Origin of the sequence: Bradyrhizobium manausense (assembly GCF_001440035.1) — a bacterium.
GTDB lineage: Bacteria > Pseudomonadota > Alphaproteobacteria > Rhizobiales > Xanthobacteraceae > Bradyrhizobium > Bradyrhizobium manausense.
The window spans coordinates 1-56,434 of sequence record NZ_LJYG01000111.1 but is presented as its reverse complement, the minus strand read 5'-3'; the positions used below and the strand labels follow the sequence as shown (position 1 = coordinate 56,434).

Here is a 56,434-nt window from a genome sequence, read left to right as displayed (position 1 = left end):
GAGAGGCAGCGTCGGTTTCAATGACGAATACTTCGCCCTTGGAAAACATGTTCCCCGGCATAATCCCGATCCAGCAATGTCTTGGTCAAATGGCCATCGACGGCCAAGGGGCTTCTCGCGACCCGCCGTCATCAGCACGGCATTCGCGCCGGTGCTTGGCTTTTCCCTTATGTATGGTGCACTCGGTTCCCGGATTTGACGGATCGGGACAGAAACTTTACATTTCGGGACATCCACGGGAATGGCTGACAGGACATGGTCGCATGACCGACCTCATTCGCAGCGCAGGTTTGAGCTGTTACTCGGAGGTGGCCCGGTCGGTCGGGCTCGACCCCAGGCAGATGATGCAGAAGGTCAGGTTGCCGCTCGCCATCCTGGACGAGCCCGATACGCCCATTGCGGTCCCGGCCCTGCGTCGTCTGCTCGAGATATCGGCAGCGGAATCCGGTGCTGAAGATTTCGGCTTACGGCTGGCCGAGCGCGGCGGCCTGACCAATTTCGGCGCGGTCGGCCTGATCGTGCGCGAACAGGCGACGGTCGGCGAGGCGATCGAGGCTCTCTCTCGCTTCATCCCTATCCATCACGACGGCATGAAGCTCGAAATCGTCAGGGACAAGCAGACCGTGACGATCATCCTGCATCTGCGCGGGCGGCAGCCGACCGCGCCGCGCCAATCGATCGACATGGCGCTCGGCAGCGTCCACCGCATCATCCAATCGCTGTTCGGCAGCGATTGGGGGCCGCAGGAAGTGCATCTGCACTACCCCCCGCCGCATGACCGCAAGCGCTACCGCGGCTTCTTCGGCTGCCGCGTTCTCTTCAACGCGGACGAGGACGCGATCGTGATGTCGGCGCACGACATGGAGCGCCGGATCCCGAGCGCGCATCCCCTCATCGCCAGCTACTTGCGCAAGCGAATCGAGGCGATGGAAAGCCGGCCCGCAGGCTGGGAGGAGAAAGTCGACGAGGTCGTACGCGGCCTGCTCGCGAGCGGCGACTGCACGGTCGAACGCGTCGCCGAGCATCTGGCCTGCACCCGCCGCACCATCCACCGCCACCTCGCCGCATCAGGCACCAGCTTCTCGGCGATCCTCGATGCGCAACGCGCCGACCTCGTGATCAAGCTGATCGAGGACTCCGGCCGGCCGCTGGCGGATATCGCCGCGCAACTGGGCTTCTCCGCGCAGAGCGCCATGGCACGCTGGTTTCGCGGCCGCTTCGGCTGCACCATCACCGACTGGCGCAAGGGCGTGCGGCCGCCAATGAAGCCGACCGATGGACATCAGCCGGATCGTCAGATCGGAAGGGCATGACAGTCTCCGTTCCGACCGAACGATAGCGGGACGGGGCCGAGTTTCCTTTTGGAAGCGCAAGCTGTCGCGAGTTCTTTCGCTGTCATTCCGGGCGCGCGAAGCGCGAGCCCGGAATCCATCGGGCGGCAAGCGATGCGGTGAAATGGATTCCGGGCTCGCGCCAAGAGGCGCGCCCCGGAATGACAAAAGGAATCTCACACCGCCCGGCTGTGCAGCTGCTTGCCCGGATCCAGGTAGGCATCGAATGCGGCGGCGACGCTGCGGACCAGAAAGCGCGAATCGTTCGCGACCGCAAGACGGTCGCCATCCATTCTCACCACGCCGTCCGAGATCAGCGACTTCAACCGCGACGCAGATCGCAGCATCGCCTTTGGCTCAGCGCCATGGCGCGCGCAGATCTCGCCGAGATCGGCGCCGAACTCGCACATGATGCGCTCGATGATGTCAGCACGCAGCCGGTCGTCGTCGTTGAGTCCATAGCCCTTCGCGGTGGCGAGCCTACCGCTGGCGATGCTCTGCTGATAGGCGCCGATCTGCACCTCGTTCTGGACGTAACCCTGTGGCAGATGTCCGATGGCGCTGGCGCCGAAGCCGAGCAGCACCTCGCCCTGGTCGGTGGTATAGCCTTGGAAATTGCGCCGCAGCGTCCCCTGCTCGTAGGCCACGGCCATGGCATCGCCAGGTTTCGCGAAATGGTCGAGGCCGATCTGCACATAGCCGGCCTCGTTCAGCGCGTTGGCGATGGCGCAGGCCTGGTCGTGGCGTGTGAGGCCATCAGGCAAATGGGTCTCGTCGATCATGCGCTGGTGCCTCTTGAAGCCCGGCACATGTGCATAGCCGAACACCGAAAAGCGGTCGGGGGCGAGCGCGAGCGCGCGACGCACCGTATCCAGGCAGGATGCGATGGTCTGGTGCGGCAGGCCGTAGATCAGATCGAAATTGATTCCCCCGATACCGACCTGCCGGAGCATGTTGACGACGGAGGCGGTCTGCTCATAACTCTGCACACGGTTGATCGCGCGCTGCACGACGGGATCGAAACTCTGCACGCCGAGGCTGACGCGGTTGACGCCGGAGAGCCGCATGGCCTCGACCATCTCTGACGTCAGCGTCCGCGGGTCGATCTCGACCGCGATCTCGGCCGAGGGCAGCACGAAGAAGGCGTGGCGCATCGCCGCCATCAATTCCGCGAAGGCCTCCGGTGCCATGATCGTCGGCGTACCACCGCCGAAATGAATGTGCTCGACCTTGATGCGGCGGCCGATGCTATCGGCGACCAGGGCGACCTCGCCGAGGAGTGTCCGTTGATAGGTCGCGACGAGCTCGTCGCGGCGGACGATCTGGGTATGGCAACCGCAGTACCAGCACATCTCGCGGCAGAACGGTACGTGCAGATACAGCGATGCACTGGCGCCCGAGGGGAGCTCGGACAGCCATCGCGCGTAGGTGTCGGCACCGATCTCCGCCGAGAAGTGCGGCGCGGTCGGGTAGCTCGTGTAGCGCGGCAATCGCTCTTCGCCATAGCTCGCCGCGAGATCGGTCCTCATGTCTTACCCATCGGGAAATTGATGCTGCATACAGTCGCAGCACCTCCGGATGGCAAAGGATGACCCATTTTCCAGCAGACGACCTTGCGCTTGCTCAAATGTGGGCCCTGCGATCTTGACCGATGGTGCTGAGAGCGCAGTCATGCCGCACGCCGCCACCGGCAATAGAGAAGCGGCCTGCTACCTCGACCTCCTGGTCGCCGAACAAAAATGGCCGGGACGAAGCCCGGCCATCCCAATCGTTCGTGATCGCGCGACCTTACGTGTTCGTCAGCGCGACGCGGAATTCGGCTTCGGTCTTGGCCTTGACCTCGTCGAGCGTGACGCCGTCGGCGAGCTCGATCAGGGCCATGCCGCCGTCACCGTGCTTGTCGATTGTGAAGACGGCCAAGTCAGTCACCACCATGTCGACGACGCGCTCGCCGGTCAGCGGCAGATTGCATTTCTTCAAGAGCTTCGGGCCATCCTTGGCGGAATGCTCCATCACCACGACGACGCGCTTGACGCCGGCGACGAGGTCCATCGCGCCGCCCATGCCCTTGACCATCTTGCCGGGGATCATCCAGTTGGCGAGATCGCCGTTCTGGGCCACCTGCATGGCGCCGAGGATCGACAGATCCATGTGGCCGCCGCGAATCATGCCGAAGGAATCCGCGCTCGAGAAATACGAGGTGGACGGCAGCTCGCTCACGGTCTGCTTGCCGGCGTTGATCAGATCGGCGTCCACCTCGTCCTCATAGGGGAACGGGCCCATGCCGAGCATGCCGTTCTCACTCTGCAGGCTGACGTCGACGCCATCAGGAATGTAGTTCGAGACCAGCGTCGGGATACCGATGCCGAGATTGACGTAGTAGCCGTCGCGCAACTCCTTGGCGGCACGAGCGGCCATCTGTTCACGGGTCCAGGCCATATGACTCTCCTAAGGGGTTGCGAGTTAAGCCGCGGGCCGCGGACGGGTGTTGCGGAATTCGATGCGCTTCTTGGCCGTGCCGACCTCGACGATGCGCTTCACGAAAATGCCGGGCGTGTGAATGTGATCGGGGTTGAGTTCACCGGCGGGAACCAGGTGCTCGACCTCGGCCACGGTGATCTTCGCGGCGGTCGCCATCATCGGGTTAAAATTGCGCGCGGTCTTGCGATAGATCAGGTTGCCGGCGGTGTCGCCCTTCCAGGCGTGCACGATGGCGAGGTCGGCGAACAGGCCGCGCTCCATCAGATACTTCTCGCCGTCGAACTCCTTTACTTCCTTGCCTTCGGCGATCAGCGTGCCGACGCCGGTCTTGGTGTAGAACGCGGGGATGCCGGCGCCGCCGGCGCGGATGCGCTCGGCCAGTGTGCCCTGCGGGTTGAATTCGAGTTCCAGCTCGCCGGCGAGGAATTGCTGGGCGAACAGCTTGTTCTCGCCGACATAGGACGAGATCATCTTCTTGATCTGGCGGGTCTCCAGCAGGCGGGAGAGTCCGATGCCGTCGACGCCGGCATTGTTCGAGACGACCGTCAGACCCTTCACGCCGGAGTCGCGGATCGCATCCGACAGCGATTCGGCGATGCCGCAGAGGCCGAAGCCGCCGGACATGATCATCATGTTGTCCTTGAGAACGCCCTCAAGCGCCGACTTGGCGTCGGGATAGACCTTGTTCATGCAAAACCCTCGACTTAAACCTGAGAGGCGTCGCGCCCGCCCTTGTTGGTGGCGATTATTAGGCGAAATCGTCCGAAGCCGTCAATGATACGGGGTTCTCCGTTCCGAGAGACGGTGCTAGAAGCTGCCCACGCCGTGGGCAGAACCGTCCGCGGCCTTGAAAGCGACAAGAAAACCCATCAAGTTGCGGCACTTAACATAACAGGACTTGGACAGGATCTTGAGCGCGGGGCGCGCAGGTTTCCCGGCCCGCCTTAGCTAGCTCAAACGACCAACCCGATCAGGACATGCCATTGACCATGGCCCAAGGAATGAAGCGCCTCGGGACGCCGATTGCGGCGCTGCTCGGCGTCGTGCTGGTCGCCCTGATCGCGACCTCCTGGCTCATCAACCGCGACGCGCTGCGCAAGGCGGTCGAAGCGCAAATCCGCGACGTCGCCGGGCTCGAGCTCAGCGTGGCGGGCAACATCGACATTTCCGTGCTGCCGGCGAGCTACATCTCCTTCCATGACGTCGGCCTCAAGGGCGGCGGCACCGCCGATCCCGCGCTCCATGTCGACGTGCTCACCGCCAACCTTCGGCTGCTGCCGCTGCTGCTGCAACGGTTCGAGATCGCCGACTTGACGCTGCTGCGGCCGCATATCCATGTCAGCCTGAAGCCGGACGGCGAGAGCAACTGGACACCGTTCATCCAGACCATTGCGCGGACGATGAAGCCCGGCGCCGACAACCGGGTCTCATTTTCCGAGATCAGGATCCAGGATGGCCTGCTCGACTATCTGGACGTCGTCACCAATGCCACCGAGAAGTTTGAGGACATCGACCTGTCGCTGGCCTGGCCCTCGATCTCGCGCTCCTTCGCCGCAACCGGGCAGTTCGACTGGCGCGGCGAACGCGTCGACGGCTCGATCAGCTTTGCCGATTTCGTCGCGGCGCTCTCGGGCGAGCGCTCCGGCCTGAGGGCGCGGATCGCAAGTAGCCCGCTCAAGCTCGCCTTTGACGGCAGTGTCGCCAATCGCACCAGCCCGATGATGGAGGGCACGCTCACCATCGACAGCCCGTCCTTGCGCAACGCGCTGCGCTGGACCGGCCAGCCGCAGCCCGGCAGCGGGGGCTTCGGCCGCTTCGCGCTGAAGGCCCGCGCCAATGTCGTCGGCGCCTCGATCGCGCTGACCAACGTCAATGTCGAGCTCGACGGCAACGCCGCCGAGGGCGTCATGACCTACGCCAATAACGGCCGGCAGACATTGCAGGCGACGCTCGCTGCCGACGCGCTCGACTTCACGCCTTATATCTCCACCTTCCGCCTGCTCGCGAGCGGCGCGCGCGATTGGAACAGGCAGCTGTTCGATCTCAACGGATTGTCGAGCACCGACCTCGACATGCGCCTCTCGGCGGCGAAGCTGACGGTCGGCCCGACCAAGCTCGGCCGCACCGCGATCGGCGCCAATTTGCGCAACGGCACGCTGGCGCTCTCGGTCGGCGAGGCCCAGGTCTATGGCGGCATCGCCAAGGGCTCGTTCGGCGTCTCGCGCGCTGACGCGGTTGCCGACATCAAGGCGCAATTCCAGTTCACCGACGTCGACCTTCAGGCCTGCGCTACCGAACTGTTCGGCCTCAACAAGCTGTCCGGCCGCGGCAACATCAACGTGTCTCTCGTCGCCTCCGGCTCGAGCCCGTTTGGCCTCGTGCAGTCGCTCGACGGCACCGCCAGCGTGACCGGGCACGACGGCGCCATCTCCGGCTTCAATGCCGAGCAGCTCCTGAAGCGGCTCGAGCGCCGGCCGCTGTCCGGCGGCGGCAATTTTCGCAACGGCTCGACGCCTTACGACAACCTCACCATTGCCGTGAAATTCGCCGACGGGATCGCCACGGCCGAGGACATCCGCATCGAGGGACCTGCGGCGAAGATCACGCTGACCGGCACCGCGTCGGTGCCGACGCGCGAATACGATATGAAGGGTGTGGCGAGCCTCAACACCACATCAGGCTTTCAACTGCCCTTCATGGTGCAGGGTCCGTGGGACGATCCGCTGATCTTCCCCGACCCCGAAGCCCTGATCCGGCAGTCGCCGGCGGCATCTCCGTTCCTCGATCTCTTGAAGCAACGCATCACCGGCGGCAAGCGGCAGGCGCCGGAGGGATCGCCGACGGCGGAGAACGCGAAGGAAAACGCGAAGTCCAACTAAAGCGCGATGCGATCAGGACGAATCGTCATCGCGCTTTACGCCGCCGGGCTGTGTTGAGCAGGATGACAACCGGTTCATCCGAGGCGGCATCAAGCGGCGGATTTCGCCGTCGAAATCCAACCCGCGTTCTCCTGTATCGCTTTTGCTCCCCCCATCGCGGAGCCGACCTCGAGGTCGAGAGTGCCGCGCTGCCCGAGTTCACGGGCCAACACCTCACGATCACAGGCGTTTTCCCACAGCGAAACGGTGATGGCCGCGACGCAGTTGCTGATCATGCTTGTCAGTGCCCGCGCCTCCGACATGAAGCGGTCGATGCCGACGAGCAGCGCTACGCCGGTCACGGGCAAATCCGGCATGACGGTGAGAGTTGCGACAAGCGCGACGAAGCCGCTGCCGGTGACGCCGGCCGCGCCTTTGGACGTCAGCAGCATCAGTCCGAGCATCGCCGCAATCTGTCCCCAGGACAGATGGATGTCGCAGGCCTGCGCGATGAAGATCGACGCCAGGGTGAGATAAATGGCGCTGCCGTCCAGATTGAAGGAGTAGCCCATCGGCAGCACAAGCCCCGACACCCCTTTCCGGCACCCGAGTTGCTCCAGCTTGCGCAACGCGCCAGGCAGCGCTGGCTCCGACGATGACGTGCCGAGCACGATCAGCAGTTCTTCCTTGAAGTAGCGGATGGTCTTCCACAGGCTGAAGCCGTTGAGCCGCGCCAGCGTCCCGAGCACGACGACCACGAAGACGGAGCAGGCGACATAGAATGTCAGGATCAGCAGCCCAAGTGAGCCGATCGAGCGGATGCCATAGCGCCCGACCGTGAACGCCATGGCGCCAAAAGCGCCGAGCGGAGCGAGCTTCATGATGAAGCCGAACGAGACAAACAGAACCTGTGAGAACGATTCAATCGCCTTCGTCACGACGGCACCGCCGTCGCCGGCACGGCTCAGGCCAAAGGCGATCAGGATGGAGACCAGCAGGACCGGCAGCACTTCGCCGTCGGCGAAGGCGCCAAAGAACGAATGCGGAATGATGTGCAGCATGAAATCGGCGAACCCGGTCGCGGTTGCCTGCTTGGTGAATTTCGCAGCCACCGACGGATCCAGCGTATTGACGGACACATGCATGCCCGTGCCAGGCTGGATCAGCAACACCGCGATCAGCCCTGCGAGCAAGGCGAGCACGGTCAGCAGGTAGAACAGCGCCATGGATTTCACCAGGGTGCGGCCGACCTCGCGGGAATCGCTGATGCTGTTGATGCCGCTCACGATGGTGCAGAATACGATGGGCGCGATCATCATCTTGACGAGCTTGACAAAGCCGTCTCCGAGGGGCTTCAGCGCGGCACCAAATTCAGGCCAGAGATGGCCCGTGAGCACACCCAGCGTCAGGCCGATCAGCACCTGGACATAGAGAATCCGGTAGAATGGCTTTCGCGGCTCGGCGTTCGCGGGCTCAGCCAGCGCTTGCATCTGCATTCTCGTTTCTCCCTTGGTGTGATTCTTGAAGTTTCTAAGAGCAGTCCGGCGTCAGGCCGCCAGCACCGACTGGGGCAGGTGCGCTCGGCGGGCGAAGACGTGCCCTTCGAAAATTCGCCGGGCCGTCCGCTGCACCCGCGCCACCGGTCCGGGCTCCAGCCGAACCACGAGTTGGCCGGAAGGATGGGCCAGCGTGATCGGCACCGGCGGCGCGAGCGATCCCACCATGTCTGCGGCGAGCGTTCCGGGCGTGACACAGGCCGTCGCGATCGCGACGGCGCCGGTCACCGCCAGCGCGCTGTGGCAGTCGTGCGGCATGAAGTACCTGACGTTCAACGTCCCCTCGCTTACGGGCGCGATCAGCACAGGTTTCGGAATCACCATTGCAGCCGGATTTGGAAAACCCATCAGGCGCCCGGCCTCGATGCGCAAGTTCTCGAGACGTGCGCGGAAGCGGCTGTCGGTGAAATCCGAGGGCGCCTCCCGGGCGCTGCAGCCCAGATCCGCCGCGCGGACCAGCATGACCGGCATGGCCGCATCGATGCAGGTCACGTCGATGCCGTCGATGCGATCGACCGTTCGTCCCGTCGGGAGGAGGCGACCGGTGCGTGCGCCGGCCGCGTTGGGGAAGGACAATTCGATGGGCGCAGCCGTTCCCGGTACACCGTCGATCCGCGCCTCGCCCTCGTAGGTCACCTGTCCTCGGGGCGTGGCAACCGTCGCATCGATCAACTTGCCGGTGTTGACATTGTGGATACGCACGTGGGTGCGCTCTGCGGCGGCGGTCACCAGGCCCGCTTCAATCGCGAACGGTCCCACCGCAGCCAGCATGTTTCCGCAATTGGGTGAGGTATCGACGATCCCCTCGCGAACCCGCACCTGGGCGAACAAATAATCGACGTCGGCGCCGGGCACCGACCCCGGCCCGATGATCGCGACCTTGTTGATGACGGCATTGCCGCCGCCGATCCCATCGATTCCAAGATCGTGCCCGCCCCCCATGACCGACAACAGGACCGCATCCCGCGCCCTCGGATCGGTGGGGAGATCCCTCGCCAGAAAGAACGGCCCGCGCGAGGTGCCGCCGCGCATGACCACGCAGGGGATGGCAATCTGATCATTCATGAAAGCTGTTCCGTTCGACGACGTCTTTGCCGCGAACCGACCATCCTCCTTTGCAACTCTTCTGTAAAATGCAAATATACGAACAATTAATGCGTTAATCGGTATAATAGGAGACCAGCCATGAATGCGGAGCTGCTCGACCTCAAGGCGTTCATCACCGTCGCCGAGACGGGAAGCTTCGTGCGGACTGCCAAGGCGCTGAACCTGTCTCAGCCGGCGCTCAGCCGACGCATTCAGAAGCTGGAAGAAAGCCTCGGTGCGCCCTTGCTCGAACGCTCGACACGTCATGTCAATCTCACCATGACCGGCCGCGACCTCCTTCCGAAGGTTCGCCGCCTCATCGACGAGTTCGAGACCTCCGTACTCGCCATCCATGATATCGGCGCACGCAGTTCGGGCCTGGTCTCGGTCGCCGCGGTGCCGACGGCGGTGTTCTACTTCCTGCCACGTGCGATCGGCCGGTTTGCCGAAGCGTATCCACGCATTCGCATCCGGATTCTGGACATCGGTGCCAATGAGGGATTGGAGGCGGTCGCGCGCGGGGAAGTCGACTTCGGCATCAATTTCATCGGTGCTTCGCATGCCGAAATCGAATTTGAGAAACTCGTCGAGGATCCTTTCGTCCTGGCCTGCCGTCATGACCATCCGCTGGCATCACGCAAACAGGTAAGCTGGTCGGAGATTGTTTCGCACCGGGTCATCACCGTCGGTCGCAACAGCGGCAATCGCGCATTGATCGACAATGCGCTGGCGCGACAGGGTCTGCAGCTGAATTGGTCCTACGAGGTCGCTCACCTCTCCGGTTCGCTCGGCCTCGTCGAAGAGGGACTGGGTATCGCCGTGTTGCCGAGGCTCGCGACACCCGCCGCCGGTCATCCGATCATTCGCACCATCAGGCTGATCGAGCCGGAGGTGTCGCGGACGATCGGTATTGTGCGCAGGCGCGGCGCGACGCTGTCACCTCATGCCAGCCAATTTCTCAAGATGCTCCTCGAGGCGTGGCGCTCACCGTCCCGGACGAGTGGACACGACAAGCCCCGCTCCACCGATGCAAGCTCGAATGCCGCTTCGATCGGCCCGAAAGGAAAGCGCTGAGAACTCCACGCGCAGCGACGCATGATCGGCCCCTCGGACCAGGTTCCGCGATCCATTCCCTGTTCTTGACCTCCCTCGGCGTGGTGCGCCGGCCGACCGTCGCGTTGCGCCGAGTGCTGACAGCGAATACAAGCCGTCAGGTCTTTCCTGGCAGCTTCTGTGTCGCGCGCGGATGGTCAGTCGAGGCCGGAACGCATCAGGCGAATTGATCGGGGCAAATTGATGCAGCGATTGGATCGATGCGCGCGTTAAGCATCTCCGAGCGCCCGGCACCCCTCGACCTAGGTCTGACAACATGCCGCTAGATCGGATAGCGGCCATGGGCTAGTGTTTTATCCGACCGGTTAAAACACCGGCCGTTTGAGGGAGAAAAACGTGAGATCCAAGGTTATTGGCGCAGTGTCACTAGCGGTCGCCGCAGTTGGGCTGTTTGCAGCCGCCGCACCCGCCTTTGCACAGCAAAAGGCGATTACGGTTTGGTGGGTCAAGGGCTTTTACAAGTCCGAGGACGAAGCGCTCGCCGAGACGATCAAGAAATTCGAAGCAAAGACCGGCATCAAGGTCGAATTGTCGCAGTACGCGATCCAGGACATGATTCCGAAGACCGTCGCGGCGCTCGATGCCGGCACCGTGCCCGACGTCGCCTATTCCGACAGCTACGACGTGCAGGTACAGGGCAAGTGGGCCTATGAGGGCAAGCTCGAGGACCTCACCGACGTCATGGAGCCGATCAAGGATCGGTTCGTGCAGAATACGCTGGATGCGTCGATCCTCTACAACGACGTCGCCAAGAAGAAGGCCTATTACGGCTTCCCGCTGAAGCAGCAGAGCATGCACGTCCAGATCTGGAACGACATGCTGGAGAAGGCCGGCTTCAAGCAGAGCGACATTCCGAATGACTGGGAAGGCTATTGGAGCTTCTGGTGCGACAAGGTGCAGCCGGCGATCCGCAAGGCTACCGGCCAGCGCATCTATGCCGTCGGCCAGCCGATGGGCGTTGAATCCACCGACGCTTTCCAGTCGTTCTACACCTTCATGGACGCCTATCACGTCAAGCTGGTCGACGATGACGGCAAGCTCACCGTCGATGATCCCAAGGTTCGCGAGAACCTGATCAAGGCGATGAAGGACTACACCGACACCTACATCAAGGGCTGCACGCCGCCGTCCTCGACGACCTGGAAGGATCCGGACAACAACGTCGCCTTCCACAACAAGACCATCGTGATGACCCATAACTTCACGATCTCGATCGCGGCGAAATGGTACGAGGATTCGCAGAATCAGGCTCTTACTCAGGAGCAGCGCGACGCCGGCAAGAAGGCCTATGAGCAGGACATCATCACGGCGTCCTTCCCGAAGGCGCCTGACGGTTCGACCATCCGCTACCGCTCCGACGTCAAGACCGGGCTGGTCTTCACCGCGGCCAAGAACAAGGCCGAGGCCAAGCAGTTCATCAGCTTCCTGCTCGAGGAGGACAATGTCCGTCCGTATATCGAGGGTGCGCTTGGCCGCTGGTTCCCGGTCACAAAGGCGAGCCAGGAAAGCCCGTTCTGGCAGGCCGACAAGCACCGCAAGGCCGTGTACGCGCAGTTCAAGGGCGGCACTGCGCCGTTCGATTTCACCAAGAACTGGAAGTTCACGATCCTCAACAACGAAAACGTCTGGGCCAAGGCGATGAACCGGGTGGTCAGCGAGAAGGTCCCGGTCGACAAGGCGGTCGACGAGCTGATCGCCCGCATCAAGCAGGTCGCGGGCTAAAGCCTTGCACTTCCCTCTCCCCGCTTTGCGGGGAGAGGTGTAAGAACAACACCGGTCGCGTTTCGCGGCCGGCTTCTCTTTGAAGAGTCCGAAAAGAATGGCGATCACGCTCTCTGGCGATCAGGCGATCCCCGCCCCACCCCTGGCGTCGCGGCTGACCACGGCGCAGGTTTGGGGCATCGTGCTGCTCGCGCCCTATCTGCTCGTCTTCCTCGCCTTCGTCGTCTATCCCGTCTGCTACGGGCTGTGGCTGGCGCGGGCGCCGTCGAATTATGTCGCGCTCTACAACGATCCGATCTTCGCGCGCGCCGCGGTCAACACGCTGATCTTCCTGGTCATCGGCATCAACATCAAGATGCTGATCGCCCTGTTCCTGTCCGGCTTCTTCGCGCAGCAGCGCACCTGGATCAAATGGCTCTCGGTGATCTTCATCCTGCCCTGGGCGGTGCCGTCGATCCCGACCATCCTGTCGGTGCGCTTCATGCTCAACCCCGAATGGGGTATCATCAATCACTACATCTTCGCGTTCACCGGCGATGACGGCCCGAACTGGCTGAACGACCCGACTGTGGCGCTGACCATGGCGATCGGCGTGCACATCTGGAAGTCGCTGCCGTTCTGGACGCTGATCCTCATCACCGGGCGCCTTGCGATCGCGCAGGACCTGTTCGAGGCCGCCGAAGTCGACGGCGCGAACTGGTGGCAGAAATTCCGCTTCATCACCTGGCCGTCGATGCAGACGCTCTACGTCACCTGCACGCTGCTCTCGATGATCTGGACGCTGGGCGATTTCAACAGCGTCTATCTGCTCACCGGCGGTGGTCCGGCCGACCTCACGCACGTGCTGTCGACGCTCGGTATCCGCTATCTCCGGCTCGACCAGCTCTCGCTCGCGATGGCCTCCATCGTCTGCGCGATGCCGTTCGTCCTGCCGCTCGTCTACTTCATGATGAAACGGTTGTCGCGATGAAGCTTCCCTCCCTCCGTGACGTCGCGACGGAAGCGCGGCTGCTGCTGATCGGCATTCCCGTCTTCCTCTGGACGATGATTCCGATCTATCACATGTTCCTGTTCGCGATCTCGCCGAAGGAAGACGCGTTCTCGGGCAAGCTGTGGCCGGATCATCCGACGCTGCACAATTTCGAAATCGTGTTCAGGCAGCAGCACTATTTCCTGCGCGACTTCTACGTCCAGTTCTGGAATTCGACTCTGATCGCGGCCGCCGTCGGTGTGCTGACGCTGTTCATCGCCACGGCTGCGGCGTTCTCGATCTCGCGGCTGAAAGTGCCTGGCGGGCGCATAGTGCTGAACCTTGCGCTGTTCACCTACTTCATTCCCGCGGCGTTCCTCGCCGTGCCGATGTATCGCACCATGGGCAATTACGGCCTGCTCAACAATCACTGGGCGCTGATCCTGGCGATGGTGACGATCGCCTCGCCTTACGCGATCTGGGTGCTGAAACAGGCTTCCGACAAGCTCCCGGTCGAGCTGGACGAAGCCGCGGTGATGGACGGCGCGACAACGCTGCAGATCTTCCGCCTGGTCTATCTGCCGCTGATGATGCCCTCGCTGGTCGCGATCGGCACCTATGCGGTGCTGCTGGCCTGGAACGAATATCTCTACGCGTTCCTGCTGCTCTCGAACGACCGCGAGATCACGCTCCCCGTCGCGCTCGGCAACTTCCTCGCCGCAGACGATTCGCCCTGGGAGCTGCTGATGACCACCGGCTTCATCTACGCGCTGCCGCCGGCCGCGGTCTATTACGCCTTCCGCCGCTACATGGTGGGCGGGCTGACGGCGGGTGCGGTGAAGTCCTAGACATCCTGGGCGCGCTTCCTGCGATAGGCGAGCAGCAGCGCGATCATCGAGCCGAAGAAATAGCCGGCGGTCGCGCCCGAGATGGCGCGGCCGACGACGATTGCGAGCGCTCGGTCGCCTGCGTCGATGGCGGAGATCACGCTCACCGTGTATTGCAGGGTGAACACGACGAGGTTGCGAATCAGCGCGAACGCGCTGCCTGGACGGATGATCTCTCCCGTCTTGTGATCGACATCGAACGGACGCGGTGTCAGCACGCCGAGCGGCAGCAGCATGATCGCTGCGACGACCCAGGCGACCAGCGGCCATTGGCTGTCCTGGTGTCCGAAACCGATCCTCGAAATGCCCCAGGCGATGAAGACGACGGGAACGATCAATGCACGCCAGATCGGCGCCTTGCGCGGCTGCATCGACTTGATGCCCTGCCAGACCAGATAGGCCAGCAGGATCCACACCCAAAGCGGAGTATGGATCAGGATTTGATAGACGAACATCATGACCCATTCCCCATCTAGAGAGGCGCAGCGCTCTCGCCCTGCGCGCTCGACAGTTTTGAAGCGAGCGAGGCGAGGACGATGACGAGCGCGATCAGGGCGATCACCAGCGTGCAGATCGCATTGATCTCCGGTTTCACACCGAGTCGCACCTCGGAATAGATCCGGATCGGCAGCGTCGCCGAGCCGGGGCCGGTGGTGAAGCTCGCGATCACGAGATCGTCGAGCGAGAGCGTGAAAGCGAGCATCCATCCGGCGACGATCGCAGGCGCGATCAGCGGCAGCGTCACCGACAGGAAGGCGCGCGCAGGCGCGCAACCGAGATCCATCGCCGCTTCCTCCAGCGAGCGGTCGAGCGAGCCGAGGCGCGACTGCACGACGACGGCGACGAAGCACATCGTCAGCGTGGTGTGCGCGATCGTCACGGTCCAGAAGCCGCGCTCGGCGTCCAGCGCCACGAACAGCAGCAGCAGCGACAATCCCGTAATCACCTCCGGCATCACCAGCGGCGCATAGAGCATCCCGGAGAACAGCGTGCGGCCGCGAAAGCGCTCGCCGCGCGACAGCGCCACCGCGGCCAGCGTGCCGAGCAGCGTGGCGATCGTCGCCGAGGCGACCGCGACGCGCAGGCTCATCCAGGACGCCTCGATCATGGCACGGTCGGCGAAGAACTCGCGATACCAGCGCAGCGACCAGCCGCCCCACACCGTCACCAGCCGCGAGGCGTTGAAAGAATAGATGACGAGGATGAGGATCGGCAGATAAAGGAAGGCGAACCCCAGCGCGAGCGAGGCGATATTGAAGCGGGACAGGCGGGAGAATTTGCGCATCTACCGCTCCTCAAGCTGCCGACGCTGCAGCCGCTCATAGAGCAGAAGCGGCAGCAGCAGCACGACGAGCAGCACGATCGCCGCGGCTGAGGCCACCGGCCAATCCTTGTTGGTGAAGAATTCGAGCCACAGCGTCTGGCCGATCATCAGCGAGCTGGAGCCGGCGAGAAGATCCGGGATCACGAACTCGCCGACAACAGGGATGAAGCAGAGCAGCACGCCGGCGCCGACGCCCGGCAGCGACAGCGGGAAGGTCACGAGCCAGAACACCTGCCAGGGCGGCGCACCGAGATCCCCCGCAGCTTCCTCCAGCGCCGGCTCCATCTTGGCGAGCGTGGCATAGAGCGGCAGGATCATGAACGGCAGGTAGGAATAGACGATGCCGATATACATCGCGGTGTCGGTGGAGAGCCACACCACCGGCCGACTGACCAGGTGCAGCGCACGCAGGATCTGATTGAGCAGGCCGTCGTGCTGAAGGATGTTGATCCAGGCATAGATGCGGATCAGGAACGAAGTCCAGAACGGCACGATCACCAGCACCATCGCCACCGGCTGCCAGCGTTTTGGCAGTCGCGCCATGCCGTAGCCGATGGGATAGCCGATCAGCAGCAGCAATGCGGTCGCCGCCGCGGCAACGGTCAGGCTGCGCAAATAGGCGAACACATAGATGTCGTCGGAGGCGAGCAGCTTGAAATTGTCGATCGAGAGCGCAGCAAAGGCTGCATGAATGGCGGTCCACCCCGCCGTCAGGTCGAACACCGGCTCATAAGGCGGCTGCGCGATCGCGGTCTGCGACAGGCTGATCTTCAGCACGAAGCCGAACGGCACCAGGAAGAACAGCACCATCCAGACATAGGGCGCGATCGCGGCGAGGCGCGCCGGCCGCGCGAAAATCCGGCGCGCGCTCATGACGGCAGCACCACGCAGTCGTCGGGCGTGAACCAGGCGACGATTTGCTGGTTCAGGCTATAGGCATCGACATCGAGGCGCGCACTGTTGGCGACCGAGGCCTGCAGCATTCCACCGGTATCAAGCTTCACCTTGTAGGTGGTGGTGCCGCCGAGATAGCAGATGTCGGCGATCACGCCGTCGAGCCGGTTGATCGCCGTTGCGTGGCCGGTCTCGCTCACCGGGCCGCGGCGCGACAGCTTGACCTTCTCGGGACGGATCGCGACCGAGAACTTTCCTTCGCCGACCGGTTCACGCGGCTCGGCCACAACCAGCGCACCGGCATCGCGCGTGCCGACCACGAGGCGATGACCGTCGCGCAATTTGGATTCGGCGTCGAACAGATTGATGTCGCCGACGAACTCCGCGATCCAGCGCGAACGCGGCGCCTCGTAGAGATCGCGCGGCGCGCCGACCTGCGCAAGCTTGCCTGACTTCATCACGCCGATCCGGCTGGCCATCGTCATCGCCTCTTCCTGATCGTGGGTGACAATGATGAAGGTCATGCCGAGCCGACGCTGCAGCTCCATCAGCTCGCCTTGCGTGTTTTCGCGCAGCTTCTTGTCGAGGGCCGCGAGCGGCTCGTCGAGTAGCAGAAGCTGCGGCCGGCGCGCCAGCGCCCGGGCCAGCGCGACGCGCTGGCGCTGGCCGCCGGAGAGCTGGTCCGGCTTGCGCTTCTCCAGCCCCTCGAGCTTGACCAGCGCGACCATCTCCGCGACGCGCGTTGCGATGTCGGACCGCGCCATATTGGCGCGCTTGAGGCCGAAGGCGATGTTGTCGCGCACCGACAGATGCGGAAACAGCGCGTAGTTCTGGAACATCATGTTGATCGGACGCTCATGCGGCAGCGCCTGCGCGATGTCCTTGCCGCCGAGCAGGATGCGCCCTTCGTCCGGGGCCTCGAAGCCCGCGAGCATGCGCAGCAGCGTGGTCTTGCCGCAGCCGCTGGGGCCGAGCAGCGCAAAGAACTCGCCGGCCTTGATCTCGAGCGACACGCCGTCGACCGCACGGAATGTCCCGAACGTCTTGACGACGCCCTCGACGCGCAGCAGCGGCTCGCCCGCGGCCGGATACGCATCTCCTGCCGTTTTCGCCCCGGCATCCCTTCTCGGCAATTCGTCAGTCATAGTCCCTGCCAACCCCAATGCCGCCGCACGCTAGCGGCGGATCGGCCTTTGCTCAACCGGTTCGAGGACAACTTGCACTCGCTCCGTAGCCCGGATGGAGCGCAAGCGAAATCCGGGGCGGTCCATCGGCGGAGACACTTTCCCGGATTGCGCTTCGCTCCATCCGGGCTACGCCGCTACCGCTGACTAGCACCCGCCATGAACGCAGCCAGCGCGTCGCGGTCCGCGGCAGGCATCGTCAGGCCGAGCTTGGAGCGGCGCCACAGGATGTCCTCGGGAAAGCGCGCCCATTCCTTGCTCATGAGATAGCGCACCTCGGCGCCGGTCAGGTCGGGGCCGAAGCTTGGGCCGAGCTCTTCGCGTGTCTTCGCCTCGCCCAGCACATCAGGCAATCGCGAGCCGTAGGCGGCAACCATGCGCCGGGCTTGCGGCTCCTTCAGAAGGCGCCAGCGGTGGCACGCGAGATCGACCTCGGTCTCGAAACGATCCCAGGCGAAATCGCCGCCCGGCAAGGCCGCGCCGGAAGTCCAGGGCCGCGACATCGGATAGAACGGCGTCATCAGCGTCACCGCCCGTTCGGCGCGGAAGCGCGAGGTCGTGATCGCGCCGCCGAACATCGTGAGCAGCGGTGCCTTGCGCCGGCGCGCGTGGAACAACGTCGTGCCGTCGCGTCGCCGCGCCGACGCAGGCACCAAATTGACGCCGGTGACCGTGCGCACCACGTCGGTCGGCGCGACGCGCTCGCGGAAATAGCGGTTCACGGCCTCGCAGAGATAGCTGACATCGGCGCCCGGCATCGCGACGATGGCGGGATCGCCGGTGAAATCATGGGTGACGGTGCCGACCAGCGTGAAGTCGCGCTCGAACGGGCTGGCAAAGATCAGCCGGCCATCGTTGTTCTGGAACACATAGACATTGTCGGACTCGAACAGCCTTGGCACGATGATCTGGCTCATCTGCACGGCCGCCATGGCCGGCTGCGGCAGCCGCAGCACGGTCTCCGCGACCATCGACGTCCAGGCGCCGCTGGTATTGGCCAGCGCGCGGGCCGTGATCGTGCGGCGATGACCGCGATCGACGACAGCGAGCCGCCAAGTATCGGTCCTGTCGGCCCGCACACAACGCGCCCCGGTCCGGATCGCGGCGCCACGTTCGGCGGCATCCAGTGCCGTGAGCACCACCAGGCGCGAATCGTCGACGACGCAATCGGCATATGCGAAGGCAATGCCGAACGGCCGCTTCAGCGCGTTACCGACCGGATGATGCGTGATGTCGAGCGTCGTCGATGCCGGAAGGCCGTCGCGGTTCGCCAGGGCGTCGTAGACATACAGGCCCGCCCGCAACAGCCAGGGCGGACGCTCGTCGGAATGGGCCGGGATCACAAAACTCATCGGCCGCACCAGATGCGGCGCGATCCGCAGCCAGATCCGGCGCTCGGCCAGTGCCCGGCGGACGCGCCACAAGCCGCGCCGCTCCAGCACCGACAGATCGCCATGGATCAACCGAGGGGTCGCCGACGAGGCCGCACCGCCGAGATCACCCTGCTCGATCAGGATCACCCGCAGCCCGCGGCCGGCGGCATCACGGGCAAGGCTGACACCGTTCAGGCCACCACCGATGATCGCGAGGTCGTAATCCGCCATGAAACCGTTGAAGGGAGCGAGCCAAGTACCCGCCACCACTAGCCGGTCTTGAGCGCAAGCTCCATGGCCTCGCCGCGGCCGACGAGGTCGGCATATTTTCCGATGGGCAGCGGCTTGCCGAGCAGATAACCCTGCACACCGTCGCAGCCCTCCTTGGCAAGGAAAGCGAGCTGATCGAGCGTCTCGACGCCCTCGGCGATGATTGACATTTCGAGGCCGTGACCGAGATCGATCACGGCGCGAACGATCGCCGCCGATTGCGGGTTGCGGCCCAGATTCATGATGAAGGCGCGATCGATCTTGATCTTGTCGAACGGGAAGGCCTGGAGATAGCTCAGCGAGGAATAACCGCTGCCGAAATCGTCCATCGAGATGCGAACGCCCAGCGACTTCAGGCGGCGCAGCAGCGCCAGGCCGCGATCAAAGTCCTCGATCAGCACGCCTTCGGTGATTTCCAGTTCGAGCCGGCCGGGCGCAAGCCCGGTCTCGATCAGGATCGAATGGACGAGACCGACCACGTCACCGTGCATGAACTGCGCCGGCGACAGATTGACCGCGACCTGCATTGGCTTCGGCCACGACGCCGCCTCGCGGCAGACCTCGCGCAGGATCCATTCGCCCATTTCGACGATCAGGCCGCTTTCTTCCGCGATCGGGATGAATTCGGCCGGCGAGACCTGGCCGCGCACCGGGTGCTGCCAGCGCGCCAAGGCCTCGAAGCCGATGATCTCGCTCTCGGCAACGCTGTTGCGCGCGACGCCCTGCGGCTGGAACGCCAGCGAAAGCTCGCCATTCTTGATCGCCTTCGACAGGTCCTGGTGCAGCACGCGGCGGTCGCGGATCTGCTGGTCCATCTCGGGCTGGTAGAGGCTGATCGTGCCGCGCGATTTCTGCTTGGCGCGGAACAGGGCCGCGCCGGCATTGGCGAGCAGCGAGGCACCATCGGGACCATTGTGCGGAAAGACCGACATGCCGGTGGTGATACCGGCGCGGACCGCGCGGCCGTCGATGTGGAATTCCGGCGCGAGCGCCTCGTCAAGCTGCTGCGCCAGCGCGAGGCCCGCGTCGGGCTGCTTGCCGTCGATGATCAGGCCGAACTCGTCGCCGGACAGGCGCGCCACCAGGCCGCCGCGTGCTGTGTCCTGCAGCCGCTGCGCCACCTCGATCAACAGCTTGTCGCCAAGCGCATGGCCGAACACGTCGTTGACCTCCTTGAGGCCGTCGAGATCGACGCACAGGACTGCGAACTCCTCGTCGGTGCCTTCGCAGGCTTCGATCATCTGGGTCAGCGCCTGAAGGAAGGCAGCGCGGTTCGGCAAATCGGTGAGGCCGTCGTGGTAGGCCATGTGCGCCATCCGCGACTCGGTCTGCCGGCGGTTGGTGACATCCTCGTGGGTCTTGATCAGATATTGCGGCTCACCGGAATCGTTGAGCACGGTGGCACGCCGGGTCAGGAACAGGCGCAAGCCGTCCTTGGTGGAGATCGGATGCTCCTCGGTGATCATCCCGCGTTTTTTGATGGCGGCCTCGTCGCGCGCGATGATCAGCTTGGCTTCCTTGGCATTGAAGATGTCGGAGGCGGTCAGGCCGGTGGCTTCCTCGCGCCGGCGGTTCAGAATCGTCTCGGCGCTGCGGTTGGCGAGCAGGTAGCGGCCGTCCTTGACCTGTTCCACGATCAACGCCACCGGAATGTTGTCGACCACAAGCTCGAGGAACTTCTTGGTGCTTTCCAGTTCCATCGACAGCGATTGCCGATCGGTGATGTCCTCGAACACGATCAGCAGGAACTGCGGCTTGTTGCTCTCGTTGCGGACCACGATCCGGATCGATGCCACCTTGCGGCGGGCCGCGTCGACCTCGACCTCGAATTCGTTGCGATATTGTCCTCCGGGCGCCATCAACGCGGCCCGATCGGTCGCCTCGATGCTGTCAGCCGATTTCGGGCCGAACAGCTCGCGCGCATTCTTGCCGACGACCTGGCCCCGCGAAAAGCCCCAGAAGTGCTCATAGGCCCGGTTGGCGAAGATATAGCGACCGTCCTCGATGTTCTTCGCGGCGACGCAAGCCGGAACGTTGTCCAGCACCGTTTCCAGGAACTGCTTGGTCGAGGCGAGCTGCCGCGAGAGTGCGCGCTGCTCGCTGACGTCGAGATGGGTCGCCACCGAGCCGCCATTGGGCAGCACGAAGTACTTAACCAGAATGGCGCGGCCATCGGACAGTTCCGTGACCAGGCCGTTAGGACTCGCCGCCTTCTCGTAGAACTCATCGTCAGAAACACCAAGAACGCCGCGCTTGCGGCGCAACCCGAGGATGTCGCAGCCGGTCATGCCGGTCCACAGGTCCGAGCGCGCAAGGCCGTAGATCTCGAGATAGCGGTCGTTGCAGAAGATGACGCGCTGCTGCGCATCCGTCATCACCACGCCCTGGTTGAGATTGTTCATGGCCGAGGAGATGAAGGCGTTGCGCCGCAACTGCGAACGGTTGCTCCGGCGCTGGGCGGAGTGGATCCACAGCGCGATAGCAACCAGGAACGCGCAGACGACAACTCCGCCGATCAGGGCTTCCCAGACCAGAATGGGGTCGACATCGGCAAGCTGGTTGGGCGAAACGAAGCCGTTGGCATAGGCACGCGAAGGCGCGACCGCGCTGGTCAGGCACACGAGGGCCTGTACAGCAATCGGAAGCATGCTGCCTTCCTGCCAGTTCTTCTCAGCCATCAGCCACCCGCAATTTCAACTGCGGATTGTCTGGCTTCACGGGTTGGGATCGGGTAAACGCCTGTAGGCCCGATAGAAAAATGTGACGTGAAATACGGCAATTGCCCTGACATGATAAATGCTTTCTTAACGGATAACGCCCGCGCAGCGCGTTTCCCAGGCAAACCGGAACCATCGGCACCACCTTCAGCGGGACTTCTGCATCGCCATGGATAGGGTGGATTGCGTTGTCGTCGGAGCCGGCGTGATCGGGCTCGCGGTGGCAAGGAGGCTCGCACAGGCCGGGCGCGAGGTGATCGTGCTCGAGGAAGCCGAGGCCATCGGCACCGTCACCTCCTCACGCAACAGCGAAGTGATCCATGCCGGGATCTACTACCGTGCCGGAAGCTGGATGGCGCGCATGTGCGTCAGCGGCAAGCATGCGCTGTATCGCTATTGCGGCGAGCGCGGCATTCCGCACAAGAACTGCGGCAAGCTGATCGTCGCGACCAATGCGAAGGAAACCGAGAAGCTGCAATCGATCAAGGCGCATGCCGAGGCCAATGGCGTGCTCGACATGCAGTTGCTGTCCGGCGAGGCCGCGCGCGCGCTGGAGCCGGCGCTGGCCTGCGACGCCGCCCTGCTGTCGCCGTCGACAGGCATCATCGACAGCCATGCCTATATGCTCTCGCTGCGGGGTGAGGCCGAGGAGGCGGGCGCGGCCTTTGCGTTTCACACGCCGCTGATCCGCGCCAAGGCGGAGGCGGGCGTGATCGAGCTCGAAGCCGGCGGCGAAGCGCCGATGACGTTGCAATGCGACCTGCTCGTCAATGCCGCGGGATTGTCGGCGACATCAGTGGCGCGCCACATCGACGGCATGCCGCTCGACCGGATTCCGCCGGCCTATCTCGCCAAGGGCAATTATTTCAGCTGCAATGCGCGCGCGCCGTTCTCGCGCCTGATCTATCCGGTGCCCGAACCCGGCGGGCTTGGGGTGCATCTGACGCTGGACATGGCAGGACAAGCGCGATTCGGCCCCGATGTCGAATGGATCGAGACGATCGACTATGAGGTCGATCCGTCGCGCGCCGAACGGTTCTATCCTGCAATCCGCAAATACTGGCCGACGCTGCCCGATGGCGCGTTGATGCCGAGTTATTCGGGCATCCGCCCCAAGATCGTACCGCCGGCGGTGGCAACGCAGGATTTTCTCATGCAGGGTCCGCGCGACCATGGTGTCGCAGGACTGATCAATCTGTTCGGAATCGAATCGCCGGGACTGACGTCCTCGCTCGCGATCGCGGACCACGTCGCAGAGCTCGCGGAAATCTAGAGAGCGTTGGAGCCGGAGTGAGAACCGGCTCGCGTCACAAAGCCTGCTGTGCACGATGATCGCGCGGGTGCGCACCTTGCAGCAGGGACGAGCGCAAAGGCTTTCGTCCCTGCCTGAAAGGATACGATCAAACTTGACGCTGTTACGGGGGTTACTAGTGAAGCGTGTCGCCGGTCTGCTTCAGTCGTTCAATCTGGTCCTTGACCATCAATTTGCGGCGCTTCAACTCAACAATTTGCAGGTCGTCTGTTGAAAGGTGCACGAGCGCTTCGTGCAATTCGTTTTCGAGAGTTTTGTGCTTCCGTTCCAATTCAACCAGATGTGCCTGAATTGTCATTCGAAACCTCCTCGGTAGGGGTGAACCTTGGATTCGATCCGGACGCGCAAGTGTACATCAGCGATTCGTTCTGTCGATATGTATCCGTCGTCGCACGGTCATTTTTGAAAATTCATATGTAACGAAGCGTGAGTAAGGAACCGTGCGTCGAAGAATCCATGATATCAATGTGCTTGCGCCGCGCGCTTCCCGAATCGTCGAAATATCTTGCGGGAGAGGGGTGCAGGAAGGCCGCAGATCGCTTGCGATCAAGCCGCGCAAGGACGATAATTTCCACAGGGCATCCACAGCCTTGATCTCAAGCCTATCGGTTTTCGGCCACCGCAGACATGACCCATGAAGACGAGCGTGAACTCGAAGCCGAGCTCACCCGGTTGCAGCAGGAACACCGAGATCTCGACGCGGCGATCGATGCACTGCATCAATCGCCTGCCCCCGACCTGTTGCGGTTACAGCGGTTGAAGAAACGCAAGCTGTTGTTGCGGGACCGTATCGCGTTCATCGAAGACCAGATTACCCCTGATATCATTGCGTGATCCGTGAGCGGTCGCGGAATGCCGCCACGTGAATCCGCTTGACTCAAAAAGAACAAAAGAAGAACATGAGTCCCGCCGCCCCAAGAACACCCAAGGCTAACACCCAAAGCTAACACCCAAGGCTAACGCCCACAGCTAATGCCCAAGGACACCCGCAAGGACACCGCCGATGTCAGTCCCAGCCCTTCTCGACCACAGCCACTATGAACAGGCCTGCGATCAGGCGATCGCGATGTGCGACGGCAACCTGCGCAGCACCATCAAAGCGCTGATCATGGCCAACGAATATCTGGAAGCCGAGCTGGAAGAATTGCAGGCGGCGATTTCCGCCGGTTGCATTCCGGAGGCTTCGCGCAGCAGGAGCAGCGCCGCTTAAGACCCCACCATTGGAGCAACGCCATGTCAGATGTGACCTACTACGTTGCAATGCCCTTCCTGATCGATGCCGACGGATCGCCTGTCGCCGGCGCCGCAGAAGAATGCCAGAGCCCTACGGCCGCGCTGCGGCGCGCCGAAGTCTTGGCGCGCGGCACCGGCCATATCGGCGCAGTCGCGTTCAGTCGCAGCGGCGATCCCATGACCGGTGAATTCGGCGATGCCACGCTGCTGCGCAAATTCGGCAACGTGCCGGAAGATCTCGCAACGCTGTAGAGTCTTGTTGTTCGAGCATGATCTCCGCGCAAACGCGTTGCGCTGATGTCGCGAGGGAAAACCGCTGCACACTTTGCGCTAACGCGGCCCTTCGAGTCCGGATCATGCCTAGCTGCTCACAAGCCTGATCCGCGGCTCGTGGCGCCGGTGCGCCTTGCGCACATACATGGCGGCATCGGCCTCCTCCAGCGCACGAGCAGCATCTGAGTGCGCACCGAGCAGCGCGACACCGGCGGAGGCGCCCGCGGTCACGTGCTGCCCGCGAAAGGTGAACGACAAATCGTCGATCGCCTGTTCCAGGATGGCAGCCTTCGCCTTCGCGTCGGTCTCGCTGAGATTCCACAACAGCAGAGCAAACTCATCGCCACCGCGACGGCCGACCACGTCGGACGCGCGGATCTGTCGCGTCAGCGTGTTGGCAATCGCCTTGAGCACCTCGTCGCCGGCAGCATGGCCGAAGGAATCATTGATCGGCTTCAGCCGGTCGACGTCGAGCACGATCAGCGCACCGCTGGCACGGTAGCGCTTCATGTAAGCGATGGCGCGCTGGAGCTCGCGCTCGAAGCCGCGCCGGTTGGGAATGTCGAGCAGGAAATCGGTGTCCGCTGCAGCCTCGAGCTCGGCGATGCGTCGGAGCGCCTGCGTGAGCTTGGTCCGCAGGTCGCGGATGGTCGCCTTGCTGCCGTCCTTGCCGGCCTCCTTGGCGCCAACGGCGGTCACGCGACGCGGCGCGGCAGCCGCAGCCCGCTTGGCTGCAGCTTTCGTTCGGCGCCCGCTGGTTTTCCGGCCCTTTTTGGCCTTCGCAGCGGTCGCCCTTTTCGGTTTCTTCATGGGCATCCTGCTCAATGAAGGCTTGCGGGGATTCACCAAGACAGGATAGTGCATTCCCTTCTCCTTGCCACCGCCTTGCGAGCCGCCGGCCGGAACCATTAATCTGGCCTATCTTTCTGTTTTCCGAGCACAATTGACGTCATGACCGCGCCGATCGCCATCATCATGGGAAGCCAGTCGGACTGGGAGACGATGCGGCATGCCGCCGACACGCTCGCAGCGCTCGGTGTCGCCTCTGACACCCGCATCGTTTCGGCTCACCGCACCCCCGACCGGCTGTTTACCTTCGCCAAGGGCGCCAAGGCTGAAGGGTTCAAGGTCATCATCGCCGGCGCCGGCGGGGCCGCGCATCTGCCCGGCATGGCCGCGGCCCTGACGGAACTGCCTGTGTTCGGCGTCCCCGTCGAGTCCAGGACGCTGAAGGGCATCGATTCGCTCTATTCGATCGTTCAGATGCCTGCCGGCATTCCGGTCGGTACGCTCGCGATCGGCAAGGCCGGCGCGATCAACGCGGCGCTGCTGGCGGCGTCCGTGTTGGCGCTGTCAGATCCCGCGCTGTCCGATCGCCTCGCGGCTTGGCGCAAGGCGCAGACCGAGGCGGTTGCCGAGCGCCCGGAGGGCAAGGCGTGACTGACGCAAAGCAGGTGAAGCTGAAGCCCGGCGACACCATCGGAATCCTCGGCGGCGGACAACTTGGTCGAATGCTGGCCATGGCCGCGGCGCGGCTCGGCCTGCGCTGCCAGGTGTTCTCGCCCGATCCGGACTCGCCGGCTTTCGACGTGGTGCTGAACGCGACCTGCGCCGAATATGCCGACGTCGAGGCGCTCGAGCTGTTCGCCCACGACGTCGACGTCATCACCTATGAATTCGAGAATGTTCCATCGGCGGCGGCCCTGGTGCTGGATTCGCGCCGTCCGGTGCTGCCCAACCGCAAGATCCTCGAGACCACCCAGGACCGGCTCGCAGAGAAGGATTTTGTCACGCGGCTCGGCATCGGCACCGCCGCCTATGCCGACGTCACCTCGGTCGCATCGTTGCGCGAGGCGATCGTCAGAATCGGCCTTCCCGCGGTGCTGAAGACCCGCCGCTTCGGCTATGACGGCAAGGGCCAGGCCATCATCCGCGAGGGCGACGACATTGCGAAAGTGTGGACCAGCCTCGCCACCAAATCGGCGATCCTGGAAGCCTTCATCCCGTACGAGCGCGAGATCTCCGTCATCGCCGCGCGCGCTGCATCGGGCGAGGTCGAATGCTTCGACGTCACCGAAAACGAGCATCGCGACCACATTCTGAAGATCTCCCGCGCACCAGCACCGATCCCGGATGCGCTCGCCGAGGAGGCGCGCAGCATTGCCGGCAAGATCGCGACCGCGCTCGACTATGTCGGTGTGCTCGCGGTGGAGATGTTCGTGCTCGCCAATGGCGGCGGATCGAAGGTGCTGGTCAACGAGATTGCCCCGCGCGTGCATAATTCCGGACATTGGACGCTCGACGGCGCCTCCGTCTCACAGTTCGAGCAGCACATCCGCGCCATCGCCGGCTGGCCGCTCGGCAAGCCCGTGCGCCACGGTGAGGTCGTCACCATGACCAACCTGATCGGCGACGAGATCAATGATTACGAGAAGTGGCTGAGCGTGCCCGGCGCGACTGTCCACATCTACGGCAAGGGCGCCCCGCGCCCCGGCCGCAAGATGGGCCACGTCACCGAGGTCAGGCCCTCGAAGAGCAAGTGAGGCGACCGTAGCCGCGATCCCGCTTTTGGATCACGCCGTCTTCACACCTGCGACGACACCCGAGGGCGCCTCGCTGAGCCAGCGATAGATCACGCCTCCCAGCGCGCCACCGATCAGCGGTGCGATCCAGAACAGCCAGAGCTGCGCCAGCGCCCAGCCGCCGACGAACAGGGCCGGGCCCGTGCTGCGCGCCGGATTCACCGACGTGTTGGTGACGGGGATGCTGACGAGATGGATCATCACCAGCGCCAGCCCGATCGCGAGCGGCGCGAAACCTGCCGGCGCGCGGCCATGGGTCGCGCCCATGATGACGAACAGGAACATCAGGGTCATCACCACCTCGGTGATGAAGCACGCGACCATGCTGTACTGGCCGGGCGAATGCGCGTCGTAACCGTTGGAGGCAAAGCCCTTGGTGACGTCGAAGCCCGGCGCACCGCTGGCGATCACGTAGAGCAGCTCGGCGGCGACGATGGCGCCGCAGACCTGCGCGATCACGTAAGGCAGGATCTGGCTTGCGGGNCCCGCCGGCGGCAAGGCCGACCGTGACGGCCGGGTTGAGATGGCAGCCCGAGATGTGACCGATCGCATAGGCCATGGTGACGACGCTGAGGCCAAAGGCCAGGGACACGCCGACGAGGCCAATGCCGACCTGCGGAAAGCCGGCGGCGATCACGGCGCTGCCGCAGCCTGCGAATGTGAGCCAGAACGTGCCGATGGCCTCGGCAGCGTATTTCTTCATATCCATGTGGCGTCTCCCCTGATTTCTGATGTCCGGCGCAACCCAGCCGGGAACAGCCCGTCCTTGCGCCAAAACCACCCAAATCGGGGCCGCACGGGAGCATTTTCGCCGTATTTAATGGCTGAACTTGGTCCGAAAATCTGCTTGGCCGGTGGACATCTCACGTTTTGTCTGATACATCCGCTCCCTCAAGGTTAAGGGCTTGCGCTTTTTGCCATCCCTTCGTCTTACCAGAATTCAAATCCGATCCACTGAAGAGGATGCCGCGTGCAGGTTCTCGTTCGCGATAACAATGTCGACCAAGCCCTCAAGGCGCTGAAGAAGAAGATGCAGCGCGAGGGCATTTTCCGCGAGATGAAGCTCCGCGGTCACTACGAGAAGCCCTCTGAGAAGAAGGCTCGTGAAAAGGCTGAAGCCGTGCGCCGCGCGCGCAAGCTGGCCCGCAAGAAGCTGCAGCGCGAAGGCCTGCTGCCGATGAAGCCGAAGCCGGTGTTCGGCGCTGGCCCCGGTGGCGAGCGTGGTGGCCGTGGCGGCCCCGGTGCAGGTCCGCGCGGACCGCGCTGATCTTGCCGATCATGCAGGACTGAGTTTTCGATGACGCGGGCTCCGAGCCCGCGTTATTGTTTTTTGAGCGGTGCCCTTCTGGGACGGGGCACTACAGATGCGGCGCCAAGCGCGATGAGATCGGGATTGTTTGTCATCGCGCTTTAGGTTGTTGTTTGGGCATAATCTTTTCGGAAAACCGCTGCACGCTTTTCCGAATCATGCTCTAGCGCGAGCGAACCGTAGATGGCCTTCCCTTTCCCAGAGCCCAGCTTGGCGCGGCGACGCCAGATCTGGCGCAAGCCGCTTGTGCTGACCTTGATCGGGATCGCCCTGTGCGGCTGCTCCTTCGATCTGGGCTCGCTGGGGCCGGAGAAGGACAAGCCGCAGGAAGCGCCGAAGGCGGCCGCCGCGCCTGAAAGCGCCGTCAGCGCCGCCAATGTCGCCGAGGCCCAGACCCATACGGCAAAAGCGCAAGCCTTCGCCAAGTCGGGCGAGACGCAGGCCGCGCTGGACGAGTTCAATCGCGCCGTCGCCCTCGATCCCTATAATGCGCAGGCGCTCTACGGCCGCGCCCTGCTCTATCAGGGCAATAACGAGCACGACTTCGCGATCGCCGATTTCGGCGCCGCCAGCGGGCTCAATCCGCAGAAGGCCGAGCCGCTGCTCGGCCGCGCCGTCAGCTATCTTGCCATCGGCAAGGTCAAGGAGGCGGCGGCCGATCTCGACGAGGCCTCCGAAGCCGATCCGCACAATGCTCAGGTCTGGACGACCCGGGGACAGGCCTATGAGCGGCTGGGCGAAAAGGCCAAGGCGGCGGCTTCCTACAACAAGGCCGTCGCGCTGCGCCCACGCGATGACGCCGCCCGCAGCGGCTTGGCCCGCGTCGGCGGCTGACAGTCACGGGACGGCGTAGAGCATGATCCGGAAAAGTGTGCAGCGGTTTTCCGAAAAGATCATGCCCAAACAAAGAGCTAAAGCGCGATGACGATTCAACCCAATCTCATCGCGCTTTAGACGCCGTCCTGGTTAGTCGGGAGTGGCGCCCTTTGGCAGCACCGCGTGGAACATCGACTTCATGCCCGACAGCATGTCGTCGGCGACGTTGGTCTTGGGGCGCGGCATTGGCGCGCCGGCGTCGGCGCGCAGATCGAGCGGCGGGGCGATCACCGGGACCGGGATATCGGCCGGCGGCGTCAGCCGATTCGGATTGTCGTTGCTGACCGAGGCCGTGTAGGGCGGATTCGCCTGCGACGCGGCGCCACTGCCATAGGCCTCGGGCGACGGCGTCGACACATTGATCGGCGGCGGCAAGGGGCGCACCGTCGTCGGCACTGTCGTCACGACACGGGGAGCCTCTGGGGTGCGGGATGCTTCCTGCACGGCAGGCTCCGGCGTCCTCTCGGCCGCCTTGGCTTCGACAGGCTTGGCTTCGGCAGGCTTGGTTTCGGTCGATTTGGCTTCGGCGGCCTTCTCGGCAGCCTTGCCCTCAGGCGACTTGCGCAGGCGTTCGATGGCGGCCCGGGCGAGATCGTTGGCGTCGGGGGTCGCGGCCGGAGCGGCCGGCGACGAACTGGCCTCAACCACCGGCGCAGCGGCGGACGCCGCCGGCGTGGACGTGACGGGGGAGGACTTGGCAACCGCCTTCTCATGCGCCGGGGTGCGGCCGCGCGAGGCAGCCTCGTCCGCAGCCTTGGTGTCGGCAGGCTTGGTGTCGGCAGGCTTGGCGTCGGCAGGCTTGTCGGCCGCTGGCTTGTCCGATCCGCTCTTGTCGGAAATGCTCTTCTCGGAAACGCCCTTGGCTTTCACGCCGGGGCCCGGGAGGTTGGCCACGTCAGCGGGCTTCTTGCCGGCGTCGGCGGGTGCCACGACTGCGGCTGGCGTATCCGCCGCCGGCCTCGCATTGATGTAGTGGTTAACGATGTAGGCCCCGATGATCGTCGCGAGCACCGAGGGGAAAATATCCATCGAGATTTTAGCGAGGTATTTCAGCATTTCTCGGCCACTCCCCGCGCGATCTGATGCGGGAACTTTGGGGCATTGTAAGGGATCAACTGCGACGGATCGATGGCAAAGGTAACGAGCGCCTTACGCCTTCAGCTCAATCTCAAGGAACACGATGTCGGTTGAGGTTTCGTTAAGTACGTCATGTTGGACGCCGGCTTTGCGGAAGTAGGATTTTCCCGCCGCAAGCTGCGCCTTGGAACGCTCCCCGCCCGGTGCCACGATGGTCATTTCTCCGCCGACGACGGGAACAATCACATAGTCCATTCCGTGGGTGTGATGCCCGGTGGCGCTGCCCGGGGCAAGCCGCCATTCGGTCACCCGGACCTCGTCATTATCGATCTGAACCTCGGAGCTGGCGGCAAGCATCTAGAACCTCGCTTAAGGCGAATCGGCTCAGGGCACGAAGACCATGAACGCGTAGACGGCAAATACCACCATATGGACCAGTCCGAACAGGACATTGGTCCTCCCGGTGCCGAAGGTCAGCATGCTCAGCAAGAATGTCAGGAACAGCAGCACCGAGCTCTGGGCATTGAGCCCCAGCACCAGCGGCTGCTCGATCACATAAGTGGCGAGCCCGACCGCCGGAATCGTCAGGCCGATGGTCGCCAGCGAGGATCCCAGCGCCAGGTTGATGCTTTTCTGAAGGTCGTTCTTGCGGGCCGCGGTGATCGCGGAAACGCCTTCTGGCATCAGGATCAGCAGCGCGACCAGGAGGCCCGCAAAGGCTGGCGGAGCGCCGATCCTGTCGGCGACGGCATCCACCACCAGCGAGAATTTCTTGGCCAGCAGCACGACGGCCAGGAGCGAGATCAGGAGCAGCACGATGCTCAGCGCCAGCAGCTTGCCCGGCAGATGGGCCTCGCCGCCCTCGCCCTCGGTCCGCTCATGGACGAAATAGTCCTTGTGCAGGACGGTCTGGGTGTAGAGGAACACGCCATAGAGCACGATGGTCACGAGGTCGACGAAGCCGAGCTGAAGCGTCGAATAGACCGGCCCCGGCGTCGTCAGCGTGTAGTTCGGCATGATCAGCGTCAGGGTCGCGAGCGCAATCAGCACGCTGAGATAGACGTTGGCGCCGGAGACCTGAAATCCCTGCTCGCGGTAGCGCAGCCCGCCGATGAACACGCAGAGGCCGACGAGGCCATTGCAGACGATCATCACCACCGCGAACACGGTGTCGCGCGCAAGCTCCGGCGCAGGCTTGTCGCCGAGCATGATGGTGGTGATCAGCGCGACCTCGATGATGGTCACGGCAAGCGTGAGCAGCAGCGTGCCGAACGGCTCGCCGATCCGCTCCGCGATCACCTCGGAATGATGCACGGCCGCGAACACGGTACCGAACAGGATCACCAGCAGGACGATCGCAAACACGCCGCCGCCGGTCGATAGCGTAAAGCTGTAGCCGGTCACGGTGACGACCAGGAACAGCAGTACCGCCAGCGCGGGAAAGACCCAGGACGACCGTGGCATCGGTCCGTGTGCGCTCATGCAGGCCATTCCTTGGTTGAACGCACCGATTATGCGCGAGAAGATCGCGCCCGTCAGCCCTCAAGAGCCGTTGATGAAACGCAATAGCCGGCCGCGAGGATGATGGCGATCTATTTCAGAATGTGATCGCAGCCCCGTCATTGCTGAGTTCAGGGCTTGCGACGGCTCCTGAGCAATTGGAGGACGTCGGCCCGGATGCCCAGGGGGATCTCGCGACAACCGCACGCCGCGGCATGAGCAACGTGCCAGGCGATGCGCTGCTCGCGCGTCGCCTTCGTCGGCATGCGATGGGACCGGTGCCACTCCTTGTTCAGGGCCACGGTCCCCTCGCTGGTTACATCGCCTTGACGATGTTCTCGGTGACCTTCTTGGCGTCACCGAGCAGCATCATGGTGTTGTCGCGATAGAACAGCGGATTATCGATGCCGGCATAGCCCGACGCCAGCGAGCGCTTGATGAACATCACCGTGCCGGCTTTCCAGACCTGCAGCACCGGCATGCCGTAGATCGGCGAGGTCTTGTCCTCTTCCGCCGCCGGGTTGGTGACGTCGTTGGCGCCGATCACGAAGGCGATGTCGGCCTGCGCGAATTCGGAGTTGATGTCCTCGAGTTCGAACACCTCGTCGTAGGGCACGTTGGCCTCGGCCAGCAGCACGTTCATGTGGCCGGGCATGCGGCCCGCGACCGGGTGAATGGCGTATTTCACCTCGACGCCTTCCTTCTTCAGCATGTCGGCCATCTCGCGCAGCGCATGCTGGGCCTGCGCCACCGCCATGCCGTAGCCGGGCACGATGATGACCTTGGAGGCGTTCTTCATGATGAAGGCGGCATCGTCCGCCGAGCCGAGCTTTGCCGGCTTCTGCTCGCCGGTAGCCCCACCGGCCGCAGCGGTCTCACCGCCGAAGCCGCCGAGGATGACCGAGATGAAGGACCGGTTCATCGCGTGGCACATGATGTAGGACAGGATCGCGCCCGACGAGCCGACCAGCGCGCCGGTGATGATCAGCGCCGAATTGCCGAGCGTGAAGCCGATGCCGGCCGCGGCCCAGCCGGAGTAGGAGTTCAGCATCGAAATCACGACCGGCATGTCGGCGCCGCCGATCGGGATGATCATGAGCACGCCGAGCGCCAGCGCGAGAATGACGTTGAGCCAGAAGAACACCGGGCTGCCGGTGACGACGAGCCCGACAATGCAGGCGACCAGCGCGACCGCGAGCGCGACGTTGATCACGTGCCGCGCCGGCAGGATGATCGGCGCACCGCTCATGCGGGCCGACAGCTTCAGGAACGCGATCACCGAGCCGGTGAAGGTCAAGGCGCCGATGGCGACGCCGAGCGACATTTCGACCAGGCTCTGGGTGTGGATGTTGCCGGGGGTGCCGATGTCGAAGGCCTCCGGCGCATAGAATGCACCCGCCGCGACCAACACCGCGGCCATGCCGACCAGCGAGTGGAAGGCGGCGACCAGTTCCGGCATCGAGGTCATCGGCACGCGGCGGGCGATGACGGNCCCGCCGATGGCGATGCCGACAATCACCAGCACCCAGGCGAGGCCGTCGGCCGGCGGATGGTTGGCAAGCGTCGTCGCAACCGCGATCGCCATGCCGATCATGCCGAGCAGATTGCCCTGGCGCGAAGAGGCCGGGCTCGACAGCCCGCGCAGCGACAGGATGAACAGCACCCCCGCCACGAGATACAAGAATGCAGAGAGATTGGCGCTCATCTCAGGTCCCCATTGATCCCATCAGCCCGAGGTGGCCGCTTACTTCGACTTCTTCTTGTACATCGCCAGCATGCGCTGGGTGACAAGGAAGCCGCCGAAGATGTTGATGCAAGCAAAGATCAGCGCGACGAAGCCGAAGGCGCGCGCCCAGCCCGAACCGCTCGAGACATTGGCGACCCCGCCGGCAAGCAGCGCGCCGACCACGATCACCGAGGAGATCGCATTGGTGACGCTCATCAGCGGCGTATGCAGCGCCGGCGTCACCGACCACACCACGAAATAGCCGACGAAGACGGCGAGGACGAAGATCGACAGCCGGAAGATGAAGGGGTCGACGACCTGTGCAGCATGCTCCATGACGGATCTCCTTACACCTTCGGCTGGAAGTTCGGGTGGATGACGGCGCCATCTTTGGTCAGCGCAGTGGCCTTGACCAGCTCGTCGTCCCAATTGACGGCGAGCTTCTTCTCTTTCTTGTCGACCATGGTCTCGATGAAGGAGAACAGATTGCGGGCATAGAGGCTGGAGGCCGAGGCCGCGACGCGGCCCGCGACATTGGTGTAGCCGACGATCTTAATGCCATCGATGTCGACGACCTCACCCGCCTTGGCACCCTCGACATTGCCGCCGCGCTCGACGGCGAGATCGACCAGCACCGAGCCCGGCTTCATCGACTTGACCATCTCGCCCGAGACGAGTTTCGGCGCCGGACGGCCCGGGATCAGCGCGGTGGTGATGACGATGTCCTGCTTCTTGATGTGCTCGGCGGTCAGCGCGGCCTGCTTGGTCTGGTACTCTTTCGACATCTCCTTGGCATAACCGCCGGCGGTCTGCGCGTTCTTGAACTCCTCGTCCTCGACGGCGAGGAATTTTGCGCCGAGCGATTCCACCTGCTCTTTCGTCGCAGGTCGCACGTCGGTCGCGGTGACGACGGCGCCAAGACGGCGCGCGGTTGCGATCGCCTGGAGGCCGGCCACGCCAACGCCCATCACGAACACTTTCGCGGCAGGCACGGTGCCGGCCGCGGTCATCATCATCGGGAAGGCGCGGCCGAAGGCCTCGGCGCCCTCGATCACGGCCCGATAGCCGGCAAGGTTCGCCTGCGAGGACAGCACGTCCATGACCTGTGCACGGGTGATGCGCGGCATCAGTTCCATCGCGAAAGCGCAGACGCCGGCTTCGGCCATCGCCTTCAGCGCAGCTTCATTGCCGTAGGGATCCATGATGGCGATGACCAGCGCGCCGCGCTTGTATTGCGACAGCTCGGAAGCCTCCGGACGCTTCACTTTGATGATGATGTCAGCATCTTTCAGCGCATCGGCGCTGACGGTGGCGCCGACTGCGGCGAATTCGGAATCAGGCAGGCCCGATTTGACGCCGGCGCCCGGCTCGACGGCGATCTCGGCGCCCAGCGCCTTGAACTTCTTCACCGTATCAGGCGAAGCGGCAACGCGCGGCTCCGACGGATCGATTTCCTTGGCAACGGCGATCTTCATAGGCCCTCCGGCGACGCGGGACAAAGCGCGCACGCGAACTTAGCGTCACTCCCGCAACGTTGGATACCGGTTTTGGCACCGGCTTGAATGCAAATTTTATGAGCACCGACGACGATGTCGGTGCAACAGGCGATGGATCAGGTCAGGAAGATCGCCATCAGGATGACGATGAGCGCGACCGAGGCGGTGCCGTACTTCACCAGCTTGATGAAGCCCTCATAGGTCTGCTCGTGGGCGACGTAGTCGTTGCCGTCGGCGGTGCTGTACGCCACTTCGCTATGGTCAGCCATGGAATGTCCCCAGTCGAAAGCCGAATTCTTCGGCTGGGATACCTTAAACCTTCGGGCAGGGCAACGGCACCGAGGCGCGGTTTTCCCGCAAATCAGTTCATTTGGATTCCCAATCGGTTAGGAAGCCCGCTTCGCCCTCAGCCCATCGCCTCCAGTTCGTCGATCATGCCGGCGATGACCGAGAGGCCCCCCTCCCAGAACTTGGGGTCCTTGGCATCGAGCCCGAACGGCCGCAGCAGCTCGGAATAGTGCTTGGTGCCGCCGGCGGCGAGCATGTCGAGATAGCGCTCGGCGAAGCCTTCGGCCGCATGCTCGTAAACCGCATAGAGCGAGTTCACGAGGCAATCGCCAAAGGCATAGGCGTAGACGTAGAACGGCGAATGGATGAAGTGCGGGATGTACATCCAGTAGTTCTCGTAACCCGCCTTGATCTCGATCGCGGGCCCCAGACTCTCGCCCTGCACCGACAGCCAGAGCTCGCCGAGCCGTGTCGCGGTGAGCTCGCCGTTCTTGCGCTCGGTATGAACGGCGCGCTCGAAGGAATAGAACGCAATTTGCCGCACCACGGTATTGATCATGTCCTCGACCTTGCCGGCGAGCAGCGCCTGGCGCTGTTTTGTATTATTGGTCTGGGCAAGCAGCCGCTTGAACGTGAGCATCTCGCCGAACACACTCGCGGTCTCCGCCAGCGTCAGCGGCGTCGGTGCCATCAGCGCGCCGTTCTTGGCCGCCAGCACCTGGTGCACGCCATGGCCGAGCTCATGGGCGAGCGTCATGACGTCGCGAGGCTTGCCCTGGTAGTTCATCAGCACATAAGGGTGTGCCGACGGCGTGGTCGGATGCGAGAATGCGCCGGGCGCCTTGCCCTGCCGCACTGGCGCGTCGATCCAGCGATCGGTGAAGAAGCGCTCGGCAATGTCGGCCATTTTAGGCGAGAAGCCGCGATAGGCCGTCAGCACCATGTTGCGCGCATCGGGCCAGCCGATCACATCGGTCGCGGCGAAGGGCAGCGGCGCGTTGCGGTCCCAATAGGCCAGCTTCTTCTTGCCGAACCACTTTGCCTTCAGCGCGTAATAGCGATGCGAGAGCTTTGGATAGGCCGCGCGGACCGAGGCGACCAGCGCATCCACCACCTCGCGCTCGACGCGGTTGTTCAGATGGCGGGAATCAGCAACATCCTTGAAACCGCGCCAGCGGTCGGAGATATCCTTGTCCTTGGCGAGCGTGTTGGTGATCAGCGCAAAGGTGCGCTCATTGGCCTTGAAGGTTTTCGCCAGCGCTTCCGCCGCGGCCTTGCGCTTGGCGCCGTCGCGGTCCTGCAGGAAATTCAGCGTCGGCTCGATCGCCAGTTCCTTGGCGCCGACCTTGAAGCGGAGACTCGAGATGGTCTGGTCGAACAAACGGTTGAAGGCCGAATAGCCGGTCTGCGCCTTTTCCAGGAACAGCTGCTCGAGCTTGTCGTCGAGCTGATACGGCTTCTCCTTGCGCAGATCCTCGATCCACGGACGATAGTGCGCGAGCTCAGGGGCTTGCAGCGCGCGGGTCAAAATATCGTCATCGATACGGTTGAGCTCGAGCGCGAAGAACAAGAGATGCGTCGAGGCCGCTGTCAGCCGCTCGGAGACATCGCCGTAAAACTTTGAAATCGCAGGGTCCACGCTGTCGCCGGCGTGAACGAGACCGGCATAGGAGCCGAGACGGCCGGCGAGATCGTCGATCGCCTCATAGCGCCGCACGGCTTCCGCGAGCCATTTTCCGCCATCTTCGTTTGCTGTGCCTGTTGCGAGCTTGCCCTTGTAGTCGGTCTCGAACGCGACGCAATCGGCATCCATCTTTTCGAGATCGCGCGCCGCTTCCGGCGCGTCGATCCCGGAATAGAGATCGGCGAGGTTCCACTCCGGAAGCTTGCCCGTCTTGCTCACAGGCTTTGCGGAGGGTTTTGCCTTGGCAGCGGATTTCTTGGCAGCGGATGTCTTGGCGATGGATGTCTTGGCGATGGATGTCTTGGCGGCGGATGTCTTAGTGGCTGGTTTGCGGACAGCAGTCTTGGAGCGCGACTTCATTGTGTGGGAAACCTGTGTTCAACGATCGCTGCGGCGGGCGGGGGCATCAAGGTTTAAGAGTGCGTTAATCGGCTTCGGCCAGAGTGACCCGATTCGAGACAGATAGTAGTAGCGTGCGGGGAGCACCATGGCTGCCAGTATTTTGATCGCCGACGACGACGCCGTAGCTCGCCGCCTGGTCGAGAACATGGTGCAGAAATGCGGCTATGAAACGGTCGTCGTCGAATCCGGCGATGCCGCGATCGCGACCCTCACCGGTCCCGACGCCCCCGCGATCGACGCGGTGATCCTCGATCTCGTGATGCCCGGCCTCGACGGCATGGGCGTGCTGGCGAAAATCCGCGAGGCGGGCCTCAGCGTGCCCGTCATCGTACAGACCGCCCATGGCGGCATCGACAACGTCATCTCGGCAATGCGCGCCGGTGCGGCCGACTTCGTGGTCAAGCCGGTCGGAATGGAGCGGCTTCAGGTCTCGCTTCGCAACGCGCTGAATGCCTCCGCGCTCAAGGGCGAATTGCAACGCATCCGTCACAGCCGCGAGGGCCGGCTGACCTTCTCCGACATCATCACGCGCGCCGAAGCGATGGCGCCGGTGATGCGCGCGGCCCAGAAGGCAGCAAATTCATCGATCCCCGTGCTGATCGAAGGCGAGTCCGGCGTCGGCAAGGAGATGTTCGCGCGCGCCATCCATGGCAGCGGCGAGCGCAAGGCCAAGCCCTTCGTCGCGGTCAATTGTGGCGCGATTCCCGACAATCTCGTCGAGTCGATCTTGTTCGGCCATGAGAAGGGCGCCTTCACCGGCGCAACCGAACGGCACACCGGCAAATTCCTCGAAGCCCATGGCGGCACGCTGTTTCTGGATGAGGTCAGCGAACTGCCGCTGACTGCACAAGTCAAGCTCCTGCGTGCACTGCAGGAGGGCGCGGTCGAGGCCGTCGGCGGCCGCAAACCCGTCAAGGTCGACGTCCGCATCATCTCCGCGACCAATCGCAAGCTTCTGGACCGGGTCAAGCAAGGGCACTTCCGCGAAGACCTGTTCTATCGCCTGCACGTGCTGCCGCTGACGATCCCCTCGCTCAAGGCCCGCCGCGAGGACATCCCGCATCTGCTCAGGCATTTCCTGGCGCGCTTTGCCGCCGAGGAGAACCGCGCGATCTCCGGCGTCAGCGGCGAGGCCGTGGCGCATCTCACCCAGCTCGACTGGCCCGGCAACATCCGCCAGCTCGAGAATGCCGTCTACCGCGCGGTGGTGATGAGCGAGGGCGACCAGCTCGGTCTCGACGATTTCCCGCTGCCGGGCTCGCATCCGCATTCGGCGACGGAGATCCCGACCGCGCCGCTGATGATCGAGCCGATCGCAGCGCCCTCCGTGGTGTCGGGTAGCGAAATACCCATCGCGCCGCTGCCTCAGACAGGGTCGCTCTCGATGCTCACCCCGACCGGCGATGTTCGCCCGCTGGAGGAGATGGAGAGCGAGATCATCCGCTTTGCGATCTCGCACTACCGCGGACAGATGTCGGAGGTGGCGCGCCGACTCAAGATCGGCAGGTCCACGCTGTACCGCAAGCTCGACGAAGCCGGGGTTCCCGGACATGGCGGGAAAAGCGGCGAGGAGACGCACTGAACCTCATGCGAACAGGGGTTCGCGCGCCTCAGCGATGCGCCTGCAACCCGTTGAATTACGGCAAAATTCGGCTTCGGCTGAAACCGTGACTTGGAAGTGACAGACGGCCGGAAAAGCGTGCGGTGAAACCGCACAATCCGTTGCAAACGGTCTGTCTTGAAGTCAGTTTGTGGTCAGTTTCCCGGGGTAGTGCTAGCTGCAAGAACGGGGCCTGTATATCGTCTGCGTAGGAATCGTTGCGTGCAGGCGTGCAAGTTTCGAGAGGCCGGCGCGATTTAGCCGAAGCTCAATTAGGCGAAAACGAAAGCTGTTCCACGAGGGACAGTTCACCCGAGGGGTGCGAGACAATGCGTGACTGTTTGAACCACCGTGCAGGATTTGACCGCGTTCTGGCGGCGGTTGCAGCGACCTTCCTCACGGTGTCGGCCGGCTCGGCGCTGGCACAGGATCAGGCGCGCAGCAGCGCTGCCGAACTTGCGATCGAAGCCGCGATCCCGCGCCCCGAGCCCGCAAACGTTCCGCCCCCGACCGCATCCGACATCAAGCTGGACACCACCGCCACCGTTCAGGACGGCCCGAAGGACGTGGTCAAGGAGCCTGTGAAGGCCGAAGCCGCTCCGGCCGCGGAGAAGGTGGAGACCAAACCTGCCGACATCGCCACGACGCCCGCCGCCGACACAGCGAAGAGCGAGACGGCCACCACCGAACCCGCCAGATCTGAACCGGCAAAGGCTGACACGGCCACCGCGCCGACTGCCGCTCCCGCTGCACCTGCGGCGGCAGCCGCAACCCCGGCCGCCGAGCCGGTCAAGGCCGCGAGCAACGTTCCTGCCGCCGACCAGCCGGTCGCCGACAAGATCAAGGACATCCTCGGTTCAAAGACCTCGCGCCATTTCGACCGCAAGAACGAACGTGCCGCTGCCGAGAAGTTTTATGGCGCCCGCGACTTTGCGCCGGTCTGGACGCAAGCCGGCAGCCTGACCGCCGCGGCCAAGGGCGTGATCGCGCGGCTGAAGGACGCGGCTTCCGACGGCCTCAATCCAGCCGACTATCCGGTGCCTGACTTCGGCGCCGCCACGACGCCTGATGCGCTCGCCGATGCCGAGCTGAAGCTCACCGCCAGCATGTTCGACTATGCGCGCCAGGCGCAGAGCGGCCGCATGCACTGGTCGCAGGTCAGCGCAGATATCCTCTATCCCGAGCATCCGATCGATCCGAGCGAGGTGATCACCAAGGTCACGACGGCGGCTGACGCGTCCGCCGCGCTCGACAGCTACAATCCGCCGCAGAAGCTCTACAAGGAGCTGAAGGCGCAGCTCGCCAAGCTGCGCGGCCAGGGCGACGGTCCGGTAATCGAGATCACCGACGGCCCCGCGCTGAAATACACCCCCGCCAAGGGTAAGAAGCAGGCTGAAATCGTCGTGCAGGATCCGCGCGTGCCACAGCTTCGTGCCAAGCTCGGCATCACCGAGAACGCCAGCGATGACCACTATGACGCAACGGTTGCCGAAGCCGTACGCAAATTCCAGGACGGTGCCGAGCTGAAGGCGACCGGCGTGCTCGACGCGCCGACCGTCAAGGCCCTGAACAGCCCGAAGCGCGACAAGCAGATCGACACTGTGGTGGTGAACATGGAGCGCTGGCGCTGGCTGCCGCGCGACCTCGGCGTGCCCTCGCTGGGCGATGCCTATGTCATCCTCAACATTCCCGACTACACGCTGAAGGTGATGCAGCACGGCCAGCAGGTCTGGACCACCCGCGTCGTCACCGGCAAGCCGGGCCAGCACGCTACGCCCCTGCTGACCGAGACGATGAAGTACATTACGGTCAACCCGACCTGGAACGTGCCGCCGTCGATCGTCTACGGCGAATATCTGCCGGCGCTGCAGCAGGACCCGACCGTGCTTCAGCGCATGGGCCTGAGGCTCGAGCAGAACCGCGACGGCTCGGTGCACATTTCGCAGCCGCCCGGTGAAGCCAACGCGCTCGGCCGCATCCGCTTCAACTTCCCGAACAAGTTCCTGGTCTATCAGCACGACACGCCGGACAAGCACCTGTTCGCCAAGGAAGATCGCGCCTTCAGCCATGGCTGCATGCGCGTGCAAAATCCGGATCAGTACGCTTCGGTGCTGCTCAACATTACCATGCCGAACGAGCACTACACCCCGGAGCGCGTGCGCAGCATGTATGGCTCCGGTGAGATCGACCTGAAATTCCCGACGCCGATCCCGGTCAACATCACCTACCAAACCGCGTTCGTGGACGATGGCGGCAAGCTGCAATTCCGCAAGGACGTCTATGGCCGCGACGCGACCATGATCAGTATCCTGAAGAACGGCCGCGGCAAGGACCTCGAGAACGTCGTCGCCCATTCGCAGCCGAGCTATTCGCGCCCGGCAACGACGCTGCCGTCAGGCGTGACGTTCGCCAATAATGGCGGCTCGTCGGGGCTGAACTTCTTCGAGCGGCTGTTCGGTGGAGGGGCTCCGACCCCACCACCGGCTCCGGTCGGCCGTCGGCCGCAGCGGGTGTTTACCCGCTGAGATCAGGTCCCGCGCCTCAACTCCCTAATTTCTTCAATAAAATCAGCGACCCTTTCCTCTGGATAGGGTTGCTTAACGTTAACCATTGTCCGCCCGAGTTCCGGCTGCTGGCGTTTTTTTGCCACACTCAACCGCTTAGGATTGTCGTCTGACTTGGTTTGGGGGCGGGAAGGTCAACCTCGAATTAACCTTCTCGTTTTAAGAAAGCGTTCACCCTCTTTCGCGCGCTAACGGGGTTGGCGGGAGAGTCCATTGAACGCTCGTCGACTGGGTGGGCTCATACGTGCTGACTGGTTTCGCACGCAAATTCGCTGCGTTGTCGTTGTCCCATGCGGGAGTGAAGGTCGGATCTCGGATCGGCCTCGCCTCGCTGGTGCTGCTTGCGGCTGCCGGCTCGGTTCATAACGCTGCTGCGCTGAACGAAACCAAGACCCTCTCCTTCCACCACACCCATTCCGGCGAAGACCTCACCGTCACCTTCAAGCGCGACGGCCGCTACGACGAAGCCGCGCTGAAGACGCTGAACCATTTCCTGCGCGACTGGCGCACCCAGGACGAGACGGTGATGGATCGTCACCTGTTCGACATCCTCTGGGAAGTCTATCGCGACGTCGACGGCAAGCAGCCGATCCAGATCATCTCCTCCTATCGCTCCCCCGCCACCAACGCCATGCTCCGCCGCCGCTCCTCGGGCGTGGCGCGGTTCAGCCAGCACATGCTGGGCCACGCGATGGACTTCTACATTCCGGGCGTGCCGCTGGAGCAGATCCGCTTCGCCGGCCTGCGCCTGCAGCGGGGCGGCGTCGGCTTCTACCCGACATCAGGCTCGCCCTTCGTGCATCTGGACACCGGCAGCATTCGGCACTGGCCGCGCATGACGCATGACCAGCTCGCCCGCGTCTTCCCGGACGGAAAGACGGTGCATCTGCCGACCGACGGGGTGCCGCTGAAGGGCTATGAGCTGGCCAAGGCCGAGATCGAGCGGCGCGGCGATGGCGACGACGGCGCCAGCAAGCCGGGCTTCTTCGCCTCCCTGTTCAGCAGGGGCAAGCAGGCTCCGGCAGCCAGTGCCGATGAGGATGACGAGGGCGCTCCCGCCCCGACCGCCAAGCCCGCCACGCCGACCGTGGTCGCCGCCGCAAGCAAGCCCGCCGATCCGGTACCGACGCCGCGCGCCAAGCCGTCCGCCGTCTCCGCCATCCAGCTCGCCTCGGCCGATGCCCAGCTCGTTGCGCCGCCCAAACCGAAAGCCGAGCCGAAGCCCGAGCCCGTGGCTGACAAGCCGGCAGCCGGCAAGCTCGAATCCCCGGCCGACATCATCAATGCCCGCGGCTTCTGGGATGCTCCGGCCACACCGCAGCAGGCGACGCCGGCGCAGATCGCCGCGTTGAAGGCGCGCCAGGCGCTTGCCGCCGCGACAGATCCGCAACCGACCGCGAGCGTCTCCAGTGCCGCCTATCAGGCGCTGGCCTTTGCGCCCGCTTCTGCTTCGCCCGTCGAGCGGGCCCGCGTCGTCGCTGCCTCGGCGCCGTTCCCGCGCGGCGCGCGTCCGGCGTCCACGGCCCGCAACGGTGCGCCGGCCACCGAGATCAATAGCGTCGTCGGCAAGAGCACCGACGGCATGATCGCAACCGCAACCCGCCTCTCCGCCGCCAAGGGCGAGAGCATCTGGCTCAAGATCGTGATGCTGTCGCCGAGCGCCAGCCGCGCGATGTCGGTGACGCTGATGGGCGAGCTCGATATGGCGGCGATGCGCGCCTATTTCGTCAAGCCGCAGGCCGTGGTCGCAATGGGCTTCACCGACGATCCGATGCAGGGCCTGTCCTGCGACAGTTTCTCGGGCAGCGCGACCACGAAGATCGAGACGACGTCGTTCGTCATGCGCACGGCCGCGCTGCGCTGAGACGGATCGCCTTCACCCTCTCGCAGCCCGGATGAAGCGCAGCGCAATCCGGGATTCGTGCCGCGAACAACGACGGCCCCGGATTTCGCTGCGCTCCATCCGGGCTACGGCAATGGTGCCTGAAGCGCGAACGCCTCAGATCATTCCCAGCGCCTGCATGTAGGTCTCGAGAATCGTCTCGGCCTCGGCGCGCTCGTTGGGGTCCTGCTTGCGCAGGCGCACGATGGTGCGCAGCGCCTTGACGTCGTAGCCGTTGCCCTTGCTCTCGGCATAGACGTCGCGGATGTCGTCGGAAATCGCCTTCTTCTCTTCCTCCAGCCGCTCGATACGCTCGATGATGGATTTGAGCTGGTCCTTGGCAAATTTCGTCGCGGGCTCGTCGTCGCGGACGGCGGCGGAGGTGGCCATCTTGGTACTCCCAATGGAACTGGCAAAACGGGGTGACGCCGGCATCCACCGCGCGTGCTGGATAGACCCTTAGGGATGGCGCCTGCCGCGTTCAAGCAAGCATCGCGCTCGTCCACAGCGCGCCCACAGGAGATGATGTTGTCATTCCGGGACGCCCCCAGGGCGAACCCGGAATCTCGAGATTCCGGGTTCGATGCTTTGCATCGCCCCGGAATGACGGAACGAAACGCTCAGTGATTGTGGGGATGGACCTTCTTCATCGCCTCGAGCTGCCCGGGGCTCGCCGTACCCTGGTACTTCGCCTTCCAGGTCTCGTAGGGCATGCCGTAGACGGCTTCCCGGCTCTCATCCTTGCTCAAGCTCACGCCCTGGGCATCCGCGGCGTCCTTGAGCCAGTTCGACAGGCAGTTGCGGCAGAATCCGGCCAGATTCATCAGGTCGATGTTCTGGACGTCGGTTCGCGTCCTCAGGTGATCGACCAGCCGCCGGAACGCGGCCGCCTCGAGTTCCGTTCTGGTTTTGTCGTCGATGGCCATGGCAGGAATCCTCGGCTGTGCCCCTTGATGGTGGTCACCCTTACGGGATCAGGTGGGGTGCTGTCACAGATTTTGCCATATCGCGGCGCAAACGGCGGCTGGGCCAGCAAATGGGCAGTTCCCCGGGCCTACGCCAAATCGTCAATCATCTGGTATACGTTCCGCGACAATGATCGCCGAATCTCCCCGCTCCCCCCTTCGCCTGCTCACCCTGATAGTCCCGGTGCTGGCCGTTGCGCTGCTGTGCCTCTGGACCAGCCCGGCCTCGGCCGACTTCCGCCTCTGCAACAACACCTCAAGCCGGGTCGGTATCGCGCTCGGCTACAAGGACGCCGACGGCTGGACCACCGAGGGCTGGTGGAACATCTCGTCCCGCTCCTGCGAGACCCTGCTGCGGGGTACGCTGGTCGCCCGCTACTATTACATCTACGCCATCGACTATGACCGCGGCGGCGAATGGTCGGGGCAGGCCTTCATGTGCTCGCGCGACAAGGAATTCACCATCCGCGGCACCGAGGACTGCCTGGCGCGCGGCTATGACCGGACCGGCTATTTCGAGGTCGACACCGGCGAGCAGCGAGCCTGGACGGTGCAGCTCACCGACGCCAACGAGCAGCCTTCGACGCAGCAGCGTGTCCCCGGCATGCCCGGCCCTGTCGGCCCTGGTGGCGGCGTCCCGGGTTTGCCCAATAGTCCGCCCGGTGGTACGCCCCCCGCCGCACCTGGCCTTCCGCCAGCCCCCTCGCCACCGTCTGGGAATAAGCCATGAGGCGTCTTCGCCGTATCAAGATTCTCGCGACTCTCGGACCTGCCTCGTCGGACCTCGCGATGATCCGCCGCCTGTTCGAGGCCGGCGCCGACGTGTTCCGCATCAACATGAGCCACACACCGCATGACAAGATGCGGGAGCTGGTGGCGACGATCCGCAATGTCGAGAGCAGCTACGGCCGCCCGATCGGCATCCTGGTCGATCTCCAGGGCCCGAAGCTCCGCCTCGGCGCCTTCGCTGAAGGCGCGGTGCAGCTTCAAAACGGGCAGACCTTCACGCTGGATTCCGACAAGGCGCCGGGCGATGCCACCCGCGTCAACCTTCCCCATCCGGAGATCCTGGCCGCGCTGCGGCCTGGCCATGCCCTGCTGCTCGACGACGGCAAGGTGCGGCTGATCGCCGAGGAGACCACCAAGGAACACGCGGTCACGCGCGTCGTGGTCGGCGGCAAGATGTCTGACCGCAAGGGCGTCAGCCTGCCCGACACCGACCTGCCGGTCTCGGCGATGACGCCGAAGGACCGCGCCGACCTCGAGGCGGCCCTCGTCACCGGCGTCGACTGGATCGCGCTGTCCTTCGTGCAGCGCGCGGACGACGTGATCGAAGCCAAGAAGATGATCCGCGGCCGCGCCGCCGTGATGGCCAAGATCGAGAAGCCGCAGGCGATCGACCGCCTCGCCGACATCATCGAGGCCTCCGACGCGCTGATGGTGGCGCGCGGCGACCTCGGCGTCGAATTGCCGCTCGAGCGCGTGCCGAGCCTGCAGAAGCAGATGACGCGCATGGCGCGCCGCGCCGGCAAACCGGTGGTGATCGCGACGCAGATGCTGGAATCGATGATCCAGTCGCCGGTGCCGACCCGCGCCGAGGTCTCCGACGTCGCCACCGCCGTCTATGAGGGCGCCGACGCCATCATGCTGTCGGCGGAATCGGCGGCCGGCAAATTCCCGGTCGAGGCGGTCTCGACCATGAACCGCATCGGCGAAGAGGTCGAGCGCGACCCGACCTACCGGTCCGTGATCACCGCCCAGCGGCCCGCGCCGGAATCCACCGCAGGCGATGCCATCGCGGACGCCGCGCGTCAGATCGCCGAGACGCTCGACCTGCCCGCCTTGATCTGCTGGACCTCATCCGGCTCGACCGCGGTACGCGTGGCGCGCGAGCGGCCGAAGCCGCCGATCGTGGCGATCACGCCCAACATCACCGCCGGCCGCAGGCTTGCTGCCGTATGGGGCGTGCATTGCGTGGTGGCCGAAGATGCGCGCGACCAGGACGACATGGTGAGCCGCGCCGGCCAGATCGCCTTCCGCGACGGTTTCGTCCGCGCCGGCCAGCGCGTGATCATCGTCGCCGGCGTGCCGCTCGGCATTCCCGGCACCACCAACATGGTGCGCATCGCCTCCGTCGGCCCCGAGGGCGACGCCAATATGTGAGGCGGCCGCCGGCCGGCAACGCACACTTCCGAAAACAACCCCATGCACAGTAGCCGGCTGAATCCGGCTGCCTTGCGCGGGCTTTGGGAAAAGGCCAGCTCAGGCAAATGCCTGGGCGGGGCCGGGTCTTCTCAGGCCCCGACCAGCGCCTTGGTCGTCGGCAGCAAGGTCTGCTGCACCACCAGCCCCCTGGCGCGGGCGTCCATGACGCCGACGGCGCGCAGCGCCAGCAGCGTCACGGTCTGGACAGCGTCGCGCATCTTGACGGGATCTTCGAGATTGTCGGGCGCGAGCGGACCGACCAGGGCCTCATGCAGCGCACCCAGCAGCGCAGTTGCGGCCAGCGCCGTGTCCTGCGCCGGCAGATGGCCGGCGCGCACCGCCGCGTCGATCCGCCCGGCGATCTCGCCCGCGATCTCCCGGCGGCTGGCCAGCCTGGAGGCGCTGACATCGACATCGACAGGTTCAGCCAAAATGCCCCAGGCGAGGCGGCGCTGCGACAGCGTATGGACCGCAACGGTGGTCACGGCCGCCGCCAGCGCCGAGGACGGCCCCGGCGCGGCATCAGCCGCCCGGCGGATGGCCGCGAGCTCGTCGCGGGAGACTTCCGAGATCAGTTCGGAGATCAGCTCGGCCTTGGAGGGGAAGTAGCGGTAGACGGTGCCGGCCGCCACATTGGCCCTGACGGCGACCGGCGCGATCTGCACCGCCGCCATGCCGCCTTCGGCTGCGGCTTCCCTTGCCGCCGCCAGGATGGCGCTGCGCCGAGCCGCAAGGCGCTTAACCACTTGATGCGTCCGCCGATAAACCATGGCGCGCTTCCTGTCCCACCACGCCTGCCGCACGCCCCGCGGCCGAACGCTTCGTCACTGAATTCGCTGCAAATCGCCCCGCAAGGACTGAACAACTATTCAGGGTGGATGACAAGCAGCAAAAGCGCTCACACGCGAAACGCTGCATTGCAAACCGCTCAAAGTGCGGGGAATCCATTGGTGAACGGCTAACCACACTTTTTACCGCGGTCTTAAAGGCGGTCAGTGACTGTCGCTGCGATCCAACCCGGTGCAGCCATGCTCGACACGGACGCCAAGACCGCCTGGCAGCTCTTCCATTTGAACTGGCTTCCCATCGCGATCATGGGCGGCCTGCTGGTGCTCGGCCTATCCGTCACCGGCCTCAGGCTCGAGCCCGTCGCCTATGGCGTTACGCTGGCAATCGCCGCACTCTTGGTCGGCATCGCCTATCGCCACCGCATCGCCAAAGGCGATCTTGCCGATCCGAAGCTGATCTTCTCGCTTGGTACGATCGGCCAGGTGATCATCACCTGCGCGATCGTCGGACCGCTCAGCTACGTCGCCGGCATACTGGGCTTTCCGCTGCAGGACCAGGCGCTGCTCGCGATCGATCGCGCACTCGGCCTCGATCCCGAGCCGATCGCGCGCTTCGTCAACGATCACCCCTGGCTCGCCGACATCCTGTCGCGCAGCTACGGCCTGATCAAATGGCCCCTGCTGTTCGTGCCCGTCGTGCTGACGCTGACGGCGCGTTATGTGCGGCTGCAATTGTTCATGCTGGCAATGAGTCTTGGGCTTGCCGTCACCATCGCGGTCTCGGCACTCTTGCCGGCGATCGGCACCTATTACGGATTGCAATTGCCCGCGGCCCAAATCCCCGACATCAACACCGCGATCTACGCCGGACAGTTGCGCGATATCCTGGGCTTACGCGACGGCAGCCTGCACGAGCTGCGACTGTTCTTCCTGTCCGGCATCGTCTCGTTCCCGAGCTTCCATGCCGCATCCGCCGTGTTCTACATGTGGGCGCTGTGGCCGGTGCGGCGCATCGGCGGTGTTGCGGCCGCCCTCAACCTCATGATGATCGCGGCAACGCCTGTCATCGGCGCGCATTACATCGTCGACGTCGCTGGTGGTGTTGCGCTCGCGGCAGCTTCGATCTGGGCGGCGAAGGCCTATCTGGCATGGATGAACCGCACCCCGCGGGTCCCGGCAGCGCCGGCGGTGTGGCAGCCGAGTCTCGCGGAATAAAAGCGCGGGCGGCTGTGCGTCACGCCGCTATCAATCACAACAGCAGCTCTCGTAGGGTGGGCAAAGGCGCGCAGCGCCGTGCCCACCATCTCTCCGTAGTTGCGCCAGGTGGCTGCCGCGTCCTCGTCATTGCGAGCGCAGCGAAGCAATCCAGCAAGCCCTCCGCGGAGATAGTCTGGATTGCNATGACGCGGGGATACACGTGCGGACAATCTACGTGACGTGGGCACACTGTCGCCTTGCCCACCCTACGAGACCTTCAATGCCAACCCAAACGAAAAGAGCCCCGTCCGAGGACGGGGCTCTGAGCTCTGAATTCGTCTCTGGCTTACTTGAGGCTGGTCGAGATCGAGCCGAACTTGGTGTTCAGGGTCGAGCCGAGGTTGTTGACGACGGTGATGATCGCCAGCGCGATGCCGGCGGCGATCAGGCCGTATTCGATGGCGGTGGCGCCGGATTCGTCCTTCACGAAACGCGAAACGAGGTTCTTCATAGACTGCTCCAAAAAGTACACGAGGCTTCAACTGGTCTGGTCTGGTTTCTTCGGCTTCCCAGCGCCGCCCGACCATGGAACTGAACGTAAAGGCAAAGACTTGCGTCGCAGTTAATTCGACTGCGTAAACCGGGAACAAATGGCATGTATTGGCCGATGGTAAACCGAAATTGAAAACAACCGGTTAAATTGCGCGGACGCAAAAATAGTGATCGAGACGATTTACTCGAAAGTTATGACCGCCATGGTCCAATGCCGCCCGCTCGGCCAAGACACCCAAGAAAACACACCCAAGAACAAGACGAGGCGGCATGTCGCTTTCCTTCACCAACAGCATCGCCGTGCAGAGCCGCGCGCGAGCGCTGGTGCCGCTGTGTGCCGGCGCGGGCGCCTATCTCTTCTTCCTTTATGTCGGCGACACGCTGCTTCAGGACTCCGACTCGTTCTGGCAGATCAAGATCGGACAGTGGATCCTCGATCACCACGCCCTGCCCTATACCGACTTCTATTCCTTCACGCGGCCAGGCGAGCCCTGGATCTCGACGTCCTGGCTGTCGCAAATTCTGTACGCCATCACTTTCGCGCAATGGGACTGGGCCGGGCCTGTCATCCTCACTGCGCTTGCGATTGCGGCGTCAGTTGCGATCTTTGTCCATCTGCTCGACGCCCATCTCGAAATTCCGCGCTCGGTGCTGTTCGCGATGCTGGCGGTGCTGCTGTCGCTGCATCACATCCTGACGCGGCCCCATATGCTGGCGCTGCCGGTGATGATCGCCTGGGTCGGCATTCTCATGAATGCCGCCGACCGCAAGGTCACGCCGTCCTGGGCGTGGCTGCCGCTGATGTCGCTGTGGGCGAACCTGCATGGCGGCTTCGTGCTGGGCCTCGTGCTGATCGGACCGATGGCGTTAGAGGCGATCTGGACGCTGGATTCGGCCAAGCAGATCCGCCTGCTCGCGCGCTGGTTCCTGTTCGGCGTCGCCGCGATGATCGCTGCCTGCGTCACGCCCTATGGCTGGCGCACGCTGCTGGGCGCGACCAACATCCTCAATCTCGGCGAATTGCTGTCGGTCATCTCGGAATGGATGCCGGCGAATTTCGCTTCGTTCTCCGCATTCGAAGGCGCGATCCTTGGCCTGATCGCGATCGGCCTGTTTCGCGGCCTGACGCTGTCGCCGCCGCGCATTCTCCTGGTCCTGCTGTTCACCTGGATGGGGCTGACCCATGTCAGGAGCATCGAGGCCTTTGCCTTCCTGGTGCCGCTGGCGCTGGCAAAGCCGCTCGGCGAAAAGTCGCCGCTGCCGCAAGCTCCGCAAGATACTGAGCAAGGCAACGAGAGCCCGGCGGCGCGCTATGTCACTGTCATGGGCGCGCTGATGATCGCAGCCGCGGCCTGGACCTCGACCTCGGTCTACATGTCGCATCACCGCTTCACCTTCACGATGGACCAGACGCCAGTTACCGCCGTCGATCTGCTGCAGCAGCGCAAGGCGCAGCGCATCTTCAATGCCTACCAGTTCGGCGGCTACCTGATCTCGCGCGACATCCCTGTTTTCGTCGACGGCCGCGCCGAGCTCTATGGCGAGAAGTTCGTGATGGACTTCTTTAGGGCGATCGAGGTCAAGAAGCTCGATAATCTGACGCGGCTGCTCGAAGAGTACAAGATCGACGCCACGCTGCTGGTCGCCGACAGCCCCGCCGCCCAGGTGCTCGATCATATCAAGGGCTGGAAACGGCTCTATGCCGACAACATCGCCGTGATCCATGTGCGGGATGACGAGGCGAGCGCGGGCAACGCGCCCATGTCCACGCACTCAAATTGAGACGCCGGACAATGTCGCCGCCACGATCGACCACAGAGCCGAAGCCAGCGATCGTGCTTGCGATCGTCTGGGCAATGATCGTGGTCGCGCTCGGACTTCCCGCGATCAAGACCGGTGTGTTCGACACGCTGTCGACCGACGACGCCCTGCGTCTGGTCGAGGTGCGTGATCTTCTGGCCGGCCAGGGCTGGTTCGACCTGACCCAATACCGGCTCGACCCGCCCGGAATTGCCATGCACTGGTCCCGCATCGTCGATGCGCCCCTGGCCGTGCTGATCCTCGTGTTGCGCCCGCTGCTCGGCCAGCATCTTGCCGAAGTGCTGACGCTGGTGCTGTGGCCGTCGCTGCTGATGGGCGCGGCGCTGTGGCTCGCAGCGAGGATCGCAAGCCAGGCCTGCGCCCCTGAAGACAGGAAGCGGGCACAGCTTGCGGCGATTGTGGTCACGGCGCTGTCGATCCCCGCCCTGATCCACTTCCGGGCCGGCGCGATCGACCATCACAACCTGCAGATCGTGCTGCTGCTCGGCTTCGTGCTCTGCATCTGTGCTCTGGAACACCGTGCGGACAGGGCAGCTTTGGCCGGGTTGTGCGGCGCGCTTTCGCTGGCGGTCGGATTGGAAATGCTGCCTGCCATCGCCATGGCGAGCGCGGTCGTTGTGGGGCTCTTGGTGTGGAAAGGCACTGACGTCCTGCGCCCCGCCTGCGCCTTTGGTGCGGGCCTTGCCGGCTCCTCGCTGCTGCTGGCGCTGCTGCTGCTGCCGATCAACAGTCTCACCAGGCCGGTCTGCGATGCCTTCGGCGGGCCTGTCCTGCTGCTGTGTGCGGGCGGCGGCGTCGCCCTGCTCGCGGTTGCCGGTGTTGCCCGCATGCGCGACGGCGTGTGGACGCGATTCGCGGCGAGCGGGATTGCCGGTGCGCTCCTGCTCGGCGCATTCTACAGATCGTATCCGAGCTGCGTTGCCTCGCCCTATGCGCAGGTCGACCCCCTGCTCGTCAGCTTCTGGCTTGGCCGCGTCGTCGAGACCATGTCGGTGAGCGAACTGGCACAGATGCAGCCGCAAAAGCTGCTCGGCTATTACGCGTTTCCATTGCTGACGCTCGGCCTGTGCACGGCCGCCGTGATCGGCTGCACGCCGCAAATGCGCTTTCGCTGGATCGTCTCGACCATCACGCTCGCGGCGCTGTGCGGCGAGAGCCTGTGGGAATTGCGCGGCGCCGCTGCCGCCAACATCGTCGCCGCCCCGCTATGCGTCGCCGGAATTGTCCGGCTTCGCACTGAAATCGTGGCCGGTTCGCGGCTGGTCCGCGTCGCGCTGCTGCTGTCGCCCGCCACACTTGGAGGCATCGGCCTTGCGGTCTGGCCGGCGTTCGCTGCCGGCACAGGCGGACCCAAGATCGCGATGCCTGATCCCGCGGCGTCCTGCCAGACCATCTCCAGCGCCGCAGCGCTCGCCGACCTGCCGCCCGGACGGATGATGGCGCCGATCGATTCCGGTCCTGCGATCCTGGCGGCGACGGAACACGCCGTCTTCGCTGGTCCCTATCACCGCAACAATGACGGCAACCTCGCCATGGTGCACGCGATGACAGCAGCACCTGAGGCCGCCCACGACATGCTGCGCGCGCGGCAAGTCGACTATATCCTGACCTGCAACGGCTCCTTCGATCAGGAGGATCTTGTCCGCATCGCGCCGGAGGGTCTTGCCGCACATCTCGGCCGCGGTGAAGCTCCGGACTATCTGGAGCCCGTGCAGGCCGTATCGAAACCCGGCTGGACGGTCTGGCGCCTGCGCAAGTAAGGGAGCGCGAAGCGGAGATTGCGATGGTGCAGGCGCGGGATGTTACGGGAGGCGCAGCAACAGAGCGGCCGTAGCCCGGATGGAGCGGTAGCGCAATCCGGGGCCTTCTTTAAGCTACCAATCCCGGATTACGCTACCGCTCCATCCGGGCTACGTTAGCTGGCCTGGAACCAACAGTGTCATGAAGAATCCGGACGCCATCGCCGTCATCGTCTCAGCGCTCCGCCACGTCCATGGTGACGACATCGCGCGTATGATGCTGGTCGAAGGCATGAGCCTCTCCAATCTGATCGATGCGATGTTTTCGGCGCCCCTGACGCACCGGGAGGCGGTGCGGGCGATCACCGACGGGCTCGATGATTTCGTCATCACGCCGGACCTGGGGCTGATCTGGCACCTGAAATATGTCTACGGGGACCACTCCCTGCACGTGGTGGACCTGGAGATTGCGACGCCTGACGGGACGCTGGCGAGCCGGGACGTCTGGCTTCGGCTGGCGTCGTGAATGCGGAGCCGGTGCTGTGCGGAGACGTGGCCCCGGCTGGCTGGGCCCCGACTCTGCGGAGCGGCACTTCGCGCCGCACCGCGTCCGGTCCGAGGCACGAGAGCTGGCGACCATATGCCTTCGGGCGTGTCGACCACCCTATGATAGCGGAGTTGTTTCGCGAGCTTCGCCCCCTCAATTCCCCGTCTGCAACTCGCCAAAGCGCTCCCAGGTCTTGCCGTTGAAGCGCATGAACTGCATCTGGTCGACCGGGACGTGGTCAGTCGCGCTGGTGTTGATCTTGATGCCGGGGAGCAGCATCGGCAGTTCGAGGTCGTGAATCGAAAATGCCTGCTTCAGGATGTTCTCGGTCGACAGATCGTCGCCGCAGGCTTTCAGCACGGCCTCCAGCGCCATCGCGCTGTTATAGGCATTGACGTAGTTGGTATCGTGCTGGTCGGCTTCAGGCACATACTTCGTCATGAAGTCGCGCCAGGCCTTGACGCCGGCATCGTCCTTCCAGGCGGGATCATCGGGGTCCTTCACATAGGCCGTGGAGAGAATGCCGGTGCCGGCTTCGACGCCGGCAGGCTCCATCACCGTCGAGATCCAGACCGCGACGTTGGACAGGAAGGTCATGGGACGCCAGCCGATCTCGAAGGACTTGCGGATCGCCTGCGCCGCGAATTTCGGCGTCGCCGCGATCACGAACACGTCGGCGCCAGAGGCTTTCAGCTTGACGATCTGGGAATCGATGGTCGGGTCCTGGATCTCGTAGGTCGCGACGGTGACGACGGCATCGTATTTCTCGCCAAGCACGTCCTTGAGGCCGGCGAGATAGTCGCGGCCATAATCATCGTTCTGCGAGATCACCGCGAACTTCGCGTTGGGGTTTTTCGCCAATGCATAGCGCGCATAGAGCCGGGCCTCGTAGCGGAACGGACCCTGCACGCCCATGGTCGCCTGCGGATATTGCGTGATGTCGGCAAACTTCGAGGCGCCAGATCCGATGAAGAGCTGCGGCACGTTCTTAGACTGGAGGTACTTTGCGATCGCGGTGTTATGCGCCGTGCCGATCGAGGAGAAGATCAGCGCGACCTCGTCGCTCTCCACCAGCCTTCGGGTCTGCTCGACCGATTTCGGCGGTGCGTAGCTGTCGTCGAGCGAGATCAGATTGACCTTGCGGCCGTTGATGCCGCCCTTGTCGTTCAGCATCTTGAAATAGCCGACCTCGCCCTTGCCGAGCGCACCGAAGGCGGAGACCGGCCCGCTATAGGGCATGGTCTGGCCGATCCTGATCTCGGTTGCGGTGACGCCGCGCATCTCGGCGGCGGGCGACAAGGTTGGCGATAGCAGGATTGAAACGGCGCCAAGCGCGCCCAACGCGGCCACGAAGCGCATCGGTCTACCCTCCCCTTTGTCGGCGCGATCACTCCGCGCCTTTGTTTGAGGCCGAGCATGTCACGACGGTCGCCTCGCTGCCAAGACCCATTCGCGGCCGGGGTCTCGTGTCCCGGACGCGCCGCAACGCGAGAGCGCTGCCCCGGCTCTGCGGCGTACCACGAGCGCAGATATCGTAGAGCCTGTGAGTCATTTCCGCATTCGATATTAAAGAGTGGGTAGCGCCCGCGCTGATGTCGGGGGCCGTCGATGTCGAACCGCCGGGGGATGGCTGTGCTGTCTATGCTTTTGCCAGTTGGTGTCCTTGCAGGATGTTGTTGGTGAGGGCGTACCAGAGCACGACGGCACGGACCTTCTCGATGCCGCGCACGGTCAATTGCCTGAGGTCCCAGTTCCGCCACCGGGCATGGATGCATTCGCAGATCGTGCGGGCTTTGTACTGTGCCTTGCCGGCTTCGCTGGCCATGCGGGCCCGCCAGGCCGCGACGCCAGGACCGTCGCTGCTCCGAGGTAAAAAGGGATCGACACCGCTCCTGGAGTTGGGCGGAGGACAGTAGACCTCGACGCCTTCACCGTGCGCCCATTCGATGTCCTCGCCGCTGCAGAACCCGCCATCGGCGAGGTAGCGACGCGGCAAGCGCTTCAGCCGAGTGCGCGTTCGCTCCAGCATCGGCCGCATCAAGCCGCGATCTGATCCGTTGTTGTCGATGTCGACCGTGACCACGATCAGTTCGCCGGCCGCGCTGGCCACCTGCACATTGTAGGCGGGGCGGAAGCCGGCATCTGCCATCTTCATCACCCTTGCCTGCGGGTCGGTGGTGGAGGCCCGGGGCTCCTTCGGCTTTTTGCCATTGCCGCCTTTTTCGTCGAGTTGCTTGCGCTTCCGCTTGATCTCGTCCAAAGCCCTCTGCGCAGCCTGCACCCGCTCACTGCGTTCGCGTGCCGCGCGCTCTCTGGCCGCCCTGATACGCCGGCTGCTGGCTTCCGGATCCGCATCGACCTCGCGCTTGAGCTCTTCCACCACAGCCTTCGCTTGGGCCATCTGCCGGCCGAGCGTTGCCTCCCGCCGGAACGAGCCGGCCCCCGCATTCGCCCGTATCCGCACCCCGTCCTGGGTCAGCTTCTCCAGATCAATCAGCCCTGCCTCATTCAGAGCCACCAGATGTTCGACCAGCAAACGGTCCAGCAGGTCCGCGCAGCCGACCCGGAAATCCGACAGTGTGTGATAGTTCAAAGACACGCCGCCGCAGAGCCAGCGGTAGACGTCGTGACTGTCGCAGAGCCGATCCAACGCCCGCGCGCTGCCAACGCCATCGCTCGTGGCGTACAGCCAAAGCGCCAGCAGCAGCCGGGGTGATGGCGCCGGATGGCCCGGCCTGTTTTCCCGTGCCTTAACCCGATCTTCCAGCTCGCTCAGGTCGAGCCCCTCGACATAAGCCCAGATCACCCGGGCCAGATGATCCTGCCCGATCAGGCTGTCGATATCGACCGCCCGCAATTCGACCTGATTGCGCACGGGCTCGCGCAGCCGAGGTGCACCCCGCGGCACCGCTTCGGTTCGTGGCGCCGACTGATCCGGCAATTCGCCAAAAAGTCCCTCGTCAGCCATCATCCTCTCCAGCAGATCAGTCTGCCTAGAGAATCACATTCGCCCGACACGCGGTACAAAAGATTCACAGTCTCGTAGGGTG

53 protein-coding genes and 2 pseudogenes (1 of these 55 cut by a window edge) are annotated in these 56,434 nt (G+C 64.1%); 23 read left to right on the top strand and 32 right to left on the bottom strand.

Translation table 11 applies throughout. The features are described 5' to 3' along the window. Nucleotides 1–61 carry the beginning of a response regulator transcription factor gene (locus AOQ71_RS35795; RefSeq protein WP_057757355.1) on the bottom strand. It extends 560 nt beyond the left edge of the window, so the window shows 61 of its 621 coding nt (coding positions 1–61); it begins with the start codon at nt 59–61; its stop codon lies off the left edge, out of view. Between the two features lie 202 nt (nt 62–263). On the opposite strand from AOQ71_RS35795, the gene AOQ71_RS35790 reads away from it, so the two are divergent. Then, nucleotides 264–1,313 carry an AraC family transcriptional regulator gene (locus tag AOQ71_RS35790; RefSeq protein ID WP_057757353.1) on the top strand — a complete coding sequence of 350 codons (1,050 nt, stop codon included), beginning with the start codon at nt 264–266 and terminating at the stop codon, nt 1,311–1,313. 194 nt (nt 1,314–1,507) lie between these two features. Here the strand turns inward: AOQ71_RS35790 and hemN are convergent, their stop codons facing one another. The 3 genes from hemN to AOQ71_RS35775 all read right to left on the bottom strand — a co-directional run bounded on the left by hemN (nt 1,508) and on the right by AOQ71_RS35775 (nt 4,502). Continuing rightward, nucleotides 1,508–2,860, bottom strand: coding sequence for an oxygen-independent coproporphyrinogen III oxidase (hemN, locus tag AOQ71_RS35785; protein WP_057757350.1), 1,353 nt, complete (start codon nt 2,858–2,860; stop codon nt 1,508–1,510). Nucleotides 2,861–3,119: 259 nt separating this feature from the next. Further along, nucleotides 3,120–3,770, bottom strand: coding sequence for a 3-oxoacid CoA-transferase subunit B (locus AOQ71_RS35780; RefSeq protein WP_057757348.1), 651 nt, complete (start codon nt 3,768–3,770; stop codon nt 3,120–3,122). 24 nt (nt 3,771–3,794) lie between these two features. Further along, nucleotides 3,795–4,502 (bottom strand): CoA transferase subunit A, encoded by a 708-nt coding sequence (locus tag AOQ71_RS35775; RefSeq protein WP_057757346.1) that lies wholly within the window; start codon nt 4,500–4,502, stop codon nt 3,795–3,797. 299 nt (nt 4,503–4,801) lie between these two features. On the opposite strand from AOQ71_RS35775, the gene AOQ71_RS35770 reads away from it, so the two are divergent. Beyond that, a complete protein-coding gene (locus AOQ71_RS35770) occupies nt 4,802–6,691 on the top strand; it encodes an AsmA family protein (protein WP_057757344.1) in 1,890 nt (629 codons plus the stop codon). 89 nt (nt 6,692–6,780) lie between these two features. On the opposite strand, the gene dctA is transcribed toward AOQ71_RS35770, so the two are convergent. Both dctA and AOQ71_RS35760 read right to left on the bottom strand, forming a co-directional pair. Further along, nucleotides 6,781–8,166: a C4-dicarboxylate transporter DctA gene (dctA, locus tag AOQ71_RS35765; RefSeq protein ID WP_057757342.1), complete on the bottom strand. Its 1,386-nt coding sequence runs from the start codon at nt 8,164–8,166 to the stop codon at nt 6,781–6,783. Between the two features lie 51 nt (nt 8,167–8,217). After that, nucleotides 8,218–9,291, bottom strand: coding sequence for a 4-oxalomesaconate tautomerase (locus AOQ71_RS35760; RefSeq protein WP_057757340.1), 1,074 nt, complete (start codon nt 9,289–9,291; stop codon nt 8,218–8,220). A 120-nt stretch (nt 9,292–9,411) separates the two neighbouring features. Between AOQ71_RS35760 and AOQ71_RS35755 the strand changes: the two genes are divergently transcribed. From AOQ71_RS35755 to AOQ71_RS35740, 4 genes are all read left to right on the top strand, one after another. After that, nucleotides 9,412–10,386 carry a LysR family transcriptional regulator gene (locus AOQ71_RS35755; protein ID WP_057757338.1) on the top strand — a complete coding sequence of 325 codons (975 nt, stop codon included), beginning with the start codon at nt 9,412–9,414 and terminating at the stop codon, nt 10,384–10,386. 375 nt (nt 10,387–10,761) lie between these two features. Continuing rightward, nucleotides 10,762–12,147 (top strand): ABC transporter substrate-binding protein, encoded by a 1,386-nt coding sequence (locus tag AOQ71_RS35750; protein ID WP_057757336.1) that lies wholly within the window; start codon nt 10,762–10,764, stop codon nt 12,145–12,147. Nucleotides 12,148–12,244: 97 nt separating this feature from the next. Further along, nucleotides 12,245–13,117, top strand: a complete 873-nt coding sequence (locus AOQ71_RS35745; protein ID WP_057757334.1) for a carbohydrate ABC transporter permease — start codon at nt 12,245–12,247, stop codon at nt 13,115–13,117. Further along, the gene (locus tag AOQ71_RS35740) at nt 13,114–13,965 is read left to right on the top strand and encodes a carbohydrate ABC transporter permease (protein ID WP_057757332.1); all 852 of its coding nucleotides are present in this window, start codon (nt 13,114–13,116) and stop codon (nt 13,963–13,965) included. The genes AOQ71_RS35745 and AOQ71_RS35740 overlap by 4 nt, the downstream gene beginning before the upstream one ends. Here the strand turns inward: AOQ71_RS35740 and AOQ71_RS35735 are convergent. The 6 genes from AOQ71_RS35735 to AOQ71_RS35710 form a co-directional block, all read right to left on the bottom strand. Next, nucleotides 13,962–14,462, bottom strand: a complete 501-nt coding sequence (locus AOQ71_RS35735; protein WP_057757330.1) for a DUF6622 family protein — start codon at nt 14,460–14,462, stop codon at nt 13,962–13,964. The genes AOQ71_RS35740 and AOQ71_RS35735 overlap by 4 nt on opposite strands. A gap of 14 nt (nt 14,463–14,476) precedes the next feature. Beyond that, on the bottom strand, nt 14,477–15,289 hold the full coding sequence (locus tag AOQ71_RS35730; protein ID WP_057757328.1) for an ABC transporter permease: 813 nt from the start codon (nt 15,287–15,289) through the stop codon (nt 14,477–14,479). After that, the gene (locus tag AOQ71_RS35725; protein ID WP_057757326.1) at nt 15,290–16,201 is read right to left on the bottom strand and encodes an ABC transporter permease; all 912 of its coding nucleotides are present in this window, start codon (nt 16,199–16,201) and stop codon (nt 15,290–15,292) included. Continuing rightward, the gene (locus tag AOQ71_RS35720; protein WP_057757324.1) at nt 16,198–17,367 is read right to left on the bottom strand and encodes an ABC transporter ATP-binding protein; all 1,170 of its coding nucleotides are present in this window, start codon (nt 17,365–17,367) and stop codon (nt 16,198–16,200) included. Before AOQ71_RS35720 ends, AOQ71_RS35725 begins: the two co-directional genes overlap by 4 nt. Before the next feature lie 176 nt (nt 17,368–17,543). Continuing rightward, nucleotides 17,544–19,010, bottom strand: a complete 1,467-nt coding sequence (locus tag AOQ71_RS35715; protein WP_057757583.1) for a glycerol-3-phosphate dehydrogenase — start codon at nt 19,008–19,010, stop codon at nt 17,544–17,546. A gap of 38 nt (nt 19,011–19,048) precedes the next feature. Further along, nucleotides 19,049–21,727: a sensor domain-containing protein gene (locus tag AOQ71_RS35710; RefSeq protein WP_057757321.1), complete on the bottom strand. Its 2,679-nt coding sequence runs from the start codon at nt 21,725–21,727 to the stop codon at nt 19,049–19,051. 208 nt (nt 21,728–21,935) lie between these two features. Between AOQ71_RS35710 and AOQ71_RS35705 the strand changes: the two genes are divergently transcribed. Continuing rightward, complete coding sequence (locus AOQ71_RS35705; protein ID WP_057757319.1) at nt 21,936–23,039, top strand: NAD(P)/FAD-dependent oxidoreductase; 1,104 nt, start codon at nt 21,936–21,938, stop codon at nt 23,037–23,039. 154 nt (nt 23,040–23,193) lie between these two features. On the opposite strand, the gene AOQ71_RS35700 is transcribed toward AOQ71_RS35705, so the two are convergent. Then, complete coding sequence (locus AOQ71_RS35700) at nt 23,194–23,376, bottom strand: YdcH family protein (RefSeq protein WP_057757317.1); 183 nt, start codon at nt 23,374–23,376, stop codon at nt 23,194–23,196. Between the two features lie 329 nt (nt 23,377–23,705). Between AOQ71_RS35700 and AOQ71_RS35695 the strand changes: the two genes are divergently transcribed. The 3 genes from AOQ71_RS35695 (at nt 23,706) to AOQ71_RS35685 (ending at nt 24,563) form a co-directional block, all read left to right on the top strand. Then, a complete protein-coding gene (locus tag AOQ71_RS35695) occupies nt 23,706–23,912 on the top strand; it encodes a YdcH family protein (RefSeq protein ID WP_018641547.1) in 207 nt (68 codons plus the stop codon). A gap of 169 nt (nt 23,913–24,081) precedes the next feature. Next, nucleotides 24,082–24,288, top strand: a complete 207-nt coding sequence (locus tag AOQ71_RS35690; protein ID WP_057757315.1) for a hypothetical protein — start codon at nt 24,082–24,084, stop codon at nt 24,286–24,288. A 23-nt stretch (nt 24,289–24,311) separates the two neighbouring features. Then, nucleotides 24,312–24,563 (top strand): hypothetical protein, encoded by a 252-nt coding sequence (locus AOQ71_RS35685; protein ID WP_057757313.1) that lies wholly within the window; start codon nt 24,312–24,314, stop codon nt 24,561–24,563. A gap of 108 nt (nt 24,564–24,671) precedes the next feature. Here the strand turns inward: AOQ71_RS35685 and AOQ71_RS35680 are convergent, their stop codons facing one another. Then, the gene (locus AOQ71_RS35680; RefSeq protein ID WP_162268448.1) at nt 24,672–25,394 is read right to left on the bottom strand and encodes a GGDEF domain-containing protein; all 723 of its coding nucleotides are present in this window, start codon (nt 25,392–25,394) and stop codon (nt 24,672–24,674) included. A 141-nt stretch (nt 25,395–25,535) separates the two neighbouring features. On the opposite strand from AOQ71_RS35680, the gene purE reads away from it, so the two are divergent. After that, nucleotides 25,536–26,024 (top strand): 5-(carboxyamino)imidazole ribonucleotide mutase, encoded by a 489-nt coding sequence (gene purE, locus AOQ71_RS35675; protein ID WP_057757311.1) that lies wholly within the window; start codon nt 25,536–25,538, stop codon nt 26,022–26,024. Continuing rightward, nucleotides 26,021–27,127, top strand: a complete 1,107-nt coding sequence (locus AOQ71_RS35670) for a 5-(carboxyamino)imidazole ribonucleotide synthase (protein WP_057757309.1) — start codon at nt 26,021–26,023, stop codon at nt 27,125–27,127. The genes purE and AOQ71_RS35670 overlap by 4 nt, the downstream gene beginning before the upstream one ends. A gap of 30 nt (nt 27,128–27,157) precedes the next feature. Here the strand turns inward: AOQ71_RS35670 and AOQ71_RS35665 are convergent. After that, a pseudogene (locus tag AOQ71_RS35665) lies at nt 27,158–27,649 on the bottom strand (aquaporin); the annotation flags it as partial. A 1-nt stretch (nt 27,650) separates the two neighbouring features. Continuing rightward, nucleotides 27,651–27,875: aquaporin (locus AOQ71_RS49140; protein ID WP_245317335.1), on the bottom strand; the 225-nt coding region annotated here is incomplete at its 3' end. A 261-nt stretch (nt 27,876–28,136) separates the two neighbouring features. On the opposite strand from AOQ71_RS49140, the gene rpsU reads away from it, so the two are divergent. After that, on the top strand, nt 28,137–28,433 hold the full coding sequence (rpsU, locus tag AOQ71_RS35660; RefSeq protein ID WP_027545547.1) for a 30S ribosomal protein S21: 297 nt from the start codon (nt 28,137–28,139) through the stop codon (nt 28,431–28,433). A 225-nt stretch (nt 28,434–28,658) separates the two neighbouring features. Next, nucleotides 28,659–29,309 carry a tetratricopeptide repeat protein gene (locus tag AOQ71_RS35655; protein ID WP_057757306.1) on the top strand — a complete coding sequence of 217 codons (651 nt, stop codon included), beginning with the start codon at nt 28,659–28,661 and terminating at the stop codon, nt 29,307–29,309. A 132-nt stretch (nt 29,310–29,441) separates the two neighbouring features. Here the strand turns inward: AOQ71_RS35655 and AOQ71_RS35650 are convergent, their stop codons facing one another. From AOQ71_RS35650 to AOQ71_RS35615, 10 genes and pseudogenes are all read right to left on the bottom strand, one after another. After that, complete coding sequence (locus AOQ71_RS35650; protein ID WP_057757305.1) at nt 29,442–30,407, bottom strand: hypothetical protein; 966 nt, start codon at nt 30,405–30,407, stop codon at nt 29,442–29,444. 93 nt (nt 30,408–30,500) lie between these two features. Beyond that, a complete protein-coding gene (locus AOQ71_RS35645) occupies nt 30,501–30,785 on the bottom strand; it encodes a cupin domain-containing protein (protein WP_057757303.1) in 285 nt (94 codons plus the stop codon). A 27-nt stretch (nt 30,786–30,812) separates the two neighbouring features. Then, nucleotides 30,813–31,910, bottom strand: coding sequence for a calcium:cation antiporter (locus AOQ71_RS35640; protein WP_057757577.1), 1,098 nt, complete (start codon nt 31,908–31,910; stop codon nt 30,813–30,815). Between the two features lie 149 nt (nt 31,911–32,059). After that, the gene (locus AOQ71_RS46475; RefSeq protein WP_167354014.1) at nt 32,060–32,230 is read right to left on the bottom strand and encodes a hypothetical protein; all 171 of its coding nucleotides are present in this window, start codon (nt 32,228–32,230) and stop codon (nt 32,060–32,062) included. Between the two features lie 14 nt (nt 32,231–32,244). Further along, nucleotides 32,245–33,419, bottom strand: a pseudogene (locus tag AOQ71_RS35635) (NAD(P)(+) transhydrogenase (Re/Si-specific) subunit beta); the annotation flags it as partial. Between the two features lies 1 nt (nt 33,420). Beyond that, the coding region (locus AOQ71_RS49135) for an NAD(P)(+) transhydrogenase (Re/Si-specific) subunit beta (protein ID WP_245317333.1) at nt 33,421–33,633 on the bottom strand (213 nt) is incomplete at its 3' end. Between the two features lie 39 nt (nt 33,634–33,672). Beyond that, nucleotides 33,673–33,990 (bottom strand): proton-translocating transhydrogenase family protein, encoded by a 318-nt coding sequence (locus tag AOQ71_RS35630; RefSeq protein WP_014492434.1) that lies wholly within the window; start codon nt 33,988–33,990, stop codon nt 33,673–33,675. 11 nt (nt 33,991–34,001) lie between these two features. Continuing rightward, entirely contained in the window at nt 34,002–35,129 is a 1,128-nt protein-coding gene (locus AOQ71_RS35625) for a Re/Si-specific NAD(P)(+) transhydrogenase subunit alpha (RefSeq protein ID WP_057757299.1), read from the bottom strand. 137 nt (nt 35,130–35,266) lie between these two features. After that, a complete protein-coding gene (locus AOQ71_RS35620) occupies nt 35,267–35,419 on the bottom strand; it encodes an aa3-type cytochrome c oxidase subunit IV (protein ID WP_018317799.1) in 153 nt (50 codons plus the stop codon). 137 nt (nt 35,420–35,556) lie between these two features. Next, entirely contained in the window at nt 35,557–37,482 is a 1,926-nt protein-coding gene (locus AOQ71_RS35615) for a M3 family oligoendopeptidase (RefSeq protein WP_057757298.1), read from the bottom strand. 127 nt (nt 37,483–37,609) lie between these two features. On the opposite strand from AOQ71_RS35615, the gene AOQ71_RS35610 reads away from it, so the two are divergent. The 3 genes from AOQ71_RS35610 (at nt 37,610) to AOQ71_RS35600 (ending at nt 43,552) form a co-directional block, all read left to right on the top strand. After that, nucleotides 37,610–39,106 carry a sigma-54-dependent transcriptional regulator gene (locus AOQ71_RS35610; RefSeq protein ID WP_057757296.1) on the top strand — a complete coding sequence of 499 codons (1,497 nt, stop codon included), beginning with the start codon at nt 37,610–37,612 and terminating at the stop codon, nt 39,104–39,106. 347 nt (nt 39,107–39,453) lie between these two features. After that, nucleotides 39,454–41,649 carry a L,D-transpeptidase family protein gene (locus tag AOQ71_RS35605; protein ID WP_057757294.1) on the top strand — a complete coding sequence of 732 codons (2,196 nt, stop codon included), beginning with the start codon at nt 39,454–39,456 and terminating at the stop codon, nt 41,647–41,649. Nucleotides 41,650–41,932: 283 nt separating this feature from the next. Next, nucleotides 41,933–43,552: a peptidoglycan L,D-endopeptidase MepK gene (locus AOQ71_RS35600; protein ID WP_245317332.1), complete on the top strand. Its 1,620-nt coding sequence runs from the start codon at nt 41,933–41,935 to the stop codon at nt 43,550–43,552. Nucleotides 43,553–43,687: 135 nt separating this feature from the next. Here the strand turns inward: AOQ71_RS35600 and AOQ71_RS35595 are convergent, their stop codons facing one another. Next, nucleotides 43,688–43,960, bottom strand: coding sequence for a DUF2312 domain-containing protein (locus AOQ71_RS35595; RefSeq protein ID WP_008546273.1), 273 nt, complete (start codon nt 43,958–43,960; stop codon nt 43,688–43,690). 230 nt (nt 43,961–44,190) lie between these two features. Beyond that, nucleotides 44,191–44,496: a DUF1244 domain-containing protein gene (locus tag AOQ71_RS35590; RefSeq protein ID WP_057757289.1), complete on the bottom strand. Its 306-nt coding sequence runs from the start codon at nt 44,494–44,496 to the stop codon at nt 44,191–44,193. A 169-nt stretch (nt 44,497–44,665) separates the two neighbouring features. Between AOQ71_RS35590 and AOQ71_RS35585 the strand changes: the two genes are divergently transcribed. Beyond that, nucleotides 44,666–45,265, top strand: a complete 600-nt coding sequence (locus tag AOQ71_RS35585; protein WP_057757287.1) for a DUF1036 domain-containing protein — start codon at nt 44,666–44,668, stop codon at nt 45,263–45,265. Next, entirely contained in the window at nt 45,262–46,698 is a 1,437-nt protein-coding gene (pyk, locus tag AOQ71_RS35580) for a pyruvate kinase (protein ID WP_057757285.1), read from the top strand. Before AOQ71_RS35585 ends, pyk begins: the two co-directional genes overlap by 4 nt. A 131-nt stretch (nt 46,699–46,829) precedes the next feature. Here pyk and AOQ71_RS35575 read toward each other — a convergent pair whose 3' ends face one another. Continuing rightward, the gene (locus AOQ71_RS35575) at nt 46,830–47,510 is read right to left on the bottom strand and encodes a TetR/AcrR family transcriptional regulator (RefSeq protein WP_057757575.1); all 681 of its coding nucleotides are present in this window, start codon (nt 47,508–47,510) and stop codon (nt 46,830–46,832) included. 258 nt (nt 47,511–47,768) lie between these two features. Between AOQ71_RS35575 and AOQ71_RS35570 the strand changes: the two genes are divergently transcribed. Continuing rightward, entirely contained in the window at nt 47,769–48,743 is a 975-nt protein-coding gene (locus AOQ71_RS35570) for a phosphatase PAP2 family protein (protein WP_057757283.1), read from the top strand. A 328-nt stretch (nt 48,744–49,071) separates the two neighbouring features. On the opposite strand, the gene AOQ71_RS35565 is transcribed toward AOQ71_RS35570, so the two are convergent. Then, nucleotides 49,072–49,236 (bottom strand): Flp family type IVb pilin, encoded by a 165-nt coding sequence (locus tag AOQ71_RS35565; RefSeq protein WP_057757281.1) that lies wholly within the window; start codon nt 49,234–49,236, stop codon nt 49,072–49,074. Nucleotides 49,237–49,547: 311 nt separating this feature from the next. Between AOQ71_RS35565 and AOQ71_RS35560 the strand changes: the two genes are divergently transcribed. The 3 genes from AOQ71_RS35560 to AOQ71_RS35550 all read left to right on the top strand — a co-directional run bounded on the left by AOQ71_RS35560 (nt 49,548) and on the right by AOQ71_RS35550 (nt 53,363). After that, the gene (locus tag AOQ71_RS35560) at nt 49,548–51,059 is read left to right on the top strand and encodes a hypothetical protein (RefSeq protein ID WP_057757279.1); all 1,512 of its coding nucleotides are present in this window, start codon (nt 49,548–49,550) and stop codon (nt 51,057–51,059) included. Between the two features lie 11 nt (nt 51,060–51,070). Next, a complete protein-coding gene (locus AOQ71_RS35555; RefSeq protein WP_057757277.1) occupies nt 51,071–52,858 on the top strand; it encodes a hypothetical protein in 1,788 nt (595 codons plus the stop codon). 181 nt (nt 52,859–53,039) lie between these two features. Continuing rightward, the gene (locus AOQ71_RS35550) at nt 53,040–53,363 is read left to right on the top strand and encodes a hypothetical protein (protein ID WP_057757275.1); all 324 of its coding nucleotides are present in this window, start codon (nt 53,040–53,042) and stop codon (nt 53,361–53,363) included. A 174-nt stretch (nt 53,364–53,537) separates the two neighbouring features. On the opposite strand, the gene AOQ71_RS35545 is transcribed toward AOQ71_RS35550, so the two are convergent. Beyond that, nucleotides 53,538–54,743: an ABC transporter substrate-binding protein gene (locus AOQ71_RS35545; protein ID WP_057757273.1), complete on the bottom strand. Its 1,206-nt coding sequence runs from the start codon at nt 54,741–54,743 to the stop codon at nt 53,538–53,540. Nucleotides 54,744–55,023: 280 nt separating this feature from the next. Continuing rightward, nucleotides 55,024–56,355, bottom strand: a complete 1,332-nt coding sequence (locus AOQ71_RS35540) for an IS1182 family transposase (RefSeq protein WP_057742559.1) — start codon at nt 56,353–56,355, stop codon at nt 55,024–55,026. Between the last annotated feature and the right edge of the window lie 79 nt (nt 56,356–56,434).

Coding starts and splice junctions, on each gene's coding strand:
- purE (WP_057757311.1), top strand. CDS start 25,536: ATGACCGCGCCGATCGCCATCATCATGGGAAGCCAGTCGGACTGGGAG.
- AOQ71_RS35685 (WP_057757313.1), top strand. CDS start 24,312: ATGTCAGATGTGACCTACTACGTTGCAATGCCCTTCCTGATCGATGCC.
- AOQ71_RS35735 (WP_057757330.1), bottom strand. CDS start 14,462: ATGATGTTCGTCTATCAAATCCTGATCCATACTCCGCTTTGGGTGTGG.
- AOQ71_RS35545 (WP_057757273.1), bottom strand. CDS start 54,743: ATGCGCTTCGTGGCCGCGTTGGGCGCGCTTGGCGCCGTTTCAATCCTG.
- AOQ71_RS35555 (WP_057757277.1), top strand. CDS start 51,071: ATGTCGCCGCCACGATCGACCACAGAGCCGAAGCCAGCGATCGTGCTT.
- AOQ71_RS35550 (WP_057757275.1), top strand. CDS start 53,040: ATGAAGAATCCGGACGCCATCGCCGTCATCGTCTCAGCGCTCCGCCAC.
- AOQ71_RS35740 (WP_057757332.1), top strand. CDS start 13,114: ATGAAGCTTCCCTCCCTCCGTGACGTCGCGACGGAAGCGCGGCTGCTG.
- AOQ71_RS35565 (WP_057757281.1), bottom strand. CDS start 49,236: ATGAAGAACCTCGTTTCGCGTTTCGTGAAGGACGAATCCGGCGCCACC.
- AOQ71_RS35700 (WP_057757317.1), bottom strand. CDS start 23,376: ATGACAATTCAGGCACATCTGGTTGAATTGGAACGGAAGCACAAAACT.
- AOQ71_RS35560 (WP_057757279.1), top strand. CDS start 49,548: ATGTCGCTTTCCTTCACCAACAGCATCGCCGTGCAGAGCCGCGCGCGA.
- AOQ71_RS35625 (WP_057757299.1), bottom strand. CDS start 35,129: ATGAAGATCGCCGTTGCCAAGGAAATCGATCCGTCGGAGCCGCGCGTT.
- AOQ71_RS35595 (WP_008546273.1), bottom strand. CDS start 43,960: ATGGCCACCTCCGCCGCCGTCCGCGACGACGAGCCCGCGACGAAATTT.
- AOQ71_RS35575 (WP_057757575.1), bottom strand. CDS start 47,510: ATGGTTTATCGGCGGACGCATCAAGTGGTTAAGCGCCTTGCGGCTCGG.
- AOQ71_RS35730 (WP_057757328.1), bottom strand. CDS start 15,289: ATGCGCAAATTCTCCCGCCTGTCCCGCTTCAATATCGCCTCGCTCGCG.
- dctA (WP_057757342.1), bottom strand. CDS start 8,166: ATGCAGATGCAAGCGCTGGCTGAGCCCGCGAACGCCGAGCCGCGAAAG.
- AOQ71_RS35605 (WP_057757294.1), top strand. CDS start 39,454: ATGCGTGACTGTTTGAACCACCGTGCAGGATTTGACCGCGTTCTGGCG.
- hemN (WP_057757350.1), bottom strand. CDS start 2,860: ATGAGGACCGATCTCGCGGCGAGCTATGGCGAAGAGCGATTGCCGCGC.
- AOQ71_RS35780 (WP_057757348.1), bottom strand. CDS start 3,770: ATGGCCTGGACCCGTGAACAGATGGCCGCTCGTGCCGCCAAGGAGTTG.
- AOQ71_RS35680 (WP_162268448.1), bottom strand. CDS start 25,394: ATGAAGAAACCGAAAAGGGCGACCGCTGCGAAGGCCAAAAAGGGCCGG.
- AOQ71_RS35755 (WP_057757338.1), top strand. CDS start 9,412: ATGAATGCGGAGCTGCTCGACCTCAAGGCGTTCATCACCGTCGCCGAG.
- AOQ71_RS35705 (WP_057757319.1), top strand. CDS start 21,936: ATGGATAGGGTGGATTGCGTTGTCGTCGGAGCCGGCGTGATCGGGCTC.
- AOQ71_RS35585 (WP_057757287.1), top strand. CDS start 44,666: ATGATCGCCGAATCTCCCCGCTCCCCCCTTCGCCTGCTCACCCTGATA.
- AOQ71_RS35690 (WP_057757315.1), top strand. CDS start 24,082: ATGTCAGTCCCAGCCCTTCTCGACCACAGCCACTATGAACAGGCCTGC.
- AOQ71_RS35650 (WP_057757305.1), bottom strand. CDS start 30,407: ATGCTGAAATACCTCGCTAAAATCTCGATGGATATTTTCCCCTCGGTG.
- AOQ71_RS35760 (WP_057757340.1), bottom strand. CDS start 9,291: ATGAATGATCAGATTGCCATCCCCTGCGTGGTCATGCGCGGCGGCACC.
- AOQ71_RS35540 (WP_057742559.1), bottom strand. CDS start 56,355: ATGATGGCTGACGAGGGACTTTTTGGCGAATTGCCGGATCAGTCGGCG.
- AOQ71_RS35645 (WP_057757303.1), bottom strand. CDS start 30,785: ATGCTTGCCGCCAGCTCCGAGGTTCAGATCGATAATGACGAGGTCCGG.
- AOQ71_RS35655 (WP_057757306.1), top strand. CDS start 28,659: ATGGCCTTCCCTTTCCCAGAGCCCAGCTTGGCGCGGCGACGCCAGATC.
- AOQ71_RS35775 (WP_057757346.1), bottom strand. CDS start 4,502: ATGAACAAGGTCTATCCCGACGCCAAGTCGGCGCTTGAGGGCGTTCTC.
- AOQ71_RS35745 (WP_057757334.1), top strand. CDS start 12,245: ATGGCGATCACGCTCTCTGGCGATCAGGCGATCCCCGCCCCACCCCTG.
- AOQ71_RS35695 (WP_018641547.1), top strand. CDS start 23,706: ATGACCCATGAAGACGAGCGTGAACTCGAAGCCGAGCTCACCCGGTTG.
- AOQ71_RS35615 (WP_057757298.1), bottom strand. CDS start 37,482: ATGAAGTCGCGCTCCAAGACTGCTGTCCGCAAACCAGCCACTAAGACA.
- AOQ71_RS35715 (WP_057757583.1), bottom strand. CDS start 19,010: ATGGCGGATTACGACCTCGCGATCATCGGTGGTGGCCTGAACGGTGTC.
- AOQ71_RS35720 (WP_057757324.1), bottom strand. CDS start 17,367: ATGACTGACGAATTGCCGAGAAGGGATGCCGGGGCGAAAACGGCAGGA.
- AOQ71_RS35640 (WP_057757577.1), bottom strand. CDS start 31,910: ATGAGCGCACACGGACCGATGCCACGGTCGTCCTGGGTCTTTCCCGCG.
- AOQ71_RS35790 (WP_057757353.1), top strand. CDS start 264: ATGACCGACCTCATTCGCAGCGCAGGTTTGAGCTGTTACTCGGAGGTG.
- AOQ71_RS35610 (WP_057757296.1), top strand. CDS start 37,610: ATGGCTGCCAGTATTTTGATCGCCGACGACGACGCCGTAGCTCGCCGC.
- AOQ71_RS35570 (WP_057757283.1), top strand. CDS start 47,769: ATGCTCGACACGGACGCCAAGACCGCCTGGCAGCTCTTCCATTTGAAC.
- AOQ71_RS35590 (WP_057757289.1), bottom strand. CDS start 44,496: ATGGCCATCGACGACAAAACCAGAACGGAACTCGAGGCGGCCGCGTTC.
- pyk (WP_057757285.1), top strand. CDS start 45,262: ATGAGGCGTCTTCGCCGTATCAAGATTCTCGCGACTCTCGGACCTGCC.
- AOQ71_RS35725 (WP_057757326.1), bottom strand. CDS start 16,201: ATGAGCGCGCGCCGGATTTTCGCGCGGCCGGCGCGCCTCGCCGCGATC.
- AOQ71_RS35620 (WP_018317799.1), bottom strand. CDS start 35,419: ATGGCTGACCATAGCGAAGTGGCGTACAGCACCGCCGACGGCAACGAC.
- AOQ71_RS35770 (WP_057757344.1), top strand. CDS start 4,802: ATGGCCCAAGGAATGAAGCGCCTCGGGACGCCGATTGCGGCGCTGCTC.
- AOQ71_RS35630 (WP_014492434.1), bottom strand. CDS start 33,990: ATGGAGCATGCTGCACAGGTCGTCGACCCCTTCATCTTCCGGCTGTCG.
- AOQ71_RS35710 (WP_057757321.1), bottom strand. CDS start 21,727: ATGGCTGAGAAGAACTGGCAGGAAGGCAGCATGCTTCCGATTGCTGTA.